Annotated in this window: 49 protein-coding genes and 1 tRNA gene (2 of these 50 running past the window's edge); 25 read left to right on the top strand and 25 right to left on the bottom strand. The window is 65.3% G+C overall.

Annotated elements, in window-relative coordinates; all coding sequences use genetic code 11:
- The 5 genes from rbfA to rimP form a co-directional block, all read right to left on the bottom strand.
- On the bottom strand, position 1 holds a 1-nt sliver of the coding sequence (gene rbfA / locus FPV16_RS04390; protein WP_227436382.1) for a 30S ribosome-binding factor RbfA. 431 nt of this gene lie to the left of the window's left edge; just 1 of its 432 coding nucleotides falls inside the window; its start codon straddles the left edge of the window (only 1 of its three bases is visible, at position 1); the stop codon falls past the left edge of the window.
- Positions 2–145: 144 nt separating this feature from the next.
- Positions 146–3,076: a translation initiation factor IF-2 gene (gene infB, locus FPV16_RS04385; RefSeq protein ID WP_227436380.1), complete on the bottom strand. Its 2,931-nt coding sequence runs from the start codon at positions 3,074–3,076 to the stop codon at positions 146–148.
- Complete coding sequence (locus FPV16_RS04380; protein WP_227436378.1) at positions 3,077–3,895, bottom strand: RNA-binding protein; 819 nt, start codon at positions 3,893–3,895, stop codon at positions 3,077–3,079. It lies immediately after the preceding gene.
- A 215-nt stretch (positions 3,896–4,110) separates the two neighbouring features.
- On the bottom strand, positions 4,111–5,712 hold the full coding sequence (nusA, locus tag FPV16_RS04375) for a transcription termination factor NusA (protein WP_056161852.1): 1,602 nt from the start codon (positions 5,710–5,712) through the stop codon (positions 4,111–4,113).
- Between the two features lie 86 nt (positions 5,713–5,798).
- A complete protein-coding gene (gene rimP / locus FPV16_RS04370) occupies positions 5,799–6,572 on the bottom strand; it encodes a ribosome maturation factor RimP (RefSeq protein WP_227436376.1) in 774 nt (257 codons plus the stop codon).
- Between the two features lie 239 nt (positions 6,573–6,811).
- Between rimP and FPV16_RS04365 the strand changes: the two genes are divergently transcribed.
- Positions 6,812–7,459, top strand: a complete 648-nt coding sequence (locus FPV16_RS04365; protein ID WP_227436374.1) for a CatB-related O-acetyltransferase — start codon at positions 6,812–6,814, stop codon at positions 7,457–7,459.
- 35 nt (positions 7,460–7,494) lie between these two features.
- On the opposite strand, the gene FPV16_RS04360 is transcribed toward FPV16_RS04365, so the two are convergent.
- The 3 genes from FPV16_RS04360 to FPV16_RS04350 form a co-directional block, all read right to left on the bottom strand.
- The gene (locus tag FPV16_RS04360; RefSeq protein WP_227436372.1) at positions 7,495–8,202 is read right to left on the bottom strand and encodes a hypothetical protein; all 708 of its coding nucleotides are present in this window, start codon (positions 8,200–8,202) and stop codon (positions 7,495–7,497) included.
- Positions 8,199–9,302 carry a PD-(D/E)XK nuclease family protein gene (locus FPV16_RS04355; RefSeq protein WP_264483692.1) on the bottom strand — a complete coding sequence of 368 codons (1,104 nt, stop codon included), beginning with the start codon at positions 9,300–9,302 and terminating at the stop codon, positions 8,199–8,201. Before FPV16_RS04355 ends, FPV16_RS04360 begins: the two co-directional genes overlap by 4 nt.
- 176 nt (positions 9,303–9,478) lie before the next feature.
- Positions 9,479–10,513 carry an aspartate-semialdehyde dehydrogenase gene (locus FPV16_RS04350; RefSeq protein ID WP_227436370.1) on the bottom strand — a complete coding sequence of 345 codons (1,035 nt, stop codon included), beginning with the start codon at positions 10,511–10,513 and terminating at the stop codon, positions 9,479–9,481.
- Between the two features lie 474 nt (positions 10,514–10,987).
- Here FPV16_RS04350 and FPV16_RS04345 point away from each other — a divergent pair, with 474 nt between their 5' ends.
- Both FPV16_RS04345 and FPV16_RS04340 read left to right on the top strand, forming a co-directional pair.
- Positions 10,988–11,878, top strand: coding sequence for a hypothetical protein (locus FPV16_RS04345; protein ID WP_227436368.1), 891 nt, complete (start codon positions 10,988–10,990; stop codon positions 11,876–11,878).
- A 100-nt stretch (positions 11,879–11,978) separates the two neighbouring features.
- Positions 11,979–12,383, top strand: a complete 405-nt coding sequence (locus FPV16_RS04340) for a hypothetical protein (protein ID WP_227436366.1) — start codon at positions 11,979–11,981, stop codon at positions 12,381–12,383.
- Between the two features lie 93 nt (positions 12,384–12,476).
- Here FPV16_RS04340 and leuB read toward each other — a convergent pair whose 3' ends face one another.
- From leuB to FPV16_RS04325, 3 genes are all read right to left on the bottom strand, one after another.
- Positions 12,477–13,586 carry a 3-isopropylmalate dehydrogenase gene (gene leuB, locus FPV16_RS04335; RefSeq protein ID WP_227436364.1) on the bottom strand — a complete coding sequence of 370 codons (1,110 nt, stop codon included), beginning with the start codon at positions 13,584–13,586 and terminating at the stop codon, positions 12,477–12,479.
- Between the two features lie 97 nt (positions 13,587–13,683).
- Complete coding sequence (locus FPV16_RS04330; protein WP_227436362.1) at positions 13,684–15,168, bottom strand: SulP family inorganic anion transporter; 1,485 nt, start codon at positions 15,166–15,168, stop codon at positions 13,684–13,686.
- Positions 15,169–15,582: 414 nt separating this feature from the next.
- Positions 15,583–16,542, bottom strand: coding sequence for a polyprenyl synthetase family protein (locus FPV16_RS04325; protein ID WP_227436359.1), 960 nt, complete (start codon positions 16,540–16,542; stop codon positions 15,583–15,585).
- A gap of 13 nt (positions 16,543–16,555) precedes the next feature.
- Between FPV16_RS04325 and mtgA the strand changes: the two genes are divergently transcribed.
- On the top strand, positions 16,556–17,353 hold the full coding sequence (gene mtgA / locus FPV16_RS04320; RefSeq protein ID WP_264483691.1) for a monofunctional biosynthetic peptidoglycan transglycosylase: 798 nt from the start codon (positions 16,556–16,558) through the stop codon (positions 17,351–17,353).
- Positions 17,354–17,482: 129 nt separating this feature from the next.
- Positions 17,483–18,052, top strand: a complete 570-nt coding sequence (locus FPV16_RS04315) for a hypothetical protein (protein ID WP_227436357.1) — start codon at positions 17,483–17,485, stop codon at positions 18,050–18,052.
- 50 nt (positions 18,053–18,102) lie between these two features.
- Here the strand turns inward: FPV16_RS04315 and FPV16_RS04310 are convergent, their stop codons facing one another.
- Positions 18,103–19,344, bottom strand: coding sequence for an argininosuccinate synthase (locus FPV16_RS04310; RefSeq protein ID WP_227436355.1), 1,242 nt, complete (start codon positions 19,342–19,344; stop codon positions 18,103–18,105).
- Positions 19,345–19,548: 204 nt separating this feature from the next.
- Here FPV16_RS04310 and FPV16_RS04305 point away from each other — a divergent pair, with 204 nt between their 5' ends.
- Complete coding sequence (locus FPV16_RS04305) at positions 19,549–20,175, top strand: 2-hydroxychromene-2-carboxylate isomerase (protein ID WP_227436353.1); 627 nt, start codon at positions 19,549–19,551, stop codon at positions 20,173–20,175.
- A 122-nt stretch (positions 20,176–20,297) separates the two neighbouring features.
- Here FPV16_RS04305 and FPV16_RS04300 read toward each other — a convergent pair whose 3' ends face one another.
- Positions 20,298–21,776, bottom strand: a complete 1,479-nt coding sequence (locus FPV16_RS04300) for a methyl-accepting chemotaxis protein (protein WP_227436352.1) — start codon at positions 21,774–21,776, stop codon at positions 20,298–20,300.
- A 503-nt stretch (positions 21,777–22,279) separates the two neighbouring features.
- Here FPV16_RS04300 and FPV16_RS04295 point away from each other — a divergent pair.
- From FPV16_RS04295 to atpC, 7 genes are all read left to right on the top strand, one after another.
- Entirely contained in the window at positions 22,280–22,975 is a 696-nt protein-coding gene (locus FPV16_RS04295; RefSeq protein WP_227436350.1) for a DsbA family protein, read from the top strand.
- Between the two features lie 287 nt (positions 22,976–23,262).
- Positions 23,263–23,832, top strand: a complete 570-nt coding sequence (locus FPV16_RS04290; protein WP_227436347.1) for a F0F1 ATP synthase subunit delta — start codon at positions 23,263–23,265, stop codon at positions 23,830–23,832.
- A 74-nt stretch (positions 23,833–23,906) separates the two neighbouring features.
- Positions 23,907–25,436, top strand: coding sequence for a F0F1 ATP synthase subunit alpha (gene atpA / locus FPV16_RS04285; protein ID WP_227436346.1), 1,530 nt, complete (start codon positions 23,907–23,909; stop codon positions 25,434–25,436).
- 161 nt (positions 25,437–25,597) lie between these two features.
- A complete protein-coding gene (locus tag FPV16_RS04280) occupies positions 25,598–26,473 on the top strand; it encodes a F0F1 ATP synthase subunit gamma (RefSeq protein ID WP_227436344.1) in 876 nt (291 codons plus the stop codon).
- A 46-nt stretch (positions 26,474–26,519) separates the two neighbouring features.
- Positions 26,520–27,980 carry a F0F1 ATP synthase subunit beta gene (gene atpD / locus FPV16_RS04275; protein ID WP_227436341.1) on the top strand — a complete coding sequence of 487 codons (1,461 nt, stop codon included), beginning with the start codon at positions 26,520–26,522 and terminating at the stop codon, positions 27,978–27,980.
- Between the two features lie 4 nt (positions 27,981–27,984).
- The gene (locus FPV16_RS04270) at positions 27,985–28,233 is read left to right on the top strand and encodes a hypothetical protein (protein WP_192215365.1); all 249 of its coding nucleotides are present in this window, start codon (positions 27,985–27,987) and stop codon (positions 28,231–28,233) included.
- 76 nt (positions 28,234–28,309) lie between these two features.
- On the top strand, positions 28,310–28,711 hold the full coding sequence (gene atpC / locus FPV16_RS04265; RefSeq protein ID WP_227436339.1) for an ATP synthase F1 subunit epsilon: 402 nt from the start codon (positions 28,310–28,312) through the stop codon (positions 28,709–28,711).
- Positions 28,712–28,723: 12 nt separating this feature from the next.
- Here atpC and FPV16_RS04260 read toward each other — a convergent pair whose 3' ends face one another.
- Genes FPV16_RS04260 through FPV16_RS04245 form a run of 4 tightly spaced genes read right to left on the bottom strand, consistent with a single transcriptional unit; the run spans position 28,724 to position 31,505 of the window.
- Positions 28,724–29,989: a CCA tRNA nucleotidyltransferase gene (locus FPV16_RS04260; RefSeq protein WP_227436338.1), complete on the bottom strand. Its 1,266-nt coding sequence runs from the start codon at positions 29,987–29,989 to the stop codon at positions 28,724–28,726.
- Positions 29,989–30,246, bottom strand: a complete 258-nt coding sequence (locus FPV16_RS04255; protein WP_227436336.1) for a DUF6111 family protein — start codon at positions 30,244–30,246, stop codon at positions 29,989–29,991. Before FPV16_RS04255 ends, FPV16_RS04260 begins: the two co-directional genes overlap by 1 nt.
- Positions 30,247–30,279: 33 nt before the next feature.
- A complete protein-coding gene (locus tag FPV16_RS04250; RefSeq protein ID WP_227436334.1) occupies positions 30,280–30,918 on the bottom strand; it encodes a CoA pyrophosphatase in 639 nt (212 codons plus the stop codon).
- A complete protein-coding gene (locus FPV16_RS04245; protein ID WP_227436332.1) occupies positions 30,915–31,505 on the bottom strand; it encodes a DUF1285 domain-containing protein in 591 nt (196 codons plus the stop codon). The genes FPV16_RS04250 and FPV16_RS04245 overlap by 4 nt, the downstream gene beginning before the upstream one ends.
- A gap of 343 nt (positions 31,506–31,848) precedes the next feature.
- Here FPV16_RS04245 and FPV16_RS04240 point away from each other — a divergent pair, with 343 nt between their 5' ends.
- From FPV16_RS04240 to FPV16_RS04230, 3 genes are all read left to right on the top strand, one after another.
- Positions 31,849–33,996 (top strand): sodium-translocating pyrophosphatase, encoded by a 2,148-nt coding sequence (locus tag FPV16_RS04240; protein WP_227436329.1) that lies wholly within the window; start codon positions 31,849–31,851, stop codon positions 33,994–33,996.
- Positions 33,997–34,205: 209 nt separating this feature from the next.
- On the top strand, positions 34,206–35,297 hold the full coding sequence (locus tag FPV16_RS04235) for an alkene reductase (RefSeq protein WP_227436327.1): 1,092 nt from the start codon (positions 34,206–34,208) through the stop codon (positions 35,295–35,297).
- 270 nt (positions 35,298–35,567) lie between these two features.
- Complete coding sequence (locus FPV16_RS04230; protein WP_227436324.1) at positions 35,568–36,251, top strand: HAD hydrolase-like protein; 684 nt, start codon at positions 35,568–35,570, stop codon at positions 36,249–36,251.
- Between the two features lie 1,140 nt (positions 36,252–37,391).
- Here FPV16_RS04230 and FPV16_RS04225 read toward each other — a convergent pair.
- Positions 37,392–37,466, bottom strand: a tRNA-Gln gene (locus tag FPV16_RS04225).
- 89 nt (positions 37,467–37,555) lie between these two features.
- Between FPV16_RS04225 and FPV16_RS04220 the strand changes: the two genes are divergently transcribed.
- Positions 37,556–38,308 (top strand): SDR family oxidoreductase, encoded by a 753-nt coding sequence (locus FPV16_RS04220; RefSeq protein WP_227436322.1) that lies wholly within the window; start codon positions 37,556–37,558, stop codon positions 38,306–38,308.
- Positions 38,309–38,414: 106 nt separating this feature from the next.
- The gene (locus FPV16_RS04215) at positions 38,415–40,049 is read left to right on the top strand and encodes a peptide chain release factor 3 (protein ID WP_227436319.1); all 1,635 of its coding nucleotides are present in this window, start codon (positions 38,415–38,417) and stop codon (positions 40,047–40,049) included.
- A gap of 84 nt (positions 40,050–40,133) precedes the next feature.
- On the opposite strand, the gene FPV16_RS04210 is transcribed toward FPV16_RS04215, so the two are convergent.
- The 3 genes from FPV16_RS04210 to FPV16_RS04200 form a co-directional block, all read right to left on the bottom strand.
- Complete coding sequence (locus tag FPV16_RS04210; protein ID WP_227436317.1) at positions 40,134–41,123, bottom strand: TIM44-like domain-containing protein; 990 nt, start codon at positions 41,121–41,123, stop codon at positions 40,134–40,136.
- A gap of 138 nt (positions 41,124–41,261) precedes the next feature.
- Positions 41,262–42,374, bottom strand: a complete 1,113-nt coding sequence (locus FPV16_RS04205) for an ATP-binding protein (protein ID WP_227436316.1) — start codon at positions 42,372–42,374, stop codon at positions 41,262–41,264.
- Positions 42,375–42,470: 96 nt separating this feature from the next.
- Positions 42,471–43,103: a helix-turn-helix transcriptional regulator gene (locus FPV16_RS04200; RefSeq protein WP_227436314.1), complete on the bottom strand. Its 633-nt coding sequence runs from the start codon at positions 43,101–43,103 to the stop codon at positions 42,471–42,473.
- Between the two features lie 204 nt (positions 43,104–43,307).
- On the opposite strand from FPV16_RS04200, the gene FPV16_RS04195 reads away from it, so the two are divergent.
- The 4 genes from FPV16_RS04195 to FPV16_RS04180 all read left to right on the top strand — a co-directional run bounded on the left by FPV16_RS04195 (position 43,308) and on the right by FPV16_RS04180 (position 47,695).
- Positions 43,308–43,685: a DUF952 domain-containing protein gene (locus FPV16_RS04195; protein ID WP_227436313.1), complete on the top strand. Its 378-nt coding sequence runs from the start codon at positions 43,308–43,310 to the stop codon at positions 43,683–43,685.
- Positions 43,682–44,770: a quinone-dependent dihydroorotate dehydrogenase gene (locus FPV16_RS04190; RefSeq protein WP_227436311.1), complete on the top strand. Its 1,089-nt coding sequence runs from the start codon at positions 43,682–43,684 to the stop codon at positions 44,768–44,770. The genes FPV16_RS04195 and FPV16_RS04190 overlap by 4 nt, the downstream gene beginning before the upstream one ends.
- Positions 44,771–45,092: 322 nt before the next feature.
- Positions 45,093–47,393: an FdhF/YdeP family oxidoreductase gene (locus FPV16_RS04185; RefSeq protein ID WP_227436309.1), complete on the top strand. Its 2,301-nt coding sequence runs from the start codon at positions 45,093–45,095 to the stop codon at positions 47,391–47,393.
- Positions 47,390–47,695, top strand: a complete 306-nt coding sequence (locus FPV16_RS04180) for a hypothetical protein (RefSeq protein WP_227436307.1) — start codon at positions 47,390–47,392, stop codon at positions 47,693–47,695. Before FPV16_RS04185 ends, FPV16_RS04180 begins: the two co-directional genes overlap by 4 nt.
- A gap of 8 nt (positions 47,696–47,703) precedes the next feature.
- Here the strand turns inward: FPV16_RS04180 and fliP are convergent, their stop codons facing one another.
- Positions 47,704–48,468, bottom strand: a complete 765-nt coding sequence (fliP, locus tag FPV16_RS04175; RefSeq protein ID WP_227436305.1) for a flagellar type III secretion system pore protein FliP — start codon at positions 48,466–48,468, stop codon at positions 47,704–47,706.
- 190 nt (positions 48,469–48,658) lie between these two features.
- On the opposite strand from fliP, the gene FPV16_RS04170 reads away from it, so the two are divergent.
- Positions 48,659–50,731 (top strand): M3 family metallopeptidase, encoded by a 2,073-nt coding sequence (locus FPV16_RS04170; RefSeq protein ID WP_227436303.1) that lies wholly within the window; start codon positions 48,659–48,661, stop codon positions 50,729–50,731.
- Position 50,732: 1 nt separating this feature from the next.
- Here FPV16_RS04170 and FPV16_RS04165 read toward each other — a convergent pair whose 3' ends face one another.
- The 3 genes from FPV16_RS04165 to FPV16_RS04155 form a co-directional block, all read right to left on the bottom strand.
- Positions 50,733–52,523 carry a hypothetical protein gene (locus FPV16_RS04165; RefSeq protein ID WP_227436301.1) on the bottom strand — a complete coding sequence of 597 codons (1,791 nt, stop codon included), beginning with the start codon at positions 52,521–52,523 and terminating at the stop codon, positions 50,733–50,735.
- A gap of 147 nt (positions 52,524–52,670) precedes the next feature.
- Complete coding sequence (gene flgK / locus FPV16_RS04160; protein ID WP_227436299.1) at positions 52,671–54,545, bottom strand: flagellar hook-associated protein FlgK; 1,875 nt, start codon at positions 54,543–54,545, stop codon at positions 52,671–52,673.
- A gap of 37 nt (positions 54,546–54,582) precedes the next feature.
- A complete protein-coding gene (locus tag FPV16_RS04155; protein WP_227436297.1) occupies positions 54,583–55,977 on the bottom strand; it encodes a flagellar hook protein FlgE in 1,395 nt (464 codons plus the stop codon).
- A gap of 245 nt (positions 55,978–56,222) precedes the next feature.
- On the opposite strand from FPV16_RS04155, the gene FPV16_RS04150 reads away from it, so the two are divergent.
- The gene (locus FPV16_RS04150; RefSeq protein ID WP_227436294.1) at positions 56,223–56,690 is read left to right on the top strand and encodes a BLUF domain-containing protein; all 468 of its coding nucleotides are present in this window, start codon (positions 56,223–56,225) and stop codon (positions 56,688–56,690) included.
- 55 nt (positions 56,691–56,745) lie between these two features.
- On the top strand, positions 56,746–57,129 hold the 5' portion of the coding sequence (locus tag FPV16_RS04145) for a response regulator (protein WP_056148076.1). The gene runs 69 nt beyond the window's last position; the window shows 384 of its 453 coding nt (coding positions 1–384); it begins with the start codon at positions 56,746–56,748; the stop codon falls past the right edge of the window.

Raw genomic sequence — 57,129 nt, 5'->3', positions numbered from 1 at the left:
TGATCGCTTGGTCTCGGATCCGGGATCGGCTGGAGGGGGGCGCGACCCACCTTGCGGGGGCGCATCGACGTGCCGACCCGCTTCAAAACAAAACGGCGGCTGCAGCGCGCGCTGCAGCCGCCGGGTTCGTCTGGCCGCGTCGCTGCTAGAGCGTGCGGCGGATCTCCTCGACCCGGTAGCATTCGATCGTGTCGCCGGCGCGCATGTCCTGGAAGTTCTCGAAGGACATACCGCACTCGTAACCCGAACCGACTTCCTTGGCGTCGTCCTTGAGGCGCTTCAGCTGGGACAGCTTGCCCTCGTGGATTACGACGCTGTCGCGGATCAGGCGGACATGAGCTCCGCGCTGAACGACACCGTCTGTGACGCGGCAACCGGCGATCTTACCCACCTTCGACACATCGAAGATCTGCAGGATCTGCGCCTCGCCGAGGCGCTCCTCGCGCAGGGTCGGCGGGAGCATGCCCGACAGGGTCGCTTTGATGTCATCCACGAGGTCGTAGATGATGTTGTAGTAGCGGATCTCGACGCCCTTGTTCTCGGCTGATTCACGCGCTTCCTTGTGGGCCCGCACGTTGAAGCCGATGACGACGGCCTTGGAGGCCTCCGCCAGGGTCACGTCCGACTCGGTGATGCCACCGACACCCGCGAGCAGGATCCGCGCCGACACCTCGTCGTTGCCGAGCTTCTCCAGCGCGCCGATGATGGCTTCCACCGAGCCCTGCACGTCGCCCTTGACGACGAGGGCGAGTTCCTTGCGGCCCAAGCCTTCCTTGAGGTCGCGCATCATGTCGACGAGCGAGCGGTTCGCGCCGCCGGTCCGTGCAGCGATGCGCTCACGCTTCTGACGGGCGCGATACTCGGTGACTTCACGGGCACGGGCTTCGTTCGGCACCACGGCCACGCGGTCGCCCGCGTCCGGAGTTCCATTGAAGCCGAGCACCTCTACCGGCACCGACGGGCCAGCATAGGGAATGCTCTCGCCCTTGTCGTCGATGAGGGCGCGGACGCGACCCCACTCGGCGCCGGCGACGACGATGTCGCCGGTGAAGAGCGTTCCGCGCTGCACGAGCACTGTCGCGACGGGGCCACGACCGCGATCGAGCTTGGCCTCGATGACCGTACCCTCACCGTCGCGAGCCTCGTTGGCGCGCAGGTTGAGGATTTCGGCCTGGAGCTGCAGGCCTTCGAGGAGATCCGGCAGACCGTCGCCGGTCTTTGCGGAGACTTCGAATTCCAGGGTCTCACCACCCATAGATTCGACCTGGATGTCGTGCTGCAGCAGTTCGGTGCGGACCCGCTGCGGGTTCGCCTCGGGCTTGTCGATCTTGTTGATCGCCACGATCAGCGGCACGCCAGCCGCCTTAGCATGGCTGATCGCCTCCACCGTCTGGGGCATGACGCCATCGTCGGCCGCCACCACCAGCACGACGATGTCCGTCACCTTGGCCCCACGGGCACGCATGGAGGTGAAGGCCGCGTGGCCGGGGGTGTCGATGAAGGTGACCATGTCGCCCGATGGCGAGGCCACCTGATAGGCGCCGATATGCTGCGTGATGCCGCCGGCCTCGCCGGACACAACCGCCGTCTTGCGGATGGCGTCGAGAAGCGAGGTCTTGCCGTGGTCGACGTGGCCCATGATGGTCACGACGGGCGGACGCGGATCAAGATCCTCCTCCAGATCGGGCTCGTCGTTGAACAGGCCTTCCTCGACGTCGGACTCGGCGACGCGGCGCACCGTGTGGCCGAGTTCCTCGGCGATCAGCTGCGCGGAATCCGAATCGATCACATCGGTGATCTTGTGGATCTCGCCCTGCTTCATGAGCAAGCGAATCACGTCCACGGCCCGCTCCGACATGCGGTTGGCGAGTTCCTGGATGGTGATCGTCTCAGGGATCGTCACCTCGCGGGAGAGCTTCTCCTTCTGCTCCACCTGCCGGTTGCCGCTCATGCGCTGCTGGCGGCGGCGGAACGAGGCGACGGAACGCGTGCGTTCGTCCTCACCCGACGTGGCGGTGGCGATGGTGAGACGCCCACGGTTGCGGTCGCCGCCCGGCTGCTTCGGGGTCTTGGGCGGCGTGATGATCTTGAGCGGCATGCCGGGGCGGCGGATCACGCGCTTCTGCTCGTTCTCCTCCTCGGCAGCCTGGGGCCGGCCCGGCACGCGGGCAGCGGGCGCCGCCGCACCGGCCGGACGTGCGGCCGTGGACGCGGTCGGAGCGGCCTCGGGCTCGGGCGCGGGAGCCGGCTTGGCCATGAAGTTCAGATCGCGCGGCTTGCGCACGTCTGCGGTGATGGTCTTGCGCGGCTCGGCCGGTGTCGGGCGTGCCGTCAGGGGTTGACGCACGGCGGGGGCCGTCGGACGCGCCGGAGCAGCAGCCTGCGGAGCTGGAGCTGCAGCGGGAGCTGCCGCGGCGGGCTTCGGGGCTGACGATATGGGAGCCGAAACGGGCGCCATCGGCACCGTCTTGGAGACAGGCTTCGGCGGCGTTGCGGGAACTGGCGCGGCAGCGGCGGGGGCTGCCGCAGCGGCCTCCTTCGCGGCGGCCTCGGCGGCACGAGCCGCCTCGCGAGCGGCTTCTTCCTCGGCACGCAGGCGAGCCTGCTCCTCGGCGCGAAGGCGCTCCTCTTCCTGGCGACGACGCTCTTCGGCCTCGCGCTGGCGGACTTCCTCAGCCTCGCGAGCACGCTGGGCAGCGGCCTCTTCCTCGACCTTGCGGCGTGCTTCCTGCTCGCGGCGCTGGGCGTCGGCGAGAGCGGCGGCGCGTGCATCGCGCTCCTGCTCGCTCAACGTCCGCAGCACGACGCCACCCGCCGCCCGCTGAGCGGGGCGCGGAGCCGCAGGTGCGGGAGGCGCCACGCGGGACGCCGGAGCGACCGGTTGCGTTTCGCGCACAGGAGCGGCCGGTGCCGCCCCGATGACGCGCCGCTTCACGGTCTCGACCACGACCTGCTTGGAGCGGCCATGGGAGAAGCTCTGACGCACAGTTCCCTGCTCGATCGGGCGCTTCAAGGACAGCGGCTTCGAGGGGGGTCGTGCCTGCGTCTTGTCGCCCGGATTATTCGTATCGCTCATTCAGTCCAAACCCTGAGGGTTTCCATCGTCCCGTGAACCGGCAAACTGCTGTGCGCCGGGTAAATCCGTCTCGTCGTCGTCCTGCAGAGTCGAAGCGGTTTGCCCTGTTCGGGCGTAACCGGCCTCCTCGGCCGTCGTGGGCTTGCCCTCGAAAGAGCGTAGCCGACGCCAACGCGCAAGGCAGCCGGTGCTCCCGACTCCTGCGACAAGCGCCGCATGTATCACATGATCCCGACCCAAGGCCATGTCCAATTCTTCATTGGACAAATCATCGATGACCGGGACACGGGATATGGCATCGCCATGCCTCCGGTGCAATGCCGCAGCGATCTTCCGTCTGCCATCCGCACTGCCATCGGAGGCCTGGATCACGGCGGCGACACCGGCCTTATCACCGATTGCGGATTCGACCTTGGCGAAGCCGGCCACGAGGCAACCTGCTTTATTGGCAAGCGACAGGGATTGGCGCAGGTCCTCGCGCAGGACCGCGGCGATCCGGTCACCCAGATCAGCCGGGGCCGCGGCATCCTTGGTCTTGAAGGCGCGCTGGAACAGCCGCTTCTTTAAGGCTGCTTCGACGGTAACGCGATCGGCAGTGAGCCAGGCGCCGCGCCCCGGCAATTTCGCTTTCAGGTCGGTAACCACCTCGCCGTCCGGCGACAGGACGAACCGAATCATCCCATCCGGATTCTGAGAGACCCGGCTGACGAGGCATGTGCGCATTGCATTGCGCCGGCCGCGCCCGAGACCGGGATCGAGCAGCGTGCTCGGCTCCGGTTCGGCGGCATCGTCCGGGACATCTGCGTATTCGCCTGTCATGCGGCGGTCGGATCCCTGTTGATCGTCGCACGGACCGCGAGAATTCGCGGCCCCATCACCTTGCAACCCACCGGCAACCTCGAGGTGAAGGTGCCAAAGCGGAGCGAAGGCGCTCTCCGGTCGGCCCTGCAATCCCTGGATCGCTCCTGCGACATTCGTCGAGGTGGGCGTTTCAGTCATAAGGGGGGACGCCTCGGCCGCCGGGAACTCCGTCCTCAGACCGCCTCGGGCTCTCCGTCGGTGGTCTCGGCCTCATCCGCCTCCACCGGCGCCTCGATCCAGCCGGCCTTGACGCGGGCCGCCATGATCATGGCCTCGGCCTCGGCGCGGGAGATCTCGAACCCGTCGAGATAGCCCGCATGCTTGGTGGCCTCGGGGCCGCGTCCCTCGGTATAGCCCACGAGATCGTCCGTGGCGCAGCCCGCGAGATCTTCGACCGACTTCACGTCGTTCTCGCCGAGCGCCACCAGCATCGGTGTGGTCACGCCGTCGATCTCACGCAGGTCGTCGGCGACGCCGAGTTCCTGTCGCTTGGCATCGAACTCCGACTCGACGCGGGCGAGGTGATCCTGGGCGCGGGCCTGGATCTCGGTGCCGCTCTCCTCGTCGAGGCCCTGGATGTTGGCGAGCTCGCCCGGCTCGACATAGGCGATTTCCTCGACGTTCCGGAAACCTTCCGCAGCGAGGAGCTGACCCACCGTCTCGTCGACGTCGAGGGCCGCCATGAACACGGCGGTGCGCTCGGCGAATTCCTTCTGGCGCCGCTCGGATTCCTCGGCCTCCGTGAGGATATCGATGTCCCAGCCCGTGAGCTGCGAGGCCAGGCGCACGTTCTGGCCGCGACGGCCGATGGCCAGCGAAAGCTGATCGTCGGGAACCACCACCTCAATGCGGTCGGCCTCCTCGTCGAGGACCACCTTGACCACTTCGGCGGGCTGAAGCGCGTTGACGATGAAGGTCGCCTGATCCTCGGACCAGGGGATGATGTCGACCTTCTCGCCCTGCAACTCGCCCACCACCGCCTGGACGCGGGAGCCGCGCATGCCGACGCAGGCGCCGACGGGATCAATGGAGCCGTCCCGCGAGATCACGGCGATCTTGGCGCGCGAGCCCGGATCACGGGCCACCGCCTTCACCTCGACGATGCCGTCATAGATCTCCGGCACTTCCTGGCCGAACAGCTTGGCCATGAATTGCGGATGCGAGCGCGACAGGAAGATCTGCGGGCCGCGCACTTCACGGCGCACGTCGAACAGGTAGGAGCGGATGCGGTCGCCAGGGCGGAAGGTCTCGCGCGGGATCATCTCGTCGCGGCGCACGATGCCCTCGCCACGGCCGAGATCGACGATGACGTTGCCGTATTCGACCCGCTTGACCAGACCGTTGACGATCTCGCCGATGCGGTCCTTGTATTCGTCGAACTGCCGGTCGCGCTCGGCGTCGCGCACCTTCTGGACGATGACCTGCTTGGCCGACTGGGCGGCGACGCGGCCGAAATCGAAGGGCGGCAGGGTGTCGGAGATCACGTCCCCGACGAGAGCGCCGGGATTGTAGCGGCGGGCCTGGTCGAGGGTGACTTCGCGGGCGTCGTTCTCGACCTCGTCCACCACCACGAGGTGGCGCGACAGGCGGAGCGCTCCGGTCTTCGGGTCGATCTCGGCATGGACGTCCGTCTCGGCGCCGTAGCGCGAGCGGGCAGCCTTGGCGATGGCCTCCTCCATGGCGTCGATGACGATGGAGCGGTCGATCACCTTCTCACGGGCGACCGCTTCGGCGATCTGCAGGAGTTCGAGCCTGTTGGCGCTGACGACAGCCATCGGATTTCGTCCCTCTCTTCGTCGTGTGTTCTTTTCGGAAACCCCGGCGTGCCATCGGGCATCCGCCTGGGCTCCGGGCCGATGCTCTAGTGAAGCTTGCCGTCGTCCTTGACCCGCACCGCCTTGGTGCGGACAGGCTTGGCCTTGTTGGCCCGGCTCGCCTCGGTTTCGATCTTTTCGGGCTTGGGCTTGGCCGAAGCCTTGGGCTTCAGCGGCCGCTCGACCTTCTTCTTGAGAGGGGCGGGGGGCTCGATCTCGGCCTCGGTGCCCTCCTCGATCTCGTCTTCGTCCTCATCGTCCAGCATCGGCGGTGGCCCGCCGCCGCGTCGCAGCGATTCGCGTACGAGATCGTCGGTGAGGACGAGGTAGGCGTCGCCGAGATCGCGAAGGGGCAGGTCGATGCGGCTCGGCAGGCCCTCTTTCACGTCGGGCAAATCGATCGGCACCGTGAGGCCATCCGCGTTGGGGGCTCGAATGATCCCGCGAAAACGCTTCCGACCGTCGAGGGGGATCGCCAGCTCGATCTTGGCTTCGTAGCCGGCCCAACGCTCGAAATCGACGGCCCGTACCAGTGGCCGGTCGATGCCGGGGGAGGAGATCTCCAGATAATAGGCCTTGCCCACCGGATCGTCGAGATCGAGCAGAGGCGAGATCGCCCGGCTCACGGTCTCGCAATCGTCCACCGTCATGGTGCCGTCCGGCCGCTCGGCCATGATCTGCACGGTGCAGCCATTGGCGCTCGACACCCGCACCCGGACCACGCGATAGCCGAGGCCCTCGATCGAAGCCTCGATGACCTGCACGACCCGCGCGGCGACGCCGGTCTCGGTGATCAGACGTTTTTCGGAAGTGTCCGCCATGCTGCGCTGTACGTCCGGCCTTGCGTGAGGCGATCCGGTGCGAGAGGCGTTGCGGCAATAAAAAAGAGCGGACCCGGTGGGGCCCACTCCCGAACCGCAGCCTCAAGACTGCAACCAGAACTGATGTGGTATGAGTAGTCCCATCGTCGGATCGTTTCAAGCGATTTCGCGAGCCGTTCCCAGGTGGAGCGCGTCCAGGCCGCTCCGTCCCCGTGAACTCTCTCCAGGGAGCCTCGGCCATGGCCGCCGATCCGTCATTCGGACCCGACCCGGACAATCTTCACCCGGTTCCGGGCCACAGCCGCATCACTTTTATCCGCAATCTCTCCCTGCCGCCGAACGTCGAAGTCGGTGCCTACACCTATTACGATGACCCCGCCGGCCCGGAGGCCTTCGTCGACAACCTGCTCTACCACTTCGCCTTCCTGGGCGACCGCTTGCGAATCGGTCGCTTCTGCGCGCTTGCGGCGGGCACGCGCTTTCTCATGAACGGGGGCAACCACCGCCTCGACGCGCCCTCCACCTACCCGTTCCTCATCTTCGGCGGCGCCTGGGCCGGACGCTTCCCCGAAGAGATGGCCTTTCCCAACCGAGGCGACACGGTGATCGGCAACGACGTCTGGCTCGGCTACGACAGCACGATCCTACCGGGAATCCGCATCGGCGACGGAGCCGTGGTCGCCGCCAAATCCGTGGTCACCCGCGACGTACCTCCCTACGCCATCGTCGCCGGCAACCCGGCTAGGCTCGTGCGGATGCGCGTACCGCCTGATATCGCTGCGCGACTCCAGGCCGTGGCATGGTGGGACTGGGATGCGGAGCGGATCACCCGGTGCCTGCCGGCGATCAGTGGTGGGGATGTGGCGGCGTTGGAGGCCGAAGTTTGATGCCGGTCGTCTTTCGCCGAGCCTTCCGTGTACGCTTACCGGCTCGCAGATGCGTTGTCCTCCAGCGGGAACGGGCTCGGTCTCCAAAATGGTTCAAGTGGGCTTCCGACGATGGTCTCGGCTTCCCAGCGATGCAACAGGGTGGCGAGAGCGGCCCGATCGTCGTCCATGAGCGGCTCGCCGATAAGGCAGGTCCGGTCGTTGATCAACTGCCAGTGCGTATCCTCCATTGCCGCCCCCTTGCGGTAGTGCTTACCCATCTTGGACCAGATCGCCCGAGCCTCATCGAGTTCGCCGAGCGCGATGCAGGAGACGAGGTGCCAATCCAGGTCAAGACGTCCGACCGTGGCGGGACGGGTGCGGGCGAAGTCGAGACATCTTTGCGTCGTGTCCAGGGGGCGAAGGATCGCCAGGGCATCCTCTTCGACACGAGTGACGAAATCGTCGTAGATCGTCGGGTCGGACCAGAACCAGCCCTGGCCACCCTCGAAGCCTTCGGAACGGGCAATTCTTCCGCTGCATCGCCCGAGTGAGGACGATGAACGAACTCCGGGCATGAAGAACTCGACGAGATACCAGCCCGCAACGCAATAGGCCGGATTGCTTGTCCGATCGAGGTGGATCAATCGTCCAACAGGCCCGACGGGGCGAAGCCAAAAAGAATTCCTGCCGGCAGCGACAAGATCAGTATTTCTATCGAGCAGATTCTTTGAAAGACTTTTGATTTGTTTAATGGTTGTCATTTTATCGGCCTCACTTGAATAATTACTATACCATTCGACTGAGGCCAAAATTTTTTGGCGGCTCTGGCTAGGAACAGTGCCCTTTTTGAGCTTAGCCCCGCAGATCCAGTTTTATAATCATAGACACAGACTGTTTGATTTGGTGATAGTTCGAAAAGATCGAGACGTGCCGAACCCTTTTCTCCGTAATCTGCTTCATAGCCGGTACTGCCTATCGAAAATTCTACGCGCACGTCAGGATAAGCTCTTGCAATGAATGTGTGTGCGATATCGACGTGGATCATGGTGCCAAGTTGCTGTCTCGTCAGAAGGGGATTCAAGACTGTCAGCCGTTTCGTCGCCTCGTCCGTTACGGCTTGCACCTCGGCGTTGCGTGGACAAGCTTGGTCGAGTGTCGTCTGATCGACCGGACCAACCCAAATGAGGGGAAGTTTCTTGTCCGGATCTGGGTCGAAGTCGTAGCGCAGTGCCGTTCTGCCCGGCGCCTTGCCGAATCCTTGTCTCCGAGCTTCCAGATAGGTGAAGAGAAGTGCTGCCGCTTCGAGCGTTACCTTAACGGCCGGAGCGACGACGAACGCGGGCAGAAGGACTTGTTGTATCGTCGGCTGGGAATGCGCTTCGGATGACGCGAATGTGCCACGCGAAAGAACCTCTCCCGATGCCCCGTCGCGGATGGTCTGAGCGTCGCCCGAATTCTCGAAAATCCTGCTCTCGCCATCCGGTGTGACGACGGCGTGCTGGTCGTCCCACTCTCCGCGTCCCGAGCGAATACGCAGCGATAGGATCCGAGCCCCGTCATCGGTGACGGTTTCCTCTCGCTTGGACGTGCCTAGCGTGTTTCCGTCGTCGATGGAGGATCGAAGCGCCTGACCGGTCGACGGACGATTGGTCAGGCGACTACCTCCGCCGCCCCCGTCGGAGACCCACCGCCCACCATCGCTTTGGCCGGCGGGCGCACGGGGCTGGGCTGGGTCGTACTTGCGGTCCAGGCTTTGTTGGAGGCGGATCAGTTTTGTCTCCGTCGCCAGGATGGCGAGCTGGCGACGGAGGGTTTCGGCTTCATGCCCGCGTTCGGAGGCGTCCCGCATCGCGATCACCAATGTTCGTGTTTCGTTCTATCTCTGGCTATCCTAAAATAGGAAAAAATTCAATAGAATTGCATCTCTTTCTGTTCCGTCATTGGGATAGGCCATAAAAAACGCCGCCCCGTGGACGGGACGGCGTCGGTGGTGATGGCCTCTAATGCGCTCCGGTCCGAGGACGGGAAGTGGATTGATCAGGCCGCTGCGGCCCGTTCCTTCAGAAGCTTCCGGTTGATCAGCATCTCGGCGATCTGCACCGTGTTCAGGGCCGCGCCCTTGCGCAGGTTGTCGGCGACGCACCAGAACGAGAGGCCGTTATCGACCGTCGAATCAGCGCGGATGCGCGAGACATAGGTCGCGTCCTCGCCGGCCGCCTCGTGCGGGGTCATGTAGCCGCCGGGCTCGCGCTTATCGACGACCAGGATGCCCGGTGCCGAGCGCAGGAGGGCGGTGGCCTCCTCGGGCGAAATCGGGTGCTCGAACTCGACGTTCACGGCCTCGGCATGGCCGATGAATACCGGCACGCGTACGCAGGTCGCCGTCAGCTTAATCTTGGGATCGAGCATCTTCTTGGTCTCGGCGACCATCTTCCACTCTTCCTTGGTGGAGCCGTCGTCGAGGAACACGTCGATCTGCGGAATGACGTTGAAGGCGATGCGCTTGGGGAACTTCTCCATGGTCATCTGACCGGCGGTGAAGACCGAACGGGTCTGCTGGAACAGCTCGTCCATCGCCTCCTTGCCGGCGCCGGAAACCGACTGATAGGTCGCGACCACCACGCGGGTGATCTTGGCCACATCGTGCAGGGGCTTCAGCGCGACGACGAGCTGCGCCGTGGAGCAGTTCGGGTTGGCGATGATGTTCATCTTCGAGAAACCGATGATCGCCTCCGGATTCACTTCCGGCACGATCAGCGGCACGTCGGGGTGGTAGCGGAAGGCCGACGAGTTATCGATCACGACACAGCCGGTCTGGCCGATGCGCGGCGACCATTCCTTCGAGGTCTCACCGCCAGCGGACATCAGGCAGATGTCGGTGTCGGAGAAATCGTAGGTGTCGAGCGCCTTCACCTTCAGGATCTTGTCACCGAAAGAGACTTCCTGCCCGGCACTGCGGCGCGAGGCGATAGCCACGACCTCGTCGGCGGGGAACGCCCGCTCCGATAGGATGTCGAGCATCTCGCGTCCGACATTGCCCGTGGCACCGACGACGGCGACCTTGTAACCCATCTCTCCAACTCCGCTTCGTGATGCCCTGGCTCCCCGCCGGGGCCGGGCTCTTCGCCTCGGCGCCGCCGGCAGGGTCTCCGGGCGCGTATCCGTGTACCGTTGCCAGTGGGGTTCGCAGAGGTTCCCGACCTCGACTGAGCTGTCCGGCCGGCTGCGAAGGCGCGTCGTACCGCAGACTTGCCGGCACGCCCCGTCTCGTCCGGCCCATCAAGAAGACCGGATATCCCGTAAGCGGCGGAGCAAGACGCCTCGTCTTCGTGGCTGTCAAGGGTTGCGCTGCACGCGAAACTTCCGTGTTGGCGTAAACGGCTTGCGACGGCAGGCGCGCCGAGCTTCCGGCAAGGATTGATTCACCGCAAATTCCGAAACCTCGGGCCGGACACCCGGCGGGAAACCCGATCTGCGCACCCTCGACGGCATGGTTGCCACCCGAGCGGCGGCAGCCGCGAGAAGAGTCGCCGGTTTCAGGATTTCATGCATCGCATCGCCATTCAGGACAAGACGAAGGACTTGCCAAGGCGAGCCCGCCGCCCGCTGTTGCGGTTCGCCGTGCCCTGTCTCGCGGTCTTGGTCTGCTTTGCCGCCGCCGGACGATTCTCCGGAGGTGAGCCGACGCCCCGCGATCCGAAGGCGGGCATAGCCGGAGCGGCGGACACGAACCCTCCGACATATGGTCCATCCACGGCTACGAACGTTCGCCCGGCCCTTCCGATCGCCGCATCGGCGCCGCGATACCGGCTCGACGACCCCGATGCCCTCGACCAGGCGAGGATCGAGCCCGCGCGCATCAACCCGGCGACAGGGCTCCGCGAGGACAGCCTCTCGCAGGGTCGCTTCGACGCCAGCGAGGCTCCCTATCTGAGACTGACCATCGGCGAGGGCCCCAATCCTCCGGCCAGCCTGTTCGTCACCATCGCCCGGCGTGCCGCCGAGGGGCAGGGCATCGCCGTGGTGCGAACCGGCGAACGGGGCTTGATCGTGACCAAGGTCGGTCCCTTCGAGACCCTAGAAGCTACGTTGAGCGGTCCGGTGACGCGGGTCTGCACCGGTTTCTCCAACGCGGGACAGAGCGGGCTCGCGCCGCTCACTCCGCGCATCGACGGCTGGCTCTGCGCTCCCTTGAGCCAGCCGCCGGAGCCGCGCGCCATCATCTGCGCCCTGGACAAGCTCGTCCTGAATGGCCAAGCTTCTCCGGACCTCGAAGCGGCGTATCGCGTGTTCGAGGACAGGCGGGTGAAAGGCTGTGCCTCGGTTGTCGCCGACGCACCCAAGCGTGAACCGGCCGCCGAGACCGGTTCGATCTCGAAACGCCCGCTCCGACATAATCAGGCGAAAGTGCGGCAGAACACGCAAGCGAAGCAGTAAGCTTGGAACAAGCGCGCCGCTGGCACGTCTTCCCACTATGAATGGCCGAGTTTCTTAAGAAATCAGGCCTACCCTCACACAGGTTCAACGAAGGTCCGTCATGCGCACTGCCACGATTGCCCTGATGGGCGCGCTCACCCTTACCGCCGTCGCCGCGAGCACCGCCGCCGAGGCGCAGGGCCGCTACGCCCCCGGTATCCGCGTCAGCCAGCCATTGCCGATCCGCATCCGTCCGCGCAGCTGGCTCGATGCCGGCAATGTCGTCGAGGCGAATAACGGTTCGATCAGCAACCCGGCCACGAACCCGCACTTCATCACCGCGAGCTACCTGAACTCGCCGCCCTACGGCCGTAACGATCGCTTCGGTGGCGCGATCCTGCCGGATCCGATCACCAACGGCCCGTTCGTCGGCGCTCGCTCGAGCGCAATCCACAACATCGACTTTTCCGGTGTCGATGCGATCGACCCCACGTCCTATGTGTCGCGCAACGGCAACCCCTACTGAGCCTCACCGCCAAACGAGCAGACAAGAAAGGCGCCGACCCGGCCGGGTCGGCGCCTTTTCCATGCGCGGACAAAGGCGGTCGCGCCGAGGCGCCTACCTGACCCGCGACCTGAGAGCCGCCACCACGGCCTCGCCCATTCCCGCCGTCCCGAGCGGCGTCACGCCCTCTCCGGCGATGTCCTTGGTGCGGGCGCCTGCCGCGAGGGCATCGGTGATGGCGCCGTCGAGAAGGTCCGCCGCCTCGCCGAGGCCGAACGAGTAGCGCAGCGCCATCGCCAGCGAACCGATCATGGCCAGCGGGTTGGCGAGATCCTGGCCGGCGATGTCGGGGGCCGAGCCGTGGACGGGCTCGTAGAGCGCCTTGCGGCTGCCCCTGTCGTCCACCGCGCCGAGGGAGGCCGAGGGCAGCATGCCGAGGGAGCCCGTGAGCATCGCCGCGACGTCCGAGAGCACGTCGCCGAAGAGATTGTCGGTGACGAGAACGTCGAATTGCTTGGGGCGGCGCACCAGCTGCATCGCGCAATTGTCGGCGAGGACGTGCTCCAGCTCGATATCGCTGTAATGCTCGGAATGGACCTTGGTGACGACTTCCTTCCACAGGACGCCGGACTTCATCACGTTGTGCTTCTCGGCCGAGGCGACGCGGCCCGAACGCTTGCGCGCCAGATCGAACGCCACATGGGCGATCCGCTCGATCTCCCCCGTGGTGTAGACCTGCGTGTCGACGGCGCGCTTGCTGCCGTCGGGGAGGGTGGTGATCTCCTTCGGCTCGCCGAAATAGACGCCGCCGGTGAGCTCGCGCACGATCATGATGTCGAGGCCCTCGACCAACTCGCGCTTGAGGGCGGAGGCGTCGGCAAGGGCCGGGTAGCAGATCGCCGGGCGCAGGTTCGCGAAGAGGCCAAGATCCTTGCGGAGCCGGAGGAGCCCCGCCTCGGGGCGGATGTCATAGGCGACGCCGGACCATTTCGGGCCGCCCACCGCCCCGAGCAGGATCGCATCGGCCGCGTCCGCCCGCGCCAGGGCGGCATCGGTGAGCGGAACGCCATGGGCGTCGATGGACGACCCGCCGACGAGGTCGGTCTCGGTCTCGAACGTGGCGAGACCAGTCTCGGCTAGCGCGCCGATCACGGTCGTCACCTGGGCCATCACCTCCGGGCCGATGCCGTCGCCGGGGAGAAGGAGGAGCTTGTAGGCGGTCATGGGAGCACTCGCGGCCAGGGGTGATGCGTCGGGCGGCTGTAGCGAGGGGCTCGGGCGCTTGGCAAGCATTCCCGCGCGACGCCGTCCATCCCGTTGGTCAGTGACCCGACCCGGCGAGCACCGCGCCGGGCTTCTGGTGCGTGCCGACTTGGTCCACGAGGGTCGCGGTCGCTTCGTTCATTCCAGTGATCTCCACCGGAATGCCGTGATGTCGGAACTTCAGCACCACTCGGTCCAACGCGTTGATGCCGGTGATATCCCAGGAATGCGAGGCGGTGAGATCGAGGACCACGCCGTCCAGATCGTTCTCGCGGAAATCGAAGGCGGCGTGGAAGGCTTCTGCCGTGGCGAAGAAGATCTGCCCGCTCACCCGGTAGGTCCGCACCCGGCTCCCCTCGTCTCGCGCCGAAGACACGCGGAAGAACCGCGTCACCTTGTGGGCGAAGAACAGGCCCGAGAGGATCACGCCGAACAGGACGCCCTTGGCGAGGTCGTGGGTGGTGACGACGACCGCCACCGTGCCCAGCATCACCGCGCTGGAACTTTTCGGATGGGTCAGCAACGTGCGGACGGAGTTCCACTGGAAGGTGTTGATCGAGACCATGATCATCACCGCCACGAGGGCCGCCATGGGAATTCGCGCCACGTAGGGGCCGAGCACGACGATGAGGAACAGCAGGAACGCTCCGGCCCAGAGCGTGGAGAGTCGGCCCCGCCCGCCGGACGAGACGTTGATGACCGATTGCCCGATCATGGCGCAGCCCGCCATCCCGCCGAACAGGCCGGAGGTGATGTTGGCGAGACCCTGGCCGGCGCATTCGCGGTTTTTGTCCGAAGTCGTGTCGGTCATCTCGTCGAGGATGGCCGCCGTCATCATGCTCTCGAGCAGGCCGACCATCGCCAGGGTGAGGGCATAGGGCAGGATGATCCGCAGGGTCTCCAGGGTGAGTGGGACCTGGGGCAGGGCGAAGACGGGCAATTCGCTCGGCAGGGCGCCCATATCGCCGACGGTCCGGATGTCGAACCCGAACCAGACGGCGACCCCGGTGAGGACGAGGATCGTGATCAGCGGGGAGGGGACGGCCTTCGTCAGGTAGGGCAAGCCGTAGATCATCGCGAGGCCGATGGCGGTCATCGCGTAGACGACCGGACCCCGCCCGATGAGCTCTGGCATCTGCGCGAGGAAGATCAGGATCGCCAGGGCGTTGACGAAGCCGGTGACCACCGAGCGCGAAACGAAGCGCATCAGGTTGCCGAGGCGCATCAGGCTCGCCGCGATCTGCAGGAGGCCGGTAAGGATGGTCGCGGCGAACAGGTAGCCGAGCCCGTGCTCCTTCACGAGGGTCACCATCACGAGGGACATGGCCCCGGTGGCGGCCGAGATCATGGCCGGGCGTCCGCCGGCGAAAGCCGAGATCACCGCGATGCAGAACGAGGCGTAGAGACCGACCTTGGGGTCCACGCCCGCGATGATCGAGAAGGCGATGGCTTCGGGGATCAGCGCGAGGGCTACCACCGTTCCGGCCAGGAGTTCACGCGTGACGTCGGGAGCCCACTCGCTCCGGAGGTGCTGACGGTTCATGGGTAAGGCTTTCGAGGGTCCCCGCGCGCGAAAAGCCGGCAGGGACGGGCATCTGGAAACCCGGGCGCTTAGCGCTCGCCGGGCACGGACGGAACACGATTCGGTACGCTGACGCCTACGGCGGGGTCAGGCCGAGAAAATCGATGAACCGCTTGAGATGCATGGACGCCTGATAGCACGGACCCGCTGCGATGCAACATCGCAACGGGCCGGAGCCGGGCTTACATTCGCGCCGCTGCCGTTCCCGCATGACGTCCGGGGTATTCAGCCGTCATTCCGAGCTCGGCTACGCAGACCCGGAATGACGGCGAATGTCTTAATGACGACCGATGCCTTTGAGCCGGCCCGACCCCTCACATCAAGGAGATGCCGCGAACCGGAGTTTCGAGGCCCGCGGGCGTGGCGGGATTGTTTTTAGACCTTGCGCGCCACCGTGAACCGCGCCGCTTCGCGCAGCGTCTGGGCCTTATCGCCCCACGTGGAGACGGCCTCCTCGCAGATGCCGACGAGGCGGTCGCATTCGGCGCGGGCTCCGTCGATGCCGAGCCGGTCGACGAGGGTCGCCTTGCCGGCATCCTTGTCCTTGCCGGTGGCCTTGCCCATGGCTTCCGGCGAGGCCTCGCGGTCGAGGATATCGTCGGCGATCTGAAAGGCCTGGCCGAGGGCGAGCCCGTAGCGCCACAGGGCGGCGCGCTGGTCGGGCGTCGCTCCGCCCACGAGGGCGCCCGCATCCACCGAAAAGGCGAGGATGGCACCGGTCTTCATCGCCTGGAGCTGAAGCGTGTCCTCGACGTCGAGGGAGACGGCGCCGAAGCGTCCTTCCGCGCCCAGGTCGAGGATCTGCCCGCCAACCATGCCGCCGAGGCCCGATGCCTTGGCGAGACCCAGCACGAGATCGGCGCGGATCGACGGGTCCGGCTGCCAAGCAGCATCGGCCAGGATTTCGAAGGCGAGGGTCTGCAGGGCATCGCCGACGAGGATGGCGGTCGCCTCGTCATAGGCCTTGTGGACAGTAGGCTTGCCGCGCCGCATGTCGTCGTCGTCCATGGCCGGCATGTCGTCGTGGACGAGGGAGTAGCAATGGACGAGCTCAATGGCCGAACCGGCGGCCAGCGCCCCCGCTTCGGAGCCGCCCAGCATCCGGACGGTCTCCACCGCCAGGAACGGGCGCAGGCGCTTGCCGCCGCCGAGAACGGCGTGACGCATGGCCTCCATCAGCCGAGCGGGCCGCGTGATCTCCCCCGTCTGCGTCTCGGGACCGAGGCGTTCGGCCAGAAACGCCTCGACGGCGTCGGCCACGCTCGAAAGCTTGTGGGAAAACGCCTGAGATGCGTCCGCCTTGACCGAAGCGTGGGATGCTTGTGGTGAGGTCATCGTAAGAAGGGCCTTGGTCAAGAATGGGCGCGTCGTTGTGCGGGAGGTACGGATTCAGGAACGGCGCGACGGTGCGGCGGAAGACGGGGATCCGCGGTCACGCCATGCGCGTGATCTCGATTCCATCCGCCAGGGACGAAGGAAGCATTGGGTGAGGCGGCTCGTCGGCCTCGTCATGCTGCTCCCCGTCATGATGCTGGCCCTGATTCTTATTCTGGGGCTCGTCTATAGTGCGCTGACGCCGCCCTCAACCCTGATGCTGGCGCGATGGGTGAGCGGTAAACCCGTCAGCCGCGAGGCCGTCACCCTCGATGCGATCTCGCCGATTCTGGTCCAGGCCATTATCGCCTCCGAGGATCAGCGCTTCTGTCTGCATAACGGCGTCGATTGGGGCGCCCTGCGCGACGTGGTGGATGATGACGAGGGGCCGAGCCGCGGGGCTTCGACCATCTCCATGCAGGCCGTGAAGAACGTGTTTCTCTGGCCAGGCCGCTCGTTCATCCGGAAGGGCCTCGAAATTCCTCTCGCGGTCATCGCCGACGCCCTGTGGGGCAAGCGACGGATGATGGAGGTCTATCTCAACATCGCCGAATGGGGGGAGGGCGTCTACGGCGCCGAGGCGGCCTCGCAACGCTGGTTCGGAAAGAGCGCGCGGAACCTCTCCCGCGGCGAAGCGAGCCTCCTTGCCGCCGTCCTACCGAATCCAATCCAGCGCAACCCGGCCCTGCCGTCGCGGGGCGTTCGCGCGGTCGCTGCCCGCATCCAGGCGCGGATGAATGGGGTCGGCGGATTGATGGGCTGCCTTCGCTGAATCCGAACACGTGGAGGCTCACCGCGACTCGTGCCATAGAGCCCTCCATTGCCCGGCAGGCGGCCGGGGCCTGCCCGTGATGGGGCGGATACGAAGCACCACGAACACCTCATCGGTAGCGGACGCGACATGGCCGACAGCACAACCTTCGACCTCACCCTCGAGCGGATCGCCCTGATCCGGCGGATGGTGGTGGCCTGGAACCCGGCCGGGCAGGGCGCGCCCATCGTGCATCCCGACGCACCCTATGGCAGCACCGACCGCGACGGAGACATCTTCAACGTCACCGGGGACGATGATGGGGCGGACGAGGAGCACCGGGCTTTGGGAGATGCGCTGGCGGTCTTTCTCCACAACGCCGTGCTGAAGCCTGGACGATACGCCTACCACAACACCCTGGCCAAGCTGTCCTCGGAGGATGTCGGCGACGTGTTTCGCGACGAGGCGACGGGCGAGACGCCCGAGCACGTCACCTTCGACGTCACGGCCCAACATCTGGCGCTGATGCCGAAACTCAACATCATCTGGGACGAGGGCCGCGACGTCCCGGCCTTCGACACGGCCGCGCCCTATGGAGCGGGGACCGAACGCCCGGCGGTGCATCACGAGATGCAGCCGGCCCTGCAGATCTTCCTGCGCTACGGCGATCTCGGTCCCGGCCCCTTCGGCAAGGCGGGCGACCGCTGGGCCGCCGTTTGAGCGCTGCGTAAACCCTCCCCCGCGACGGGGGAGGGGTGGATTCCTCAGGCCTATGCCCCGAGCTTCTTCTTGCGCTGCGCCAGGGTGCGCAGGCGCAGGGCGTTGAGCTTGATGAAGCCCGCCGCGTCGCGGTGGTCGTAGGCCACCGCGCCCTCCTCGAAGGTGACCAGGTCCTGGTCGTAGAGGGAGTTCGGGCTGGTGCGGCCGATGACGTGGATGCCGCCCTTGTAGAGCTTCAGCCGGACCTCGCCGGTGACCATCTCCTGGCTCTTGTCGATGAGGGCCTGGAGCATCTCGCGCTCCGGCGAGAACCAGAAGCCATTATAGATCAGCTCCGCATATTGCGGCATGATCTGATCCTTGAGATGCGCCGCGCCGCGATCCAGGGTGATCGACTCGATGGCGCGGTGCGCCGGCAGCAGGATCGTGCCGCCCGGAGTCTCGTACATGCCCCGGCTCTTCATGCCGACGAAGCGATTCTCCACGAGATCGAGGCGGCCGATGCCGTTGTCGTGGCCGAGCTGGTTGAGCTTGGCGAGCAAGGTGGCTGGCGACAGAGCCTCGCCGTCGATGGAGACCGCGTCACCTTTCTCGAAGCCGATGGTGATGATGGTGGGCGTATCGGGCGCCTCTTCCGGCGAGAGCGTGCGGGAATAGACGTAATCCGGCACCTCATCGGCCGGGTCTTCGAGAACCTTGCCCTCGGAGGAGGCGTGCAGGAGGTTGGCGTCCACGGAGAACGGGCTCTCGCCCCGCTTGTCCTTGGAGATCGGAATCTGATGCTGCTCGGCGAAGGCGATGAGCTGTTCGCGGCTCTTGAGGTCCCATTCGCGCCAGGGAGCGATGACGGTCACATCGGGCTTCAGGGCATAATAGCCGAGCTCGAACCGCACCTGATCGTTGCCCTTGCCGGTGGCGCCGTGACAGACGGCGTCGGCGCCGAGGCGCTCGGCGATCTCGATCTGCTTCTTGGCGATGAGTGGGCGGGCGATGGAGGTGCCGAGCAGATACACGCCCTCGTAGACCGCGTTGGCGCGGAACATCGGGAAGACGTAGTCGCGCACGAATTCCTCGCGCAGGTCCTCAATGAAGATGTTCTCCGGCTTGATTCCGAGCAGCTCGGCCTTCTTGCGCGCCGGCTCGAGTTCCTCGCCCTGCCCGAGATCGGCGGTAAAGGTGATGACCTCACAGCCATAGGTGGTCTGCAGCCATTTCAGGATGATCGAGGTGTCGAGGCCACCGGAATAGGCGAGCACGACCTTGTTGACGGGCTTCGGATTCGCGTCGGACATCGGGCTCGCTTCGGTTCTCGTGGAGTGGGGGCGACTTATCAGCCGAGAGCCGCGTCGTGCAACCGGCATGCCGCAGGAGACGTTGCAGAGGTGTCGGTCACGCTTTCCACGACCGCGTCAGCACGGCCTGTTGCCGCCCTGGTCGCGCCGGCAGAAACTGCGTAATCCAACCCCATCTGTGATCCCACGCCGGAGATTCGACGAATGCCGCGACGGCCGACCCTCGAATTCTGGTACGAGTTCTCCTCCACCTATTCGTACCTGGCGGCCATGCGGATCGGTGCAATGGCAGATGCCGCTGGCGTCGATCTGCGCTGGCGGCCGTTCCTCCTCGGCCCGATCTTCGCCAGCCAGGGCTGGAATTCCTCGCCGTTCAACCTCTTCCCGGCCAAGGGACGGCATATGTGGCGGGACGTGGAGCGCGAGGCCGCGCGGCAGGGCCTGCCGCCGCTGAAACGGCCTGACCCGTTCCCGCAGAACAGCCTGAGCGCCACGCGCGCAGCCACTTACGGCATGGATCACGACTGGCTCGTTCCGTTCTCGAAAGCCGTTTACGAGACCCAGTTTGCCGTCGGGCACTCCATCGCCGAACCCCAGGCTGTGGCCGGAATCCTCAACCGGCTCGGTCTCGACGGCACCGTGATCCTCAAGGCTGCGGCCTTGGAGGGCAACAAGGGGCGTTTGCGCGTCAACGGCGAGGAGGCGCGCTCGCGCGGCATTTTCGGCGCCCCGACCTTTCTGACCGGCGACGGCGAATTGTTCTGGGGCAACGACCGGCTGGAGCAGGCTCTCGCCTGGGCGACCGGGGACCGACCGGGGGCGATGCGATAGGGGCATCGGACATGGGTCGATACGGCCGTCGTGGATGGAGGCCACGAGGTTGCACCACGTGGACGGCAACCGGACGCGCGCCTCGCAGCGCTGAGACCGCGTCCTTTATTTTAAAAAGGGCCCTAGGCGGCTGCCTGTGACGCTGTCCTGACCTTCTGCGTGGCCTCGTCGACCTCTTCGGTGGAGCGGGCGATTTCGCTGAGGCTGTCGGTGATCGAGCTGACGCCGTTGGAGGCGGTCTGCATGCTGGCCGACATCTCGCGAGTGACGGCGCTCTGCTCCTCCACAGCCGCGGAGATCGCGCTCGCCACCTCGTTCAGGGTCATGATCGTGTTTTGGATCGAAGAGATCGCCCCCACCGCGTCGCCGGTGGCCTGCTGGGTCGACATGATCTGAGCGCTGATCTGTTCGGTGGCTTTGGAGGTCTGAGCGGCCAGAGCCTTCACTTCGGTGGCGACCACGGCAAAGCCGCGGCCGGCTTCGCCTGCCCGTGCCGCCTCGATCGTGGCGTTGAGGGCGAGGAGGTTTGTCTGCGCGGCGATACCCTGGATCAGGGCGACGACCTCGCCGATCCGAGTCGCCGCACCGGAGAGGCCGGCGATGATGGTGCTGGTTTCCTGAGCCTGCCTGACGGCTTGACTGGAGATTTCCGACGCGTGGGTGACCTGCATGCTGATCTCGGACACCGACGCTGCCAATTCCTCGGCGCCGGACGCCACGGTCTGGATGTCGGCTGAGACCTGGGTCGAGGCGTGGGCGGCCTGCCCGGCCTGTTGCGACGCGCCCGAGGCGGCTCCCGCTATGGCGTTGAGGTCGGTGGCGATGGAGATCTGGAGATTGGCGCGACGCTTGCGCTCCAGCACCTGTCGCGTGACGTCGATCGCGAACTTGACGACTTTGAGCGGGCGTCCCCCCCGGTCGAGGATCGGGTTGTAGGTGCCCTGGATGAAGACCTCGCGGCCGCTTTTGGCGATGCGGCGGTACTCGTCGGCCTGATACTCGCCGCGACCGAGCTCGTCCCAGAAGCGCTGGTATGCGGCGCCGGCGCGCAGCTCGGGATCGACGAACAGGCTGTGGTGCTTGCCCTGGATCTCGGACAGGTCGTAGCCCATCACGTCGAGGAAGTTCCGGTTGGCGGTGAGAATAGTGCCGTCGAGGGCGAACTCGATCACCGCCTGCGAGCGGTCGAGGGCCCTGATCTGGCCCTCATTGTTGATCGATTGCATCACCCGGTCGGTGATGTCGGAGGAGAACTTGACGATCTTTTTGGTCTTGCCGTCGCGGCCGAGGATGGGGTTGTAGGTGGCCTGAAGCCAGATCTCGCGCCCGCCCTTGCCGATGCGCTTGAACTCGCCGGACTGGAAGGTGCCGCTGGAGAGCGCCGTCCAAAAGGCTCGGTAATCCTGGCTTTCCTTGTAGGCCGGATCGACGAACAGGCTGTGGTGCTTGCCCTGGATCTCGGACAGCTCGTAGCCCATCGTGGCGAGAAAATTCCCGTTGGCCGTCAGGATCTTGCCATCGGCATCGAACTCGATGACCGCTTGCGAGCGTTCCAATGCTTCGATCTTGGATCGGAGATCGGTGTTCGTGAAGAAGTTCATCACCCTGTTTGACGCGTAAGGGTTGGGGGGGATCGCCGCGCTCGACCCTGCGATCTCGGATACGCTCTATTATCTAACCGTCAAGTTAACGACACCCCAATCTGGCTATAAAAATCAAAAATCTTCCGTCGCGATGATTTCATAAAATGCTGGAACCACGCGATTATATTTGAGATCTCGCGAATACACTTAGCTTAAATTTCGCGCAAGTTTGATGGAGTTTGTATTATTCTGTGTGTCTTTCCATCAATTATGCTTACAACTCCGAAATGTATTGATTTGATCGATGGGTATTCCAATATCTTACAAGAAAAAGAGGAAATTGCGTAGTGTACGGGGTGGCAGGATGTGGAACGATATCTCATCAACGGGATGATTGTGTCTGACGGGCCGATGACCTTTGTCGGCAGCCGCGGGCTGGATACCCTCTCGAACTGGGATTAAGAGGCGCGACCTGCGGTGCCGAATGATCGGAAACCGCGCACATTCGAGGCTTGGTTCCCATGACCATTGACCGTCGAACTTTCCTGGCCGGGTCCGTGAGCCTGGCCTCTCTGGTCGCCTCCTCCGGCGCGGGCGAGGCCCAGGGCTATGGCCAGACCTTCAAGGTTGATAACGACGACGGCCGACCGATCGCGAACACGCGGCTGCCGGGCGAGATCGTGGGGGAAATCCCCGCGCTGAAAGGCGTCACATACGTGGGTGCCCGCGAGGCGGAAATCACGCTCTACGAATTTTTTGACTACAATTGCCCGTATTGCCGGAAGGCGGCGGCCGACATGGTGTCGCTTGCCGCGAGCGACGCGGCTTTGCAAATCGGGCTCGTCAACAATCCGATTCTTTCGCCGCAATCGGCTCAAGCGGCGAAGGTCGGATTGGCGATCCAGCGCAAACTGGGCTCGGCCGCAGCCTGGACGCTCTACCAGAGACTGCTCGCCAAGCCGGGAAAGATCGACGGCACCGGCGCGCTGCAGGTTGCCGCGACCCTCGGCATGTCCGCCTCCGAAGTCGAGACGATCGCCGACAGCGACGAGGTCCGTTTGGCGCTGAAGGCGCAGATGCGGATGGCCGCCGATCTCGGTCTCGTGGCCACGCCCTCCTACGTCCTCGGCAATACCGGCCTTCTCGGACATCCCGGGGCAAAGTCCCTAGCCCGGATGATCGGCGCTATGCGGCGCTGCGATCAGATCGCCTGCTGACGGTCCTCGTCGATGGTCCTGGCCGATGCCCTCCGGCCAGCGCCTCACCTTCGCCATCGTTCGCGCGGATTGGGGATGACCGCACGACCGGGCTCCGCACAAGCTTATGCAGAGCCGTCTTCGTCTTGCGCCTCCCCAACACGCATGCTAGGCCCTCGCCGCGCCGGGAGGACGGGTTTCAGACCTGTATTCCGAGGCGGTTCCCACTCCTGACGGTTTCAGAGCCGATGCCACGATTGGCGTCACGGGCCGAGACCCCGGGCCGGATTAAAAAGAGAGAGTGGCGCGTGGCGCAGACCAGTTCCGAGGCGGGTTCCCCGGTTGCAGGCGTAGCAGGTCGCTATGCCTCCGCACTGTTCGAGCTGGCCCGCGACGAGCGCCAGATCGATGCCGTGGCGGCGAGCCTTCAGCAATTCGATGGCCTCCTGAAGGAGAGTGCCGACCTGACGCGCCTCGTGCGCAGCCCGGTCTTCACCGGCGAGCAGCAGGAAGCCGCCATCGGCGCCATCCTCGACAAGGCTGGGATTACCGGCCTCGGCGCCAACTTCATCCGTCTCGTCGCCGCAAACCGGCGCCTGTTCGTGCTGCCGGACATGATCCGCTCCTTCAACCGGCTCGTGGCCGCCTCGAAGGGCATCGTGCGCGCCGAAGTCACGGTGGCCGAGCGCCCCTCCGACGCCGTGATCGAAGAGATCAAGGCCTCCCTGCGCGATGTCGCCCGGTCCGAGATCGATCTCGACCTGCGGGTCGATCCGGCCCTGATCGGCGGTCTCGTCGTCAAGATCGGCAGCCGGATGGTAGATGCGTCCCTGCGGACCAAGCTCAACGGTATTCGACTCGCGATGCGGGAAGCCTGAGGTCGGCGCCCCGGCGCACGACCGCTCCCGTTTTCTCCACAGCAACTTCGTTCCGAATTTAAAGAGGCCAGACGATGGACATCCGCGCTGCCGAGATCTCCGCGATCCTGAAAGAGCAGATCAAGAATTTCGGCCAGGACGCCGAAGTCACCGAGGTAGGCCAGGTGCTGTCCGTCGGTGACGGCATCGCCCGCGCCTACGGCCTCGACAGCGTCCAGGCCGGCGAGATGGTCGAGTTCGAGTCGGGCGTGCGCGGCATGGCCCTCAACCTCGAGCAGGACAACGTCGGCATCGTGATCTTCGGGTCCGATCGCGACATCAAGGAAGGCCAGACCGTCAAGCGCACCGGCGCCATCGTGGACGTGCCGGTCGGCAAGGCGCTCCTCGGCCGCGTCGTCGACGCGCTGGGCAACCCCATCGACGGCAAGGGCCCCATCGCCACCACCGAGCGTCGCCGCGTCGACGTGAAGGCCCCGGGCATTATCCCGCGCAAGTCGGTGCATGAGCCGATGGCCACCGGCCTCAAGGCCATCGATGCCCTGATCCCCGTCGGCCGCGGCCAGCGCGAGCTCATCATCGGCGATCGCCAGACCGGCAAGACCGCCATCGCCCTCGACACCATTCTCAACCAGAAGCCGGCCCATGCGGGCACCGACGAGAACGCCAAGCTCTACTGCGTCTACGTCGCCATCGGTCAGAAGCGCTCCACCGTCGCGCAGTTCGTGAAGTCCCTTGAGGACAACGGCGCGCTGGAATACTCCATCGTCATCGCCGCCACCGCCTCCGACGCGGCGCCGATGCAGTTCATCGCCCCCTTCGCCGGCTGTGCCATGGGCGAGTATTTCCGCGACAACGGCATGCACGCCGTGATCGTGTACGACGATCTTTCCAAGCAGGCCGTGGCCTACCGTCAGATGTCGCTGCTGCTGCGCCGCCCGCCGGGCCGCGAAGCCTATCCCGGCGACGTGTTCTACCTGCACTCGCGCCTGCTCGAGCGCGCCGCCAAGATGGGCGACGCCGCCGGCAACGGCTCGCTGACCGCGCTGCCGGTCATCGAGACCCAGGCCAACGACGTCTCGGCCTATATCCCCACCAACGTGATCTCGATCACTGACGGCCAGATCTTCCTCGAGACCGACCTTTTCTACCAGGGTATCCGCCCGGCGGTGAACGTCGGCCTCTCGGTCTCCCGCGTTGGCTCGTCGGCCCAGACGAAGGCGATGAAGAAGGTTGCCGGCAAGATCAAGGGCGAGCTCGCCCAGTACCGCGAGATGGCCGCCTTCGCCCAGTTCGGCTCGGACCTCGACGCCTCGACCCAGAAGCTCCTGAACCGTGGCTCGCGCCTCACCGAGCTCCTGAAGCAGCCGCAATTCTCGCCGCTGAAGATGGAAGAGCAGGTCGCGGTGATCTATGCCGGCGTCAACGGCTACCTCGACAGCCTCCCGGTCTCGAAGGTCCGTCCGTTCGAGGACGCCCTGCTCTCGACCCTGCGCACCAAGCACGCCGACCTGCTCTCCAAGATCCGCGACTCGAAGGATCTGTCCGACGACAGCGCGAAGACGCTGAAGGGCGTCGTCGAGAGCGTCGCCAAGTCGCTGGCCTAAAGCTTGGCGACTTCCCCCTCCCATAGCGGGGAGGGGACTGGGGTGGAGGTGTGCCGGACCGGCCAAGACCTCTTCGACACCACCCCCACCACCGGCTCTTTCCCAGTTAAGGGGAGGAGAAATGGCGTCGAACCGCACCGAACGGATCTGGAAGTCACCCCATGGCGAGTTTGAAGGATCTGCGTAACCGCATCGCTTCGGTGAAGGGCACGCAGAAGATCACCAAGGCGATGCAGATGGTCGCCGCGGCCAAGCTGCGGCGGGCCCAGAACGCGGCCGAGAATGCACGCCCCTATGCGGAGAAGATGTCCCAGGTTCTCGGCAACCTCGCCGCGAACCTCATCGGTGGAGTCCAGGGACCGAAGCTTCTCTCCGGCACGGGCTCGGACAAGGTCCATCTCCTCGTGGTCTGCACGGCCGATCGTGGTCTCTGCGGCGGCTTCAACTCGTCGATCGTGCGTTTGGCCCGCGAGCACATCCGTGGGCTGAAGGCCGAAGGCAAGACCGTCAAGATCATCACCGTCGGCAAGAAGGGCTACGACCTGATGCGTCGTCAGTTCCGCGACGAGATCATCGAGAATCGGGACCTGCGCGGCAACAAGCCGGTGGATTACGACTTCGCCGCCGAGATCGCCAACAGCATCATCGCCCGCTTCGAAGCCGGCGAGTTCGATGTGGCGACGCTGTTCTATTCGCGCTTCCGTTCGGTCATCGCGCAGGTGCCGACCGCCCAGAAGCTCATCCCGGCCGAACTCCCTGCGGCTGGCGATACCGCTCCCGACGCAGCCCTGGAATTCGAGCCGAGCGAAGAGGCGATCCTCGACACGCTCCTGCCGCGCAACCTCACCGTCCAGGTGTTCCGGGCGCTCCTCGAGAACGCCGCCTCCGAGCAGGGTGCACGCACGGGTGCCATGGACTCCGCCACGCGCAACGCCGGCGAGATGATCAAGAAGCAGACGCAGATCTACAACCGCACGCGTCAGGCCATGATCACCAAGGAACTCATCGAAATCATCTCGGGTGCCGAAGCGCTCTAAGCGCTCCCCGTCGCCCTGACCGCAACATTTTCGAAGGACCCGTAACATGGCGAACACCGCTCTCCCCGGCGCCGGCTCCAACAAGCTCGGCAAGATCACCCAGGTCATCGGCCCCGTGGTCGACGTTCATTTCGACGGCCACCTGCCCGAGATCCTGAACGCTCTCGAAACCAAGAACAACGGCAACCGCCTCGTCCTCGAAGTGGCCATGCAGCTCGGTGAAAGCACCGTGCGCTGCGTTGCCATGGATACGTCGGAAGGCCTCGTGCGCGGCCAGGAAGTCACCGATACCGGCGAGGCCATCAAAGTGCCGGTCGGCTTCAACACCCTCGGCCGCATCATGAACGTCATCGGCGAGCCGATCGACGAGGCCGGCCCGATCGTCTCCGAGACCCTGCGCGCCATCCACCAGCCCGCGCCGTCCTACGCCGAGCAGTCCACCGAGTCGCAGATCCTCGTCACCGGCATCAAGGTGGTCGATCTTCTCGCTCCCTACGCCAAGGGCGGCAAGATCGGCCTGTTCGGCGGCGCCGGCGTCGGCAAGACCGTGCTGATCATGGAGCTCATCAACAACATCGCCAAGGTGCACTCCGGCTACTCGGTGTTCGCTGGCGTCGGTGAGCGTACCCGCGAGGGCAACGATCTCTACCACGAGATGATCGAGTCCAAGGTCAACATGGACCCCAAGGAGAACAACGGCTCGGCCGAAGGCTCCAAATGCGCCCTCGTTTACGGCCAGATGAACGAGTCCCCCGGCGCCCGTTCGCGCGTGGCGCTCACCGGCCTGACCATTGCGGAAGATTTCCGTGACCAGGGCCAGGACGTGCTGTTCTTCGTGGACAACATCTTCCGCTTCACCCAGGCCGGCTCGGAAGTGTCGGCTCTCCTCGGCCGCATTCCGTCCGCCGTGGGCTACCAGCCGACGCTGGCCACGGACATGGGTGCCCTGCAGGAGCGCATCACCACCACCACGAAGGGCTCGATCACCTCGGTCCAGGCCATCTACGTGCCGGCCGACGATCTGACCGATCCGGCGCCTGCTGCCTCGTTCGCCCACTTGGACGCCACCACCGTGCTCTCGCGCTCCATCGCCGAGAAGGGCATCTACCCGGCCGTGGATCCGCTGGACTCGACCTCGCGCATGCTCAACCCTGCCGTCCTCGGCGAGGAGCATTACGACGTCGCCCGCCGCGTCCAGCAGACCCTGCAGCGCTACAAGGCCCTGCAGGACATCATCGCGATCCTGGGCATGGATGAGCTCTCGGAAGAGGACAAGCTCACCGTCGCCCGCGCCCGCAAGATCGAGCGTTTCTTCTCGCAGCCCTTCTCGGTGGCCGAAATCTTCACCGGCTCGCCGGGCATCCAGGTCCCCCTGGCCGACACGATCAAGGGCTTCAAGGGCCTCGTGAACGGCGATTACGACGACCTGCCGGAGGCGGCGTTCTATATGGTCGGCACGATCGAGGACGCCAAGGAGAAGGCGAAGAAGATCGCGGCTGCGGCCTGAGCGCATGAACGCCAAGATCGGCCTCCTCCTCGTTGGACTCGTGGTCGGCGCCCTGGCCGGGTATCTCACCCGGCCACAGGCCGCCGAGATCAAGATCGGCGACTTCAGCCTTGAGGTTCAGGGTGACAGGCCGGCAGGGACTAACGGCGGCTCATTGACCACCGGCCAGATGCAGCACATCGGCATCTTCGCTGTGATCGGTGCGGCCCTCGGCCTCGGAGTTGGTTTCGTCGCCGGTCGGGCACGCGCCTGAAACCCATTATGGCGCAGGGCTCAGGCTGCTGCGCCATCGGTTCTAAATGACAACCCGAATCGGGACTCGCGACGTCATGGCCACTTTCCAGTTCGATTTCGTCGGCCCCGAGCGGACGGTCTATTCCGGTCAGATCGAGGCCGTGCAGCTCCCTGGCGTCGAGGGCGAGATGACCGTGCTGCCGGGTCATGCTCCGGTGCTCACCGCCCTCAAGGTCGGCGTCATCGTCATCAACGAGGCCGGCCATACCGGCAAGCGCGTGCTGGTGCGCGGCGGCTTCGCCGATATCGGCCCCACCATGGTCACCGTCATCGCCGAGCGGGCCAATCCGTTCGAGGAGATCACGCCCGATTCCCTCGACAAGGATATCGCCGCCCTCGAATTGCAGCGCGATGCCACCGAGGATTTCGCCAAGAAGGACGAGATCAGTGGCCAGATCGTCCAGCTTCAAGATGCCAAAGTCGCCCTCAACTTCTGAGTTTCGCCGCGCTCAGGCTTTCGAGCGAGCCGTGGCGATAGCGTGATCGAGGAGGAGCGCGCGCTCCTCCTCCCCAGATAGGCATCCCCGTTCCAGCCAGAGGGAACGGCTCGCGGCCAGACCCTGACCGACGGAGCGACCCGGCGGAATGCCCGCCCCGATGAGATCGGCTCCGCTTAGGAGAAAGACGGGTACCGGTTGGGTGCCGTCGAGGAATCGCTCGAAGGCCGAGCGGGCCTCCACGCTCATCTGACCTTTTCGGTGGTCATCCATCACGGCGACGACAAGGGCCAAACTGCCAAGATCCTGCGTGGCGACGAGCCGGCTTGTATCTGCAGCTTCAATCACAGGTAGACGCTCGATCGCCCGTCTCGCAGCCGCATACGCCTGAAGACTGGTGTATTCGTCGTTCGACAATCGCAGCGCTTGTCTCAGTCGCTCGGCATCGGCGTCGGAATCGACGGCCAGAGCGGCGAGCCGTGCGACAGCCCTCAGCGGCGAGCCATGAATCGCACTCGCCGAAACGGCCCGTTCCAGGCGGTCGAGATAACCTTCCGTCCCGACGATGCGCTTCAAGAGCCCGGCTCTTTGCATGTCCGCGACAGCCTCGACGGCGCCGGGCGCTTCCAGAAGCCTGAGGAGTTCCGCACGGACCCGTTCGCGCGACAGGCCGTCGAGGGCCTCCGCTGCATCGGTGGCGGCCCGTAAGCCTTCCTCATCGGGCGCTCCGATTCCGTAGCGGGCATGGAAGCGGAAGAAGCGCAGGATGCGCAGGGCATCCTCACGGATCCGGGTCGCCGCATCGCCGATGAAGCGTACGCGGCCCACACGAAGATCCGCTTCGCCTTCCGTCGTGTCGTGCAAGGCGCCGTCCCCGCTCAAGGACAGGGCGTTGATGGTGAAGTCACGGCGCTCGGCATCGCGCGCGAAATCGCGCCCGAATTTCACCACCGCATGCCGCCCGTCGGTCTCGATGTCCTCCCGCAGGGTCGTCACCTCGAACGCCCGACCGTCGAACAGGATCGTCACCGTCCCATGCTCGATGCCGGTAGGGATCGCCTTCAAGGAGGCGGCCGTTGCCCGCCGCATCACATCCTGGGGCAACAGGGTGGTGGCGAGATCGATGTCGGATTCAACCCGTCCGAGCAGGGCGTCGCGGACGGAGCCTCCCACGATCCGGGTTTCCTCCCCGTCCGCTTCCAGTGCTGAGAGCACGTGCGAGATGGCCGGATCCGCGAGAAGGGCTTCGAGCCCATCCCGCCGCAATTCGCGGCTCATCACTGGAAATGACCCGGAACGACCTGACCGTTCTCGATCCTCGGCGGAACGTAGCCGCCGCGATGCTTCTCGCCGGTCAACCCCACGATGACCAGAGACAGGATCACCAGAACGAGCCCGCCCATGGTCAGGCGGAACACCGATCCTTCCCAATGGGCGCCGTGGCGCGGGTTGCGGCCCCTGATCGCGAGATAGACGCCGAACAGCACGAAGGGCAGCAGGAAGATGAGGGCTTCTTCGAAGAGGCGACGGATCATGGGGCTTTCGCGGGGTGGTGGAAGGCCGTCATGTCACGGAAACAGGCGTTCGTGGAGATTGTTCACGATCCCCGCCGTCACACCCCAGATCATGCGGTCCCCGAAAGGGATCGCGTAGTAGCGCCGTGGGCGATCCTGCCAGACTCCCACGCCGAGCCGGCGACGAATCGGGTCCATCAGGCGAGCCAGGGGGACTTCGAACACGTCCGCCACCTCGGCCGGATCGAGATCGAGCCGTGCCTCTCCCGTGCAGAGCCCCACCACCGGCACCACGAGGAAGCCCGTGGCCGACAGATAGGGGTCGAGATAGCCGAGGATACGGATGTCGTCGGGCCGAAGGCCGATCTCTTCCCGGGCCTCGCGCAGGGCGGCATCGGCCGGGCTCCTGTCGGAGGGTTCGATCTTGCCGCCGGGAAAGGCGATCTGGCCGGAATGGTCACGCAGGTGCGAGGCCCTGACGGTGAAGAGCACGGAGAGTTCCGCGTCCCTGACGATGACGGGGACCAGCACCGCCGCCGGCCGGTGCGGTTTTCCCGGAGGGATCGCGATGCCGATGGGATCGAGGTCGTGATCGCCGCGCGGGTTCGAGATCGGGTCGTCGGCTTCGGGCGGGGTCGGGGAGAGGCCCCGCCCGGCCCTGTCGAGCAGGTCCGACAGCGCGTCGAAACTCATGCGCTTTCGCTGGGGGCGACGGCGTGAAAGCTGCCGCCGCCGGCAATGCCGAACCATGAGACGCCGTCGACCGGGCGTACCTCTCCCAGCGCCAGGAGATCGTAGGTCGTGGCGCGGGTGAGGAGCGCCCAGAGACCACTGCGCACATGGATATAGGGGCGCAAGCCCCCGTCGCCGCCTTCCTCAAAGCGAAGGGCGTGATCGGAATCGACGGTGACGAGATCGTCGACATTGGTGCGGAACGCGATGCGCCGGGCCTCGCCTTCCCCCTCCGCCGCCATCTCCACAGCAGCGAAGGGCGCATCGTCCACGACGATGCCCACGCTTTCCGCCGGCGTCACCAGGACGATGCGGCCATCGGGCTCCCGCCGCAGGATGGAGGAGAACAGCTTCACCAAGGCCGGGCGGCGGATCGGCGAGCCATTGTGGAACCAGGTTCCGTCCGCGGCGATCCGCATGTCGATCTCCCCGCAATAGGGCGGGTTCCAGCGCTCCACCGGCGGCAACCCGCGTTTGGGTATCCCGTCGAGCGCCAGGCTCAGCCGGGCGAGAGCCGGGTCCGGTGTCTGCTGTTCCGCCTGAGTCATGATCTCAGGAGATAACGCGTTTCCACGATTTTGAAACCGCTCACTGGTTGGGAATCGATGCCGGAGCGCGTGGAGGCTTTCAAAGTTTCGCTGCGCTGCATCCTGCTTCGAAGTAGGATGCGAACACATGCTAATACGAATGATTTCAATCAAACTCTTAGCGTTTTGTGCGATGCAAAAATATTCGTCGGAAAAATAGCTCGACAGGATTTGCTCTTGTCTCGGAAGTTTGGCACTCAGAGTAGGCATCCCAGGGAGGGAATGCCTAAAACGCGTCAAGCGCCTCGTCCCACGGCCAGCCAGCCGAGCTTCGTCATCACGATAACAACGCAAGGACGGTAGAATGACCGCATTGTTGCTTATCATCCTGGGGGGGCTGTGTGCCGTCGCCTACGGGGTCATTACGATCAACGACGTGATGAAACGCGATGCCGGCACCCAGCGGATGCAGGAGATCGCCGGAGCCATCGCGGAAGGGGCGCAGGCCTACCTGCGTCGGCAATACGCCACGATTGGCATCGTCGGCGTGGTCCTGTTCGTGGCGCTCGCCTATTTCCTCGGGCTGAAGGTCGCCATCGGCTTCCTCATTGGCGCGGTGCTCTCGGGAGCGGCTGGCTTCATTGGGATGAACGTGTCGGTTCGCGCCAATGTCCGCACGGCACAGGCGGCCTCGACTTCCCTCGGCGCGGGGCTCGACGTCGCCTTCAAGTCCGGCGCCGTCACCGGCATGTTCGTGGCCGGTCTCGCGCTCCTCGGGGTCGCACTCTATTACACGTTCCTCACCCGCGTATCGGGCCTCGCGCCCGCCAGCCGCGAGGTCATTGATTCCCTGGTAGCGCTCGGCTTCGGCGCTTCGCTAATCTCGATCTTCGCTCGTCTCGGCGGCGGAATCTTCACCAAGGGCGCCGATGTGGGCGGCGACCTCGTCGGCAAGGTCGAGGCCGGAATTCCGGAGGACGATCCGCGCAACCCTGCCACCATCGCCGACAACGTGGGTGACAATGTCGGCGATTGCGCCGGCATGGCGGCCGATCTGTTCGAGACCTACGCGGTGACGGTCGTCGCCACCATGGTGCTCGCTGCGATCTTCTTTGCCGGCCAGACCGATGTCGGCGGCCGCAACGTGCTGGAGGCGATGCTGCTCTACCCGCTCGCGATCGGCTCGGCTTGCATCCTCACCTCCATCGCCGGCACCTATGCCGTGCGCCTCGGGGCCAACCAGTCGATCATGGGAGCGCTCTACAAAGGCCTCATCACCGCCGGCGCGCTCTCCATCGTCGCCATCGCGCTGGTCAATTTTGCGCTTTTCGGCGGCTTCGCCACTGAGTTCAAAACCAATGCCGGGGTTACCTTCACCTCCGGCGGCCTGTTCGGCTGCGCCGTGATCGGCCTCGTCATCACTGCGCTCATCGTGGTGATCACCGAATACTATACCGGCACTAACTTCCGCCCGGTGAAGTCCATCGCTGACGCCTCCGTCACCGGCCACGGCACCAACGTGATCCAGGGCTTGGCGATCTCGCTGGAATCCACGGCCCTGCCGGCATTGGTCATCGTGGCGGGCATCATCTCCACCTACTCCCTGGCGGGTCTCTTCGGCATCGCCATCGCCGTCTCCGCCATGCTGGCGCTCGCCGGCTTCATCGTCGCCCTCGACGCGTTCGGTCCCGTCACCGACAATGCCGGCGGTATCGCGGAGATGGCCGGCTTGCCGCCGGAAGTCCGCAAGTCCACCGATGCGCTCGATGCCGTCGGCAACACCACGAAGGCCGTCACCAAGGGCTACGCCATCGGCTCGGCCGGTCTCGGCGCCCTGGTGCTGTTTGCCGCCTATACCAGCGATCTGGACTACTTCATCGCCAATGCGAGCCCGACGCAATACCGTTTCTTCCAGGGCGTCACCGTCGATTTCTCCCTGTCGAACCCCTACGTCGTCGTCGGCCTCCTGCTCGGTGGCCTGATCCCGTTCCTGTTCGGCGGCATGGCGATGACGGCGGTCGGCCGCGCCGCCGGCGCGGTGGTCGAGGAGGTGCGGCGGCAGTTCCGCGAGAAGCCCGGCATCATGGCGGGCACCGACCGTCCGGATTACGGGCGGGCCGTCGACATGCTCACCCGCGCGGCGATCAGGGAAATGATCCTGCCTTCGCTCCTGCCGGTCCTGTCGCCCATCGTGCTGTTCTTCGCGATCCAGGCGATCGCGGGCAAGAACCAGGCCTTCGCCACCGTGGGCGCGTCCCTGCTCGGCGTCATCCTCACCGGCCTCTACGTGGCGATCTCGATGACGTCCGGCGGCGGCGCCTGGGACAACGCCAAGAAGTACATCGAGGACGGCCACCACGGCGGCAAGGGCTCCGATGCGCACAAGGCGGCGGTGACGGGTGATACCGTTGGCGACCCCTACAAGGACACGGCGGGTCCCGCCGTGAACCCGGCGATCAAGATTACGAACATTATCGCACTGCTGCTGCTCGCGGTGCTCGCCCACCTCTGAGGATCGTATCCGCGCCGTTGATCGGGGCACCGCTCCAACCGTCCGCATCGCAGCGATGCTCCGAGCCAGGGCGTGCGGCGGCGCACAACTGGCACCGCATCGTATGGTCGTGACCCCTGACGGTCTCTCGTATGCGCCATAATTACGGACATCGAAGGCGCGCCCGGAACGGTCGCGCCTCCACTGCCGTAGTCTGACGAGAGATCTTCATGCCTTCACTGAACGATCCGATCCGCATCGGCGCGATCGATGCCAAGAACCGCATCTTCATGGCGCCTCTCACCCGTGGCCGCGCCACCCGAGAGCATGTGCCGACCTCGATCATGATCGAGTATTACACCCAGCGCGCTGGCGCGGGCGTGATCCTCACGGAGGCGACGGGCATCAGCCAGGAGGGCCTCGGCTGGCCCTTCGCGCCGGGCATCTGGTCGGATGAGCAGGTCGAAGCCTGGAAGCCCGTCGTGAAGGCGGTCCATGAAGCCGGTGGCAGGATCGTCTGCCAGCTCTGGCATATGGGGCGGGTAGTGCATCCGAGCTTTAATGGCGGCAAGGCGCCGATCTCGTCCTCCGCCACCACGGCGCCCGATGAGGCCCATACCTACGAGGGCAAGCAGCCCTATGCCGAGGCCCGCGCCCTGCCGGTCGACGAAATTCCGCGCCTCCTGGCGGATTACGACCGCGCGGCACGCAACGCGATTGCAGCCGGTTTCGATGGCGTCCAGATCCACGCAGCGAATGGCTACCTCATCGACCAGTTCCTTCGCGACAACACCAATCACCGCGACGACCGCTACGGCGGCTCCATCGAGAATCGCATCCGCCTGCTGACGGAGGTCACGCAGACCGTGGCCGACGCCATCGGTAAGGACCGCACCGGCGTGCGCCTGTCGCCGAATGGCCAAATTCAGGGTGTGGACGATTCCAACCCGGACGCCCTGTTCGGTGCCGCCGCCGCCGCTCTCTCCAAGATCGGCATCGCCTTTCTCGAACTGCGCGAACCCGGCCCGAACGGCACCTTCGGCAAGCCGAACCACCCGCCGGTCGCCCCCGTGATACGGAAGGCTTTCGACGGTCCGCTGATCCTTAATTCGGATTACGATCCCGCCGCCGCCGAGGGCGCTCTTGCCGACGGCAAAGCCGATGCCATCGCCTTCGGTCGGCCGTTCATTGCCAATCCCGATCTCGTCAAGCGGATCGCCGAGCATGCGCCCCTGCAGAAGGACGTGCAGGCGACGTGGTACAGCCAGGGACCGGAGGGCTATATCGACTATCCGACGCTCACCGAGTCGCGAGCGGCCTGATTTCCTAAGACTGCGTCGATTGCGAAGCGGTCGGCTCGGAGGAGATAACCTATCCTTCGGGCCGATGCTGTTTGTCGGTCCTTTCCCGATGAACTGGAATGACCGCATGGACCAACGGACCCCTCGACGATTTTTGTGGCGAAGCGGTGGCGCGCACGCATTGGCGATCCCGAATGCCGATGTGGTGACCCGGAGCCGGCATCGCGATCGCGGACTTCATCGGCAGGCGCGGGCCGGACAACGGCTTTTCTCGTATGGGTCGGCTGCGTGATGGGCAAACCCTACGGGCTGGTCGTCTTCGATTTCGACGGAACGCTCGCCGATACGTTTCCGTGGTTCTGCAGCGTCATCAACGGTGTCGCCCGTCGCTACCGCTTCCGAGAGATCGATCCCGCCGAGACCGAGGCGCTTCGCGGCCTTTCCGCCCACGCCCTCATTCGCGAACTCGGCGTGCCTGCATGGAAGCTGCCTTTCATCACCCGGCACATGCAGGGCCTCGCGGCCCGCGACATCGATGCGATCACGCTCTTTCCCAGCATCCGCGATATGCTTCTCAGTCTTGATGAGGCCGGGATCATCCTCGCTATCGTCAGCTCGAACAGCGAGGCCAATATCCGTCACGTGCTGGGGCCGTGTGCCGCTCGTTTCCGTCATTATGCCTGCGGCGCATCGATGTTCGGTAAGGCCAGGCGCCTGACGGCGGTCATGCGCAAGGCGGGCGCGCAGGGAGGCGTCATCTATATCGGCGACGAGCTGCGCGACCATGATGCGGCCAGGGCGGCCGGATGCGATTTCGGAGCCGTATCATGGGGATACACGCGATGGGATGTATTGGCCGCTGGGCGGCCGGACGCCCTTTTCGAGCATCCTAGCCATGTCTCCGAAGTGATCTGCTCGACGGAACTCCGGAGATCAAACCCGGCGGCATCAAACTTGTATGAAGGTTCGTCATGAACAGGGAGGTCGGGCTCGATGCAATGCCCAAGACCGGCGCGATGCGCAAACCTGCGATACCGTCTGCGACAACGGGTATACGCGATGTCTGGTCAGTGTTCTTCCGACGCAGGGGATCGCGGCGTTTGCGGCGCGGACAGCCATATCGTGGCGCGGCGACGTTCGCCTGGAAAACGGACGGTAGAGAGTCTGATCGGTGGCCTGCGGGCAGCCTATCAGCTCGATGACCAAGCCAAGACCTCGGAGGATTTCGCGGACGTCATCGGTCGCCTGCGCCAGTGTGATGACAAACCACGGTAGCCGAACCGGCGCCGTCCGAACGACACATTCAAAATCGCGGGGTCCAGCGCTCAGTCTTCGACAAATCTCGACGCCCTGGCGCACGGAGCATTGATCACGCCGGCAGCCAGATCATTGGGAGTGGGAATTCGATACGGAGGATGCGCCCGTCGCCCGGTGGTCTTTCAATCTTCCATCATACGAACGATCCGTTCGCCAAAAAGGCGAATCATGCATAGGACGAGCACTGGAACCAGTGCGATGGCCCCGATATTGGGCCCAAGAAGAAACGAAAGACCGACTCCGAGGCCGGCTGTGAAAGCGGCTGGCACCATGGCGAACTCACATATTGTTATCGTTGGCTGGCGAAACACCGCGACGATATCCGCTTTAAAATGCAGGACCAAGCAGAAAAATTCCATTTTTAATATGGATCAATCAATTCTTTCGAACTAGGTAGGTTTATTATGCCACACACCCGATAGAAATCATCACCCGCATCGCGATGGGCCTATTAAGACTTTTCTAAATTTCGTATCCGTCTCATTTGTTTTATAGTAAGGAACTTACTTACAGATGGCAATCTACAATGCCTCGATAAGACTTTAAGTTTCTGCCATATAAGTAAAATCAGAATTTTAAACCAAGTATTTATTTTCGTAATGATTATATGGTTCGTAAGTTGTCTGTAGTAGATAATGGTGCTGCAATATAAATTATAAATTCAGTGAGTATAAGCAGGGTACTCGATCCGTTCGATTGTCAGTCCAATCGATGAGGAACGACTATCGCAGGCGACATTCCGCGCCGGGACTGTGAGCGACAGCCTCGCGCGCCTGCGAATTGGCCCGTTTGCGTGGATGGCTGGGGCGGGAGGATTCGAACCTCCGGATGGCGGTACCAAAAACCGCTGCCTTACCACTTGGCGACGCCCCATCGACGCAAGGCCGCGCGTTGTCTAGACGCCGCGTCGGCCCGTTGCAACAGCCTGTTCGCTCCGGTCGATACGGAAATGGAGAGGGCGGATGTCGAAACGCATCGCGATCGTCACGGGGGCGGGGTCCGGGATTGGGCGGGCGGTGTCGCTCGGGCTGGCGCGAGCGGGCTTCGCTCTCGCCCTGGCTGGCCGTCGGCGCGGGCCTCTCGATGAGGTCGCGGAAGCGGTGCGGACGCTCGGGGCGGAGACCTTGCCCGTGGAGACCGATGTCGGCGATGCCGCCGCCGTGGAGCATCTCTTCGCCGAAGTGAGGGCGCGGTTTGGACGCCTCGACCTCCTGTTCAACAATGCCGGGCTGTTCGCACCGTCCGTGCCGCTGGACGAACTGATGCTGGCGCAGTGGCAGGCGGTGGTGGATGTCAACCTCACCGGCGCGTTCCTCTGCACGCAGGGCGCGTTCCGGATGATGAAGGCGCAGAGCCCGCGCGGCGGCCGCATCATCAACAACGGCTCGATCTCGGCCCAGGTGCCGCGCCCGAACTCGGCGCCCTATACGGCCACGAAACACGCGATCACCGGCCTGACCCGGTCCACCTCCCTCGACGGACGCGACCACGACATCGCCTGCGGGCAGATCGATATCGGCAATGCCGAGACCGACATGACGAAGCCTATGGCGGCCGGCATCCGCCAGCCGGACGGATCGCTGAAGGTCGAGCCGGTGATGGACGCCCGTCACGTGGCGGATGCGGTGGTCTACATGGCCGGATTGCCCCTCGACGCCAACGTCCAGTTCATGACCGTGATGGCAACGAAGATGCCCTATATCGGCAGGGGTTGAGGCCTTCCGCTTTCGCCGTGTCGCCGTTCGCATTACAGACGGGACACGCGCCCGACCCGCACAGACAAAAACCCGCCCCGGCGGACGAGAGAAGCAACCGCCCGCGATGTTGATGCAGACAGAACCCAAGGACGCGACCGGCAAGGAGGCCGATAGGGCGAAGGATCCCGTCGCCCGCCGCCGCACCTTCGCGATCATCTCTCACCCGGATGCGGGCAAGACGACGCTCACCGAGAAGCTGCTCCTGTTCGGCGGCGCGATCCAGCTCGCCGGCGAGGTCAAGGCCAAGCGCAACCGCGTCTCCACCCGGTCCGACTGGATGGGAATCGAGAAGGAGCGCGGCATCTCGGTGGTCACCTCGGTGATGACCTTCGAATATGGCGATTGCGTCTTCAACCTCCTCGACACGCCGGGCCACGAGGACTTCTCAGAGGATACCTACCGGACCCTGACGGCCGTCGATTCGGCGGTGATGGTGATCGATGCCGCTAAGGGCATCGAGGCGCGCACGCGCAAGCTGTTCGAGGTCTGCCGCCTGCGTGACATCCCCATCGTCACCTTCATCAACAAGCTCGACCGTGAGGCGCGCGATCCGTTCGAACTCCTCGACGAGATCGAGAAGACCCTCGCCCTGGACGTCGCGCCGGTGACTTGGCCCATCGGCCGGGGACGGAGCTTTGCCGGCACCTACGACCTCGGCAACGGCCGTGTCCGCCGGCTCGATGCCGCCGACGACGCCGGCACTGTGGCCGTGTCCGGCGTGGACGATCCGCTGTTCGACCAGTTGCTCACTGAAGAGGGCGAGGTGGCCACGTGGCGCGAGGAGGCGGAGCTCGCCGAATCCGGGCTGAAGCGGTTCGATCTCGAGGCGTTTCGCGAGGGGCACCTCACGCCGGTCTTCTTCGGTTCGGCCCTGCGCAATTTCGGCGTGCGCGATCTCATCGACGGGCTCGCCCGCTTCGCGCCGCCCCCGCGTGGGCAGGATTGCGACAAGCGGCTGGTGGAGCCGACCGAGCCGAAGATGACCGGCTTCGTGTTCAAGATCCAGGCGAACATGGACCTCAACCACCGCGACCGCATCGCCTTCATGCGTGTCTGCTCGGGCAGGCTCAGCCGTGGGATGAAGGCCAAGCTCGTGCGCACCGGCAAGCCGATGTCGCTCTCCGCACCGCAATTCTTTTTCGCTCAGGATCGTGCCATCGCCGACGAGGCCTTCGCCGGCGATGTGGTCGGCATCCCCAACCACGGCACCCTGCGCATCGGCGACACGCTCACCGAAGGCGAGGAGATCGTGTTTCGCGGCGTGCCGAGCTTCGCCCCGGAAATCCTGCGCCGGATCAAGCTCACCGACGCGATGAAGGCCAAGAAGCTGCGGGAAGCGCTTCAGCAGATGGGCGAGGAGGGTGTCGTCCAGGTCTTCCGCCCGCACGATGGCTCGCAGGCGATCGTCGGTGTCGTCGGCGCGCTGCAGCTCGACGTGTTGAAGGAACGGCTCCAGGCCGAGTATGGCCTGCCTATCGATTACGAGCCGACGCGCTTCTCGATCTGCCGCTGGATCGAATCGGATGCGGAAACCGACCTCGATGCCTTCGTCGGCACGCATGGCTCGGCGATGGCAAGCGACCTCGACGGGGCCCCCGTCTTCATGGCGACCACCGCCTTCTCTCTGCGCTACGAGGAGGAGCGTGCGCCGAAGGTGCGCTTCACCGACATCAAGGATTACCAGAAGCGCGCGGTCTGAGCCCGGGCGGGAACATCATGCAAAAAGGGCCGCGCAGCTTTCGCCGCGCGGCCCTTTTCGATTCGACCGATATGATCGAGGCGATCAGCGGCCCTGCTGGATCGCCGAGAGGATCCAGCGCCCCCCGCGCTCGCGCACGAAGGTCCAGAGTTCCAGGGCCTCCGGCTCGCCGGTCTCGACGGTCTGGTTGGTCCGGAGGTCGACCGTCACATCGGTGATGGCATAGCGCATCGCCACGGTGGCGTATTCCATCCGGCCCTCGCTCCATGATTCCGACAGGTCACCCTGCAGCAGCTTCACGTTCGAGATCCGGTTGACGACCCCGCGGGATTCGTTGCCACGCAGTTCGTCGGCGAAGTAGCCCGCCATTTCCGGCGTCGCGAGGTTGCGCAGCCCAGCGACGTCGCCACGGCCATAGGCCGCTTGCACGTCGTTGAGGGCGATCTCGAAGCTCTGGAAATCGCCGGGGCCGATATCGACTTTGCCGATGGTCGGCTGAGGCGCGCCGCGCCGAGCTGCCCCCATGGCCGGGCCGCCGCCCATGCCGGGGCCCGAGCCCGCGCCGGGCGCAGAACCGTAGCCGGGAGGATTGGCATTGTCCGACAGGGTGGAGCGGGCCATGCCGGCGGGAGCCGGATTGCCCTGGCGGCGGCGGAACCAACGCACCGCGAAGGCGACGACCATTACGATGAGGCCGACCTGCAACAGGAGGCCTATCATCGAGGCGATGCCGCCGAGCCCGCCGAAGAAGCCGCCGCCGAGGAGCGCGCCGAGCAAGCCCGCACCGAGCAGGCCCGCCATGAAGCCGCCGCCGAAGCGGGGACGCTGCGTGGCGGCGCTGGTCATGCCGGGATTGCCCATGGTCGAACCGGGCTGCGTCTGCGAGCGCTGAATCGGCGCCGCGCCCGGAGCCGTGGCCGTGGAGGAGGGGGCGTTGTACGTCTTCGAGCCGCGCGAGCCCATACCGCCGCCGCCGCCCGGACGGGCCTCGGCAACGGGCGCTGCGACGGCCAGCACCGCGGCGAGCGCGAAGATGGTCGCGGCGCGGGTGCGACGCGTGGAGGAGATGAACATGAATACGCCCCTGAACGAAGTCTGAGAGAGTTCCGGCGGGAATGCCGGACCTTATATGGTGACGTCCGCCTGAGAGTTTTAGTCCGTGTGCAGCGCCGCTTTTGTGCTTCGGACGACGCTGGCAAGAGCCGAAACGCCTCAGCCGGCGGCCGGGAAGATCATTCGGACGGATGTTCCCTCGCCGGGTTTGCTGTCGAGGGCGACGGTTCCGTTCTGGCGCTTCACCAGGCCATGGACGATAGCGAGCCCGGCGCCGCGCCCGGCCTCTCGGGTCGTGATGAAGGGAGCGAGCGCCCGCGCTGCCATCTCCGGTGTCATCCCGTGTCCTGTATCACGCACCGAGATGCCGACGGCGCCGTCTCCCTGCCGGCGGATGGCCGGATCGCTCGGCGGCACCGGGAAGCTCGCGATCTCGACGCTGCCGCCGCCCGGCATCGCCTCGCAGGCATTGGCGAGGATGTGGGAGAGGGCGAGATCCACCTGGGTTGGGTTGGTGAGACCATTGGGCAGGTCCGACGCGGTGTGGACCGTCAATGTCACTCCGGGGGGAAGCGTCGCCTGCATGCGGGCGCCGAAGGCGGTGATGAGGGCATTCATGTCGACGGGGCGGACATCCGGCGCGATCCGCCGCGAAAAGGTCAGCAATTGCCGCGTCAGGATCGTCGCCCGCTCGACAGCATCGGTGGATCGGGTCACGGCCCGCTGGATGAAGGGTTCTTCCCGGTCGCCGAGACGCCGCTTCAGCCCGTCGATATAGCCGATGAGGATCTGCAGGAAGTTGTTGAATTCGTGGGCGACACTGTTGGTGAGCAAGCCAAGCGCCTCGCGTTGCCGGGACAAGGCAAGCGCCCCTTCCGCGTCCCTTCGCCGGGTGACGTCGACCAGCTGCGCGAGGAGGAGATCGGCGTCGGGAAGGGGCACCGCGAAGATCTCGGCCCAGAAGGTCGATCCGTTCCTGCGCCAGGCCAGCACCTCGATCCCCTCCGGCCGCGTCCCAGCCAAGGCCGCCGCGAAGGCGGCGCGGGCCTCCTTGTCAGTATTGGCGCCGAGAAGGAGATGGGCGTCGCGTCCGGCGAGATCGCCGGTCTCATGGCCGGTGAGACGGGCGAAGGCGGAGTTGGCCGAGACGATCCTCGCCGTCGCCGGGTCGATCAGCAGGGCCGGTACGGGGCTGGCCGCGAGGGCCGAGCGAAAATCGATGCGCGAGCCCGGAGCATCGTCCGGTTCGCCGTCCTGATCATGCAACGCCATGCTCTCTCCAGGCCTGTCGGAGCGAAACCGGCTCCCGCGTGAGTCGCATCGGGCGAAGGCGCCAGGACCGATTGGCACGGCGGCTCCCGGCGATGGCTATTGCCGCACCCACATCACCCGTGCGATCCACGCGATCTCGGCCACCTGGACGATGCGTTCGGGGTGGCTCGGATTGAGCGAGAGCAGCTCGATGGTCCGGGCGGTCTTGCGGCGCAGTTCCTTGGCCAGCACCTCGCCGCTCGCCAGGCGCACCACCACGCGATCGCCCTTGCGGACACTGGCGGTGGGAGAGACGATCAGCACGTCGCCGTCGCGATAGAGCGGCTCCATGGAATCGCCCTGCACTTCGAGGGCGAAGGCGCGATCCTCGCCGAGATCGGGAAACTCGATCTCCTCCCAGCCCGGCCCGCCGGTGGGCATGCCTTCCTCGGTGAAGAGCCGGCCGGCGCCGGCCTGGGTCATGCCGATCAGCGGCACCATGGCGCGCGGCATGCCTTCCCGTGGCTCGATGAGGCGAAGGAAATCGTCGAGCGTCGCGTTGGTGGCCGCGAGCACCTTCGACACGGATTCGGTGGAGGGCCAGCGCTTGCGCCCATCCGGCCCGATCCGCTTCGAGCGGTTGAAGCTCGTGGCATCGAGACCCGCACGGCGTGCGAGACCGGAGGCCGAGAAGCCGTGGCGTTCCGCGAGACGGTCGATCGCGGTCCAGATCTGCTCGTGGGATAGCATGGCGAGACTCGATCAGAATGGCTAAGACATCCGGCCTAGCTTTAGGAAAGTAGAACTAAAATACGCCGGAAGCAACGGGACGCCGCCATAATCCTGAAGGTGTAGGAACCGGGAGCGGACGACTTGAGGTAGCGACCGATCGCGGTTGCGACGGATGCCGACCCGTTCTATCGCGTGGGCCAACGAACCGGAAGGCAACGCGCGATGCCCGTGATCTACAAGATATGCCCGCGCGCTCTGTGGCGCGAGGCGGAAGAGGCGGGGCGGTTCGCAGGTGCGCCCGTCGACAGGGCCGATGGGTTCATCCATTTCTCCACCGCCGAACAAGTGGCCGAAACGGCCGCACGGCATTTCGCGAATGTCTCCGATCTCCTCCTCATCGGCATCGAGGCCGAGGCGCTGGGCGAGGCCCTTCGCTACGAGCCCTCCCGTGGCGGGGCGCTGTTCCCCCATCTCTACGGCGATCTTCCCCTCAATGCCGTCAGGTCCGTGACCGAGCTTCCGATCGGGCCGGACGGCCAGCATGTGTTTCCCGCCGATCTTATCTCGTCCGCCGATCCTGCGACCGGAGCATCGGTATGATCGGCGCTCTCTTTCCCCTCGCCAGGCCGATCCTGCACGGCCTCGACGCAGAGACGGCGCACAACCTCACCTTGCGCGGGCTGAGGCTTCTTCCTCCGCGCAAGCCGGCCACAGATGATTCGAGGCTCGCGGTCACCGCCTTCGGCCGCCGGTTCCCCAACCCGGTCGGCCTCGCGGCAGGGTTCGACAAGGGCGCACAGGTGCCCGATGCGCTGCTCGGCCTGGGCTTCGGCTTCGTGGAGGTCGGCGGCGTGGTGCCGAAGCCGCAGGGCGGCAACCCGCGCCCGCGCGTGTTCCGCCTGAGCGCCGACGGTGCCGTCATCAACCGCTTCGGTCTCAACAGCGAAGGGCTCGACGTCGTGCGCGGCCGCCTCGCGGCTAGGGGCGGCCGGACCGGCCTCGTGGGCATCAATATCGGGGCCAACAAGGATTCCACCGACAGGATCGCCGATTACGTGGCCTGCACCACGGCGCTGGCGCTCCACGTCGCCTTCGTTACGGTCAACGTCTCCTCGCCGAACACCCCCGGCTTGCGCGACCTCCAGGGCGAAGCTTTCCTCGACGATCTGCTGGGACGCGTGGTCGAGGCCTGCGATAAGGTCTCGCCCGAGACCGCGATCCTGTTGAAGATCGCCCCCGACATCTCCCTCGAAGCCCTCGATTCCATCGTCGCCACCGCCTTGCGGCGGAAGGTGCAGGGCCTCGTCGTCTCCAACACCACCATCGCGCGGCCGGCCAGTCTCACCGAGGCCTCCCTGGCGACGGAGACCGGCGGCCTCTCCGGCCGTCCCCTGTTCGCTCCGGCGACCCGCCTCCTCGCGGAGACCTACCTGCGTGTCGGCGGCACCATCCCACTCATCGGCGTCGGCGGGATCGACTCCGCCGAGGCGGCCTGGACCAAGATCCGCGCGGGAGCGAGCCTGCTCCAGCTCTACTCGGCCCTGGTCTATGCCGGCCCCGGCCTCGTGGGCGCGATCAAATCCGGCCTGCTGCGTAAACTCGCCGCGGAGGGTGCGAGCGACCTGTCCGCCATCGTCGGGCGCGATGCCGCGACCTTGGCCAGGCTCGGCCTCGACGCGGCGTAGGCGAGGATCGGGCCCGGGGACGTGCCGAGCAGTGGTCCCGCGTTGCGATGGACGCCTGGGCAAGGCCGGTTTTCGGAACGGATTTGCCGGTTCGATCCCGGCGTCATTCGCATGCGGCTCCTGCACTGAGATCGGGGGTGAGTTTAGAACTCCGTAAGACTGCTCGGTTTCGTGCCAGGACACGTCCACAGGCGCATGACTGGCCCGCGTTTGCCCCTGATTGAGTGAACCTTGTGCGGTGCGATATCGCTGGTGGAATCGATGGTGGCCTCGCCCTGCGATGGCACTGTCCCATCCATCATTTGCCGAACCAGGATCGTTCATGGATCACCCGGTCGCGTCCCCCAAGCGTTCCTCCGCCGCCGGCGGTTGGGGCGCGTTGAAGAGCTGCGGCAAGCACCTGCTGAGCAGCCGTGCCCCGCTCTCCGGGGCCCGCGCCATGCTCAAGGCCAACCAGCCGGACGGGTTCGATTGTCCCGGCTGCGCCTGGGGTGATCCGGCGCACGGCTCGTCCTTCGAGTTCTGTGAGAACGGTGTGAAGGCCGTCTCGTGGGAAGCGACCGACAAACGTACGCCGCCGAAGTTCTTCGCCAAGCACACCGTCTCGGAGCTGCGCGGCTGGACCGACTATGCGCTCGAAGGCGAGGGCCGCCTCACGCATCCCATGCGCTACGATGCAGGCAGCGACCGCTATCTGCCCGTCAGTTGGGATGCGGCCTTCGCCGAGATCGGCGCCACCCTGCGCGGCCTCGACAGCCCCGACCGGGCCGAGTTCTACACCTCCGGCCGCGCCTCCAACGAGGCGGCCTATGTCTATCAGCTGTTCGCCCGGCTCTACGGCACCAACAACTTCCCCGATTGCTCCAACATGTGCCACGAGGCCAGCGGCATCGCCCTCCAGGCGGCCATCGGCATTGGCAAGGGGACCGTCCTGCTCGAGGATTTCGAGAAGGCGGACGCGATCTTCGTGGTTGGCCAGAATCCCGGCACCAACCATCCGCGCATGCTCGGCGACCTGCGCAAGGCGGCCACCCGCGGCGCCCGCGTGGTGGTGTTCAACCCCGTGCGCGAGCGCGGCCTCGAGCGCTTCGCCGACCCGCAGAACACAGTGGAGATGCTGCGCGGTGCCAGCGCCCCGGTGGCGAGCCATTATTACCAGCCGCGTCCGGGCGGCGACATGGCGGCGTTCCGCGGTATCGCCAAGGCGGTCTTCGCAGCCGACGACGCGGCTCTCGCCGCCGGCCGTCCATCCGTTCTGGATCGCGCCTTCCTCAGCCACCACGCCGAGGGCCACGAGGCCTATCGCGCCGTCGTGGAGGCCACGAGCTGGGAGTCGATCGAGGATCAGTCCGGCCTCTCCCGCGCCGATATCGAGGTGGCGGCCGAGGTCTATCTCGGCGCCGACAAGGTTATCTGTACCTGGGCCATGGGCGTCACCCAGCACAAGCACTCGGTGGCGACCATCCGGGAGATGACGAACGTCATGCTCCTGCGCGGCAATATCGGCCGTCCCGGCGCCGGCCTCTGCCCCGTGCGCGGCCATTCCAACGTGCAGGGCGACCGCACGGTGGGCATCAATGAGAAGCCGCCCGCCGTGTTGCTCGACGCCCTCGAGCGCGAGATCGGCTTCGTCGCCCCGCGCAAGCACGGCCACAACGTCATCGGCGCCATCGGCGCCATGCTCGACGGATCCTCGAAGGCCTTCATCGGGCTCGGCGGCAATTTCGCCCGCGCCACGCCGGATACGGCGCTGGTGGCCAAGGCGCTCGCCTCCTGCGAGCTCACCGTCCATATCGCGACGAAGCTCAACCACTCGCACCTCGTGCCCGGCCGCGTCGCCTACCTGCTGCCCTGTATCGGCCGCACCGAGATCGACCGGAATTCCAAGGGCAAGATCCAGATCGTCACGGTCGAAGATTCCATGAGCATGGTCCACGGCTCGGGGGGCATCAACAAGCCCGCCTCGCCGGAACTGCGCTCGGAAATCGCCATCATCGCCGGCATGGCGGCGGCCACCGTCGGTTCGGACAAGATCGATTGGGCGGCGCTCGCCGACGATTACGACGGCATCCGCGCTTTGATCGAGCGGACCATTCCGGGCTTTACCGGCTACAACGTCCGGGTCCGCCGCCCGCGCGGCTTCATGCTGCGCAACCTCGCCGCCGAGCGCAATTTCGAGACGGCGAACGGCAAGGCGAATTTCTCTGCCGACGCCCTGCCCGAGGCGACCGAGCATCAGCAGGCGAGGGCGATGGGCGACACCTTCGTGCTCCAGACCTTCCGCAGCCACGATCAGTACAACACCACCGTCTACGGCCTCGACGACCGCTATCGCGGGGTCTACGGCGAGCGTCAGGTGCTGTTCGCCCATCCCGACGATCTGGCCGAGATCCGTGCCGTCGCCGGCGACCGGGTCGACATCGTCGGCACCCATGACGACGGCGTCGTGCGGGTGGCCAAAGGTTTCCGCCTCGTGCCGTTCGACATGCCGCGCGGCAGCCTCGCCGGCTACTACCCGGAGCTCAACGTCCTCGTTCCCCTGTCGTCCTTCGGCAAAGAGAGCGACACGCCGACCTCGAAATCGGTGATGGTCTCGATCCGGCGCCCGGCGGAAGCCGCGTGAGCGAGCCGCCCGCCGACGCCGAGACCTTCCTCGCCGTCACCGATTCCATCGCCGACCTCCAGCCCGGCCTCTCCACCTTGGAGGCCGGGTTGCTGGCGGGACTGCACCTGAAGCTCGCCGCCGACAGCCGCAGCTTCGCGCGGGTCTTCGGTGTCGAGCATGCCCTCGTCCTGCGCGCCGTGGAGACCCTGTCGGGGGAAGCGGAGCTGCTGTCAGTCACCGAGCGGAACCAGCGCACCCAGCGGACCCGCTACGAGGCGACGCCGGCGGGCCTCGCCATCCTGGACCACCTGCACGGCTGATCCCGCACTCAGCTTCCGTAGCTCTGGATCAAAGACCCGGCCACGAGGGTCCAGCCGTCCACCAGTACGAAGAAGATCAGCTTGAACGGCAGCGCCACCGTCGCGGGGGGCACCATCATCATGCCCACCGCCATCAGGATCGAGGCGACGACCAGATCGATGACGAGGAAGGGGATGAAGAGCAGGAAGCCGATCTCGAAGGCGCGCCGCAACTCCGAGATCATGAAGGCCGGCGTGACGATTTCGAGACCGATGGCCTCCGGCCCCGCAGGGGCGGGGGCCTTCGCCATGTCGAGGAAGAGCTTTAGATCCTTTTCGCGCACGTTGCGCAGCATGAACGTCTTGAACGGGGCCGAGGCCCGCTCGAACGCCACGCTCTGCGTGATCTGGCCGGCGATCAGCGGCTCGATGCCAGTGCGGTAGGCCTCCCGCGCCGTCGGAGCCATGACGAAGGCGGTGAGGAACAGGGCGAGGCTGGTGATCACGGCGTTCGGCGGCGCGCTCTGCGTGCCGAGGGCCGAGCGCAGGATCGACAGGACCACCACGATCCGCGTGAACGAGGTCGCCATCACCAACACCGAGGGCGCCAGCGTCAGGACGGTGATGAGGGCGATGAGCTGGAGTGCCCGCTCCGTCACCCCGCCCTGGCCGAGATCGACCGAGAGGCTTTGCGCCATGGCCGCACCGATGCCGACGGCAAGGATACCCCCCGCCGCCAGCACGAGGCGGGCGGAACGCAGGGAAACGGAAGTGGGTCGAGTCAGGGGTGCCATGGCGGGGCGCAACCTGCGTCGGTGGGAGCCCAGGCGCAAGCGCCCACGCCCTCGAAGCTCCCTCGCTCGAAGCTCCCTCGATGGAAGGCCGAGTGACACCGTGGCGAAAATGCCGACGGGATGCTTTGCGCTCGCTTGCCGGGATGACTAGGTTCCCCAGCACAGACCCGGACGAGACCGAAGGACGACCATGACGAGCGCAACCGCCACCGAGACCCGGGACATCGGACCGTTCGCGGAGCCTGTGTGGCAGACGCCGTTCGGGCTGCCGCCCTTCGACCGGATCCGCCCGGAGCATTTCCTGCCTGCCTTCGAGACCGCCCTGGATTCGCACGATGCTGAGATCGCCGCCATCGCCGACGCGTCGGAGCCGGCGACCTTCGCCAACACGGTGGAGGCGATGGAGCGCGCGGGCCTCGATCTCGACCGTGTCGCTTCCGTCTTCTTCAATCTCAGCGGCAGCAACACCAGCCCGGAGCTCCAGGCCGTCGAGCGGGCGATTACGCCCCGTCTCGCCCGCCACGGCAGCGCCATCTACCTGAATCCCCGGCTCTGGGCACGCATCGCCGCTGTCGATGCCGATGCGGAGACGCTCGGTGCGGAAGAGCGGCGCGTCCTGGAGCGCTACCGCACACGCTTTCGCCGCGCCGGTGCCGATCTCGCCCCCGAGGCGAAGACGCGGATGGCCGAGATCGCCGGGCGGATGGCCGAGCTCGGAACGACGTTCAGCCAGAATCTGCTGGCCGACGAAAGCGCCTTCATCCTCCCCCTCGACGGCGAGGAGGACCTTGCCGGCCTGCCCGAGTTCCTGATGGCCGCCGCCGCCAGCGCGGCCAAGGACCGTGGCGGTGAGCACGGTCACGTCATCACGCTGTCGCGCTCGTTGATCGAGCCGTTCCTGGTCTTCTCCACCCGGCGTGACCTGCGCGAGAAGGCCTACGAGGCCTGGACCCGCCGTGGCGAGAGCGGGGGCACCACGGACAATACCGGGATCATCGCCGAGATCGTCGCCCTCCGCGCGGAGCGGGCGCGGCTTCTGGGCTTCGACAGCTTCGCTCATTTCAAGCTGTCCGACACCATGGCCGGCTCGCCGGATGCGGCGATGGAACTCCTGCGCAACGTCTGGACACCGGCCCATGCCCGTGCGGGCGCCGAGCGCGACCGACTCCAGGCGCTGGCGACGGCGGAAGGGGCCGACTTCGCCATCCGCGCCCACGATTGGCGCCACTATGCCGAGAAGCTGCGGCGGTCCGAGCACGATCTCGACGAGGGCGAGATCAAGCCCTACCTGCCCCTCGATGGGGTCATCGCGGCGTCCTTCGACACGGCCTCGCGCCTGTTCCACCTCCGCTTCGAAGAACTCGCCGACTTTCCGCGCTACCATCCCGACGTGCGGGCCTGGACGGTGCGCAATGCCGACGGGTCGGAGGTCGGCGTCTTCCTGGGCGATTACTTCGCCCGCTCGTCGAAGCGCAGCGGCGCCTGGATGAGCGCGTTCCGCTCCCAGGAGCGGCTCAACGGCCCGATCACGCCGATCATCGTCAATGTGATGAACTTCGCCAAGGCGCCGGCGGGCGAGACGACGCTTCTGTCCTTCGACGACGCGCGCACCCTGTTCCACGAGTTCGGCCACGCCTTGCACGGCCTCCTCTCGGACGTGACCTACCCGCTTCTCGCGGGCACGGCGGTGGCGGGCGATTTCGTCGAACTGCCCTCCCAGCTCTACGAGCACTGGCTCGAACAACCGGAGGTGCTGCGCATCCATGCGCGCCACTACCGCACCGGCGAGCCGATGCCGGAGGAGTTGCACAAGCGCATGCTCGCGGCACGGTCGTTCAATCAGGGCTTCTCCACCATCGAGTACACCGCTTCGGCGATCGTCGACATGACGCTGCATCTGTCGAGCGGCGGCGAGGACGGGCTCGACGTTCTGGCCTTCGAGGCCGACGCGCTGCAGCGCATCGGCATGCCGGCGGAGATCTCCATGCGGCACCGCTCGCCGCATTTCGCGCATATCTTCTCCGGCGACGGTTATGCCGCCGGCTATTACAGCTATCTCTGGTCCGAGGTGCTGGATGCCGATGCGTTCGACGCCTTCCGAGAGGCCGGCGACATCTTCCACCCCGAGACGGCGGCGCGCCTGCGCAAGTTCGTCTACGGGGCCGGGAACCTGCGCGAGCCCGGCGAGGCTTACACCGCCTTCCGTGGCCGCCTGCCCAGCATCGATCCGCTGCTGCGCAAGCGCGGCCTGGCCGCCGCCTGACTCAGGAGAGATAGTTCGTCAGCGTCAGCTTCGAGAGCATCGAGGTGACCTGATAGCTCGCCTGAAGCTGGTTCTGGAGGGCCAGGAGCTTGGCGGTCACCTCCTCGATGGAGACTGTATCGACTCCGTCGAGGCTGTCTTCCAGGGCCGCCCTGGCGGAGCGGTTGTCGGTCTTGGTGTCCGCCATGGTCCTGGCCGCCAGGCTGAGATCGCTGGCGATGCTTTGCACGCCGTCGCGGCCATCGCTGGAGGTGAGGAGCGAACGCGCGCGCTCCGAGACGGCATTGTAGCGTGCCGTTTCCGGCGATCCGGTCGTCGAGGGCGTGAAGCTCTGCACCGCGACCTGTGCGATGCCGGCGAGGACCGCTCGGATCGGAGCCTCGTTGGCCTGGGCTCCGATGCCGAGCCTGCGATCCGCGCCGATCTGCACCGTCGCCGTCGTCCTGGGATCGGTCGAGGTATCGTCGCCGGTGTACCAGATCACGGTCTTGGTGCTGGCCTGCTCGGCGTAGCCGTTCCCGTCCGCCGAGACGCGGCGTGGCGCGAAACCTTCGGTTTTCGATCCCGCGAAGAAGTCCTGCGAGGCACGCGACGCCGAACTCGCCGAGAGGGTCGTCCCGGCCGTTTCCTTGAGCGCGTTCGACAGCGCCTTCGAAATGTTGGCCGCCACGTCACCCGTCAGCGAGAAGTCGGTCGACGACTTAGAATCCGCGTTTGCCTTCGCGGTCAGCGTTATCGTCTGGGTGGTCCCGTCGCGAAGCGCCAGGTTGAAGGTCAGCGTGTCCCCCGCCGCCGGAGGGGCGTTGACGGTGAGCTCCACGGAAGCCGGCGTACCGGTGCCGAAATTCGCCGCGAGCCCGAGGGAGGCCTTGCCCTGGATGCTGGCGACCGGCTGGCCCTCGAATCTCTTGGTCAGGGCGGCGGCGGTCTCGGCGGCCGTGCCGAGTGCAATCGTGTTGGTCGCGTCGGCCGGAGGGTTGGCGGTGACGATCAGGTCGGTGAAGCTTTGGCTCCCATCGGGCTGATTGACGGCGACGCGGATGCGGTCGCCCTCCGCCGGCGCATTGGCCACGGCGAAGGTCACGTCCGGTGCCGTGCCGCCCGACTTCGCCCCCGCCGTGATGGCGGACGGGTTCGAGCTCGTGGCCGAGAGGAGCTTGAAGCCGAAATTCGCGCGCGCTTCGGTGCCCGCCGTGCCCGTGCCTTCCTCGCTGACCGTCACGGTGGAGCCCGACGCGCTGGTGGCGATGCGGCCGTTGCCGTTCGGGCCGAGATCGGCGGCCACCTGCTCGTTCACCAGGGTCTTGAGACCATCGAGGCCGAGACCGGGAACGCCGTTCAGGATGGCATCCGACGAAGCTACGGGGGGCGTATCGGAGATTCGCCCGCCGAAGACGTAGCTGCCCGCGACGTCCTGGTTCAACGCGTCCACGGCCGCATCCAGGCTGTTCCTGGCCACCTGCGCCACGGTCGAGGCCGTGCCGGTGGTGCTGGAATTCAACGATTTCTGCAGGATGCCGCTCAGGGAGGAGAGCTGCGCCACCGCCGAACTGGTGACCGTCACCCGCGTCGTGTTCGCCGTAATGGCGGCATCGTATCCGTCGAGGGCGCTGAGGGAGGCATGGGCGCTGAGGCTGGTGGTCCGCGCCGCGCCAATCCCGCCATACGTCTCGGCGGTGCGGCCGCTGGCGAGCTGGGTGGACAACGCGTCGAGACGCGCCTTCTGGCTAACCAGGTTCGCGGTGTTGCGATCCTGGACGTAGGTGCCGGCCGTAAAGGCGCTGATCGTCATCGTGACCTCGGCGGTAGGGTCTCCAAGCGGTCAACCGGTTGAAGACGCCGGAAAATCGATCCGAACAGTGGAGGCCACGTTTCGGAAGAACCGGATGGAGAAGAAGACCTGGAGCAACCTCGCGGACGCGATATCCGCGACGACGCCCTAGATCCGGAGGAGCGTGTCCAGCATGTCCCGCGCGGCGGTGAGCACGCGGGCATTGGCGGTGTAGGCCGTCTGCAATCCGACGAGCCTCGACATCTCCTCGTCGATCTTGACGCCGGACGTGCTGGCGAACCGGCCCTGCGCCGTCGCGAGCGCGATGCTCTGCCCTTCGTCGAGATTCTGCGCGGTGGCAGCAGCGGCGCCCTGTGAGTCGATGATCTTCTGGGCGAAGCCCTGCACGGAGGATTCGTAGGGCGCACTGATGCCGCCGATCCCGCTCGCCGCCGAAAAGGTCCGGTTCGCGCTCGTGAGGGCATCGAACAGGTATTGCGGCCTCGTCGGTTCGCTGCCCTGGGTTCCCGGCGCAAACTTTACCAGCGTTTCCGTCTTGGCGACCACCGCCGGGTTCACGGCGATGCGCTGGGCGAAGCCCGTCAGCTGCGAGCCGCCATCGAACGACCCGGTATAGAGGCGGGCCTTGCCGCCGGAATCGACGAAGAGGGGGATCTGGGGCTTGCCGTTCGTCACATCGTCCGGCGACGTCGACTGGGTGACGCTGGCCTTGATCCCCATGATCGTCGGAGCGCCGCTGGTCGGTGACAGGATCCTGACGCCACCCTTCCCGACCTCGGGGACGGACGTCACGGTGTAGGGTGAGCCGAGAGCGGCGGCGATCGCCGTGCCGAAGGTGGCCGGGTCGCTGCCCACCGTGAACGGGACGATGGTCGCCAGCGGATCGGCGACATCCGCCCGGTTCACCGACGCAGGCGGGTTCAGGTTGGACGGAACCAGGATCAGGTTGCGCTGCGCACCGTTCGTGTCCTTGAGGGTGATCGTGATGGCGTTGCCGGCGCTCAGGCCGGTGAGGTCGATGGCGAATCCCGCCCCCGCCGCTGCCGACGCGGGCGTGCCGACCGCCGACGTATCGGACAGCGACCGCGACAGGCCCGCCGCCAGATCGTCGAGCTGGCGCTGGGCCTGGGGCAGAACCGTGTCGCGCAGCTCGATCCCTGCGGCCAGCGAGCCCGAACGGATCGCGTTCGAGGCCACGAGATCGATCGTGCCGCCCCCCGGGGTGGTCGCCGTGATGGTTCCGACGCTCCGCTGCGCCGGATCCGTGGAATAGGCGTCCTCGGGACCGAGGGTTCCGCGACCGTCGAAGCTCAGGCTCACGGCGCTGGCCCGGTCCACCAGCGTCATCCCGGACGTGGTGATGACCGTGACGGTCCCGTCGCGTTGCACCGACGCCTGCACGTCGAGATAGCCGGAGAGGGAATTGAGGGCCTGGTCACGCTGATCGAGGAGCGCGACCTTGGCCCCATCGTCGCTGGTGGCGGCGATCTTGACGTTAAGCTGTGCGATGGACGAGAGCAGCCCGCTCGCCGCCGCCGTATCGTTGGAGAGCTGGCTCTCGGTCGCGCTGCGCAGGGCCTGAATCCCCTCCGCGATGCCCCCGATCTTCGTCGCTAGGTTCGACGCGGCCGAGACCACGGCAGAGCGGGCGGGGGCGGATGACGGGGCCGCCCCGAGGGTCTGCAGCGCCAGGGTGAAATTGTTGACCACTCCGTCGAGGGCGCTCGTGGTGCCCGGTATACCGTAGAGTTTATCGAGTTGGGTCCGGACGTCCGCCATCATCCCGGTATAAGACGCGCCGGACGTCTCGAGCCGCAGCTGCTTCACCGAATTCTCGTCGATGATCCGATTGATCGTCCCGATGGCGACGCCGGAATTGCCGGGCCCCTGCGCGACGGTGTCGAGCGTGCGCCTGACATAGCCGGTGGTGCCGACATTCGCGATGTTCTGCGAGACGATGCCAATGGCGGCCTGAGTGGTCTTCAAGCCGGCCGCGGCCGTGTTCAGCGCTGTGAACGACACGATCGCCCTCCCTCTACGTCACCGGAAACCCCAGAACTCAGCGGATGATGTTGATCAACGAGGACATCATATCCTGCGCGGTCGAAATGACCTTCGTATTCGCAGAATAGGCCTGTTGGGTTACGATCATCTTAGAGAACTCGCTCGCAATGTCCGTATTTGATTGCTCGATATTCTGGCCTATGATCTTCGTTGCGTTAAGGCCTATCAAGGGATTCCCCGAATCAAGTGTCTGCCGATAATTTCCGGACGAGTCTGCCTTCAGCCCGTCGGGATTTGTAAATTGAACAACCTTGATCCTGGCGAGGGCAACAGTGCTGCCATTGCTATAGCTACCGACGACCTCCCCGCTCTCATTGACTGACAGTTCATTCAATGTCCCTGATGTAAATCCATCCTGGCCAAGGGCTGTCGTCGTTATTACCGTACTGCTATTTGCAGTTAGTCTTGATCCGTAATCAAACGAAATGGGGTTGAGGGTCACGCCGTTGATGGTTGGCGCTGCAATTGTAACTGATTCGGTCGCGGGATTGGTCAACTTGCCGCTTGCGTCGAATTCAAACGCTGTTCCTGAATTTGTCCATGATGAAGCCGATTGATCGACCGTCGTGTCGTTGGCGTAATACAAGTTCCAGACGTTATTCTTGGCCGGAACTGCGGTGGTAGTGCCATCTGGATTCGTAATCGTCGTAGCGCTAGCTGCATCTTGAACTTTTGCCCACACCGTAGTCAAGTATACTGGTGCTCCGCTAGGCGAATAGGTCGTCAGCGCGGGGCCGCTCATACTGCCGTTCATAAGCTTTGTCGCGTCTGCACCTGCAGAGACCGTTCCAGCTCCCGTTCCCGTCAGGATTACTGGGTTGGTAGAGGCCGCAAACGTGGTTCCGATCAGGTTCTTTGACGGAGATATTGGAAGATTCGCTGCATAAGTGATCGTGCTCGTTGCCTTGGCAGGAATTGGCAAGGCCGAAATCTTGATCGGGCCTTCACTCGTGGCGCTCCCCGTACTCGGGTCAAGACTCGTCCCTGTCAGATAGGCGCCGCCGCCATTGCGGAGATAGCCTTCCTGATCTTTAACGAAATCGCCCCGGCGGGTGTAGAGATTGCCCGGCGAGAAAGATGTCTGTCCGTTGACGTCGTTCGTCTTCGCCTGCACGGCGAAAAAGCCCGGACCGTTCAAGGCGATGTTGGTCGGGGTCTCGGTGGCGATAATGTTGCCCTGGATCGAGTTTGTCAGGACTGAGTTCGCCCTGACGCTGCCGGAGACCTGGCGGTTGGGCGCCTGCTCGGCGACAAGGTCGACGAAGCTGGTATCGACCCGCTTGAAGCCAGTCGTCTGCGAGTTGGCGATGTTGCCGGAGATGTTCTCGAGGGAAAAGCCCTGGGCCTTCATGCCCGAGACCGCCGTCTGCAACGCGGAAAAGACATCCATGACCGGCAACCTTTGTTGAAAATGACGTGGACCGAAATTGGTTCAGGCCATCAACCGCAAGCCGGATGCCAAATCTATGTCATTGATACGATGAGATTATTTTTTAAGATGGCCGGCAAGAACCGACATTTTCCGGGAATACCCCGGCAGCTTTTGCCGGTTTCGTGATACGATGAGTGCGCCGTTTACCCAGCGTTATGCTGCGGTCGGATATCGTCAGGCCGTTGGAGCAACGGAGAGGGATCATGAAGGCCAAGCGGGCGACCCTCGTCCACCTCATCTATTTCTCTCGCCTCAACCTTGCCGCCGATGCGGCGGGCCGGACTCGCCAGCTCGGAGAGATCACGCGGCAGGCGCAGAAGAAGAACGAATTTTCCGTCATCACCAGCTTCCTGCTGGTGGAACAGAATTTCGCGGCCCAGATCATCGAGGGCGAGCGCACCTCGGTGAACGACACGTTCGGACGGATCAGCAACGATACGCGGCATCGCGATGTCCAGATCGTCGAGTGGCGTGAGATCGTGAAGCGCGAATTCGTCAATTCGTTCGTGACCGTCGTCCGCAACCCTGCGAACGACGCGACCTTCCAGAAGGCCGGCCTGCTGCCGATGTTTCAGCGCGGCACCCCGAAAGGCGGGGTGATCCATTCCCTCGCTATTGCCCTGCAGGCCGAATCGCTGGCCAAGCAGGGCATCGACCACCTGTTCGTCTGATGCGCCATTCCAGCCTTCCTGACGTCGGATATCCGACCCTGAGCTTCGAAAGCCCATGAGTGAGACGCCACCGATCCTGATCGTCGACGATCAGGAGAAACTGCTGAAGCTCGTCATTCTCCTGATGACGCGGATCGGATTCCCGGATGTCGATGGCGTGACCAGCGGTCCCGAAGCGCTGGAGCGCTTGCGCGAGCGCAAATACGCCCTCGTGATCTCGGACCTGATGATGGAGCCGATGGACGGGCTGACGCTCCTGCGCGAAATCCGCGGCGACGACGCGCTCATGAACACGCCCTTCATCCTCACCGAAGCCTCGTTCGACTTTGAGGACATCAACCTCGCGCACCAGGCCGGCGCGGACGCTTTCATCCTGAAGCCGTTCGACATGTCGGTGCTGAAGTCGAAGCTGAAACAAGTGATCAACCGCAAGCCGCGC

It is taken from the genome of Methylobacterium sp. W2, assembly GCF_020662345.1.
Classification (GTDB): Bacteria; Pseudomonadota; Alphaproteobacteria; order Rhizobiales; family Beijerinckiaceae; genus Methylobacterium.
Note: the sequence above shows the minus strand (reverse complement) of the source record. Positions and strands in the feature narration are given on the sequence as shown.

What these genes read in the sequence shown, in the direction of transcription:
- infB (WP_227436380.1), bottom strand. Translation starts at nt 3,076, where the DNA reads ATGAGCGATACGAATAATCCGGGCGACAAGACGCAGGCACGACCCCCC.
- FPV16_RS04380 (WP_227436378.1), bottom strand. Translation starts at nt 3,895, where the DNA reads ATGACAGGCGAATACGCAGATGTCCCGGACGATGCCGCCGAACCGGAG.
- nusA (WP_056161852.1), bottom strand. Translation starts at nt 5,712, where the DNA reads ATGGCTGTCGTCAGCGCCAACAGGCTCGAACTCCTGCAGATCGCCGAA.
- rimP (WP_227436376.1), bottom strand. Translation starts at nt 6,572, where the DNA reads ATGGCGGACACTTCCGAAAAACGTCTGATCACCGAGACCGGCGTCGCC.
- FPV16_RS04365 (WP_227436374.1), top strand. Translation starts at nt 6,812, where the DNA reads ATGGCCGCCGATCCGTCATTCGGACCCGACCCGGACAATCTTCACCCG.
- FPV16_RS04360 (WP_227436372.1), bottom strand. Translation starts at nt 8,202, where the DNA reads ATGACAACCATTAAACAAATCAAAAGTCTTTCAAAGAATCTGCTCGAT.
- FPV16_RS04350 (WP_227436370.1), bottom strand. Translation starts at nt 10,513, where the DNA reads ATGGGTTACAAGGTCGCCGTCGTCGGTGCCACGGGCAATGTCGGACGC.
- FPV16_RS04345 (WP_227436368.1), top strand. Translation starts at nt 10,988, where the DNA reads ATGCATCGCATCGCCATTCAGGACAAGACGAAGGACTTGCCAAGGCGA.
- FPV16_RS04340 (WP_227436366.1), top strand. Translation starts at nt 11,979, where the DNA reads ATGCGCACTGCCACGATTGCCCTGATGGGCGCGCTCACCCTTACCGCC.
- leuB (WP_227436364.1), bottom strand. Translation starts at nt 13,586, where the DNA reads ATGACCGCCTACAAGCTCCTCCTTCTCCCCGGCGACGGCATCGGCCCG.
- FPV16_RS04330 (WP_227436362.1), bottom strand. Translation starts at nt 15,168, where the DNA reads ATGAACCGTCAGCACCTCCGGAGCGAGTGGGCTCCCGACGTCACGCGT.
- FPV16_RS04325 (WP_227436359.1), bottom strand. Translation starts at nt 16,542, where the DNA reads ATGACCTCACCACAAGCATCCCACGCTTCGGTCAAGGCGGACGCATCT.
- FPV16_RS04315 (WP_227436357.1), top strand. Translation starts at nt 17,483, where the DNA reads ATGGCCGACAGCACAACCTTCGACCTCACCCTCGAGCGGATCGCCCTG.
- FPV16_RS04310 (WP_227436355.1), bottom strand. Translation starts at nt 19,344, where the DNA reads ATGTCCGACGCGAATCCGAAGCCCGTCAACAAGGTCGTGCTCGCCTAT.
- FPV16_RS04305 (WP_227436353.1), top strand. Translation starts at nt 19,549, where the DNA reads ATGCCGCGACGGCCGACCCTCGAATTCTGGTACGAGTTCTCCTCCACC.
- FPV16_RS04300 (WP_227436352.1), bottom strand. Translation starts at nt 21,776, where the DNA reads ATGAACTTCTTCACGAACACCGATCTCCGATCCAAGATCGAAGCATTG.
- FPV16_RS04295 (WP_227436350.1), top strand. Translation starts at nt 22,280, where the DNA reads ATGACCATTGACCGTCGAACTTTCCTGGCCGGGTCCGTGAGCCTGGCC.
- atpA (WP_227436346.1), top strand. Translation starts at nt 23,907, where the DNA reads ATGGACATCCGCGCTGCCGAGATCTCCGCGATCCTGAAAGAGCAGATC.
- FPV16_RS04280 (WP_227436344.1), top strand. Translation starts at nt 25,598, where the DNA reads ATGGCGAGTTTGAAGGATCTGCGTAACCGCATCGCTTCGGTGAAGGGC.
- atpD (WP_227436341.1), top strand. Translation starts at nt 26,520, where the DNA reads ATGGCGAACACCGCTCTCCCCGGCGCCGGCTCCAACAAGCTCGGCAAG.
- FPV16_RS04270 (WP_192215365.1), top strand. Translation starts at nt 27,985, where the DNA reads ATGAACGCCAAGATCGGCCTCCTCCTCGTTGGACTCGTGGTCGGCGCC.
- atpC (WP_227436339.1), top strand. Translation starts at nt 28,310, where the DNA reads ATGGCCACTTTCCAGTTCGATTTCGTCGGCCCCGAGCGGACGGTCTAT.
- FPV16_RS04260 (WP_227436338.1), bottom strand. Translation starts at nt 29,989, where the DNA reads ATGAGCCGCGAATTGCGGCGGGATGGGCTCGAAGCCCTTCTCGCGGAT.
- FPV16_RS04255 (WP_227436336.1), bottom strand. Translation starts at nt 30,246, where the DNA reads ATGATCCGTCGCCTCTTCGAAGAAGCCCTCATCTTCCTGCTGCCCTTC.
- FPV16_RS04250 (WP_227436334.1), bottom strand. Translation starts at nt 30,918, where the DNA reads ATGAGTTTCGACGCGCTGTCGGACCTGCTCGACAGGGCCGGGCGGGGC.
- FPV16_RS04245 (WP_227436332.1), bottom strand. Translation starts at nt 31,505, where the DNA reads ATGACTCAGGCGGAACAGCAGACACCGGACCCGGCTCTCGCCCGGCTG.
- FPV16_RS04240 (WP_227436329.1), top strand. Translation starts at nt 31,849, where the DNA reads ATGACCGCATTGTTGCTTATCATCCTGGGGGGGCTGTGTGCCGTCGCC.
- FPV16_RS04235 (WP_227436327.1), top strand. Translation starts at nt 34,206, where the DNA reads ATGCCTTCACTGAACGATCCGATCCGCATCGGCGCGATCGATGCCAAG.
- FPV16_RS04230 (WP_227436324.1), top strand. Translation starts at nt 35,568, where the DNA reads ATGGGCAAACCCTACGGGCTGGTCGTCTTCGATTTCGACGGAACGCTC.
- FPV16_RS04220 (WP_227436322.1), top strand. Translation starts at nt 37,556, where the DNA reads ATGTCGAAACGCATCGCGATCGTCACGGGGGCGGGGTCCGGGATTGGG.
- FPV16_RS04215 (WP_227436319.1), top strand. Translation starts at nt 38,415, where the DNA reads ATGTTGATGCAGACAGAACCCAAGGACGCGACCGGCAAGGAGGCCGAT.
- FPV16_RS04210 (WP_227436317.1), bottom strand. Translation starts at nt 41,123, where the DNA reads ATGTTCATCTCCTCCACGCGTCGCACCCGCGCCGCGACCATCTTCGCG.
- FPV16_RS04205 (WP_227436316.1), bottom strand. Translation starts at nt 42,374, where the DNA reads ATGGCGTTGCATGATCAGGACGGCGAACCGGACGATGCTCCGGGCTCG.
- FPV16_RS04200 (WP_227436314.1), bottom strand. Translation starts at nt 43,103, where the DNA reads ATGCTATCCCACGAGCAGATCTGGACCGCGATCGACCGTCTCGCGGAA.
- FPV16_RS04195 (WP_227436313.1), top strand. Translation starts at nt 43,308, where the DNA reads ATGCCCGTGATCTACAAGATATGCCCGCGCGCTCTGTGGCGCGAGGCG.
- FPV16_RS04190 (WP_227436311.1), top strand. Translation starts at nt 43,682, where the DNA reads ATGATCGGCGCTCTCTTTCCCCTCGCCAGGCCGATCCTGCACGGCCTC.
- FPV16_RS04185 (WP_227436309.1), top strand. Translation starts at nt 45,093, where the DNA reads ATGGATCACCCGGTCGCGTCCCCCAAGCGTTCCTCCGCCGCCGGCGGT.
- fliP (WP_227436305.1), bottom strand. Translation starts at nt 48,468, where the DNA reads ATGGCACCCCTGACTCGACCCACTTCCGTTTCCCTGCGTTCCGCCCGC.
- FPV16_RS04170 (WP_227436303.1), top strand. Translation starts at nt 48,659, where the DNA reads ATGACGAGCGCAACCGCCACCGAGACCCGGGACATCGGACCGTTCGCG.
- FPV16_RS04165 (WP_227436301.1), bottom strand. Translation starts at nt 52,523, where the DNA reads ATGACGATCAGCGCCTTTACGGCCGGCACCTACGTCCAGGATCGCAAC.
- FPV16_RS04155 (WP_227436297.1), bottom strand. Translation starts at nt 55,977, where the DNA reads ATGGATGTCTTTTCCGCGTTGCAGACGGCGGTCTCGGGCATGAAGGCC.
- FPV16_RS04150 (WP_227436294.1), top strand. Translation starts at nt 56,223, where the DNA reads ATGAAGGCCAAGCGGGCGACCCTCGTCCACCTCATCTATTTCTCTCGC.